Raw genomic sequence first — 54,958 nt, forward strand, 5'->3', positions numbered from 1 at the left:
GCGGCGAAGCGGAGGAAGGTGCGGGTGGGGGTGGTGGGGGTGGTGTTGCCCGTGCGGGGCGCGGGTTCGGGGGCGAAGTCGGGGCCGCCGTCCGACGGGTGCGGGCCGTTGCCCTGCGGGGCCGGTCCCCACCCCGCCCTTTCACCGTTTCCCGGGGCTGCGCCCCGGACCCCGGCCGGACGCTCCGCGCCCGCCTTCCCGGGGCTCCGCCCCGGACCCCGCGCCTCAAACGCCGGCGAGGCTGGAATGCGGCCCCGCGCCTCAAACGCCGGGGAGGCTGGAATGTGGCCCCGTGTCTCGGACGTCGGCGAGGCTGGAATGTGGCCCCGTGTCTCGGACGTCGGCGAGGCTGGAATGTGGCCCCGTGTCCCGGACGCCGGCGAGGTCGGAGCGTGGACCTCCGCCCGTGGGGTCGGAGGTCTCGAGCGCCACAGGCCGTGGCCGGCGAGGGTGAGGAGGATCAGGGACGAGACGAGGCGGACCCAGGCCTCGACCGGGGTCAGGGCGGTGGCGACCAGGGGGCCGAGGGCCGTGGCCAGGGCGGCGTAGCCCAGGTCGACCGTCGCGACGGCGGCCGCCGCGGCGATCGCGGGGCGGCGGGCCCGCATGCTCTCCTGGAGCAGCAGTACGCCGATGGCCCCCACCGGCATGGCCACGCCCAGGCCCGCCGCCGCACCCGATACGGCCGTCGTCAGCAATTCGCTCATGGACGGGACTCTCGCCCGCCCGCGCCCCGCACCGGCAGCGGATATCGGCCGCACCCGCGATAATCGCGGCATGGACCGGCTGGACAGGGAAATCCTCGGCATCCTGCAGCGGGATGCGCGGATCTCGTACCGCGACCTCGGCGTCCGGGTCGGGCTGAGCGCCAACGCCGCCGCCGACCGGGTGCGCCGGCTGCGCCGCGACGGGGTGATCCGGGCCTTCACGGTCCTCGTCGACCCGGCCGCGGACTCCGGCGCCGGGCTGGTGGTCTTCATCGACGTGACGCTCCGCCTCGACACCACCAACGAGGAGTTCGAGGCCGCCGTCGCCCGGCTCCCCGGCATCACCGAGGTGGTGCACGTGACCGGCGAGCACGACTACCTGGTCCGGGCGCGGGCGGCGGACCCGGCCGCGCTGGACGCCCTGCTGCGCCGCCTCAAGAGGGAGGCCGGGGTCGCGCACTCCAACACCCGCATCGCCCTGCGCGCCGCGACCCGGCCGCCCGCCCAGCCGTAGCCGTGGGGCCGGTGTCCGGTGCCCTTGATGCCACCTTGGCGCCCCTGGCGTCCTGATCGCCCGGACTGTCGTGTAGGTTCCGAAACGACGCCGACGGGGGAAGGCGGCGTCCTGAACTTCCGGCCCTGACCAGGCCGTTCATCTGGGGGAACTGAAACCGACCATGCGTACGCGCATCCTGACCGCGCTCGGTACGTCCGTGGCCCTGCTCGCCACCGGCACGCTGACCGCAGCCATCGCCACCGCCACCACCGGCCCCGCGAGCGCCGCCGGGGGGCCGCTCGAGTTCGAACGGGTGGCCGACCTCGCCATCAAGCCCGGCGGCACCACCTGGCTCTCGCCCGAGACCCGGCTCGGCGGCGAGAGCGACGGCACCTTCGTCTACGTACTGAGCGGCGCGCCGCTCACCGACCCGCAGGGCGGGACCACCGCACTGCCCGCCGGGCTGTCCGTGTCGCCGGACACCTTCATGGACTGCACCAACCCGCCCCGGAGCGCCGACGTCCTCGTGTGCTCCGGCAAGGGCCTGCCCTACGTGCCGTCGCCGCGGCTGGCGGCGGCCGCGCACACCGCCGACGGCGCCACCGTGCACTACGCCGTGGTCTACGTACCGCCGGGCGGCGACGTGGACGAGGCCGTGCGGGAGGCGCGGACCGCCGGGTCGCGCCCCGCGGACACCCGCCACGCCGCCCGTACCGTCACCGTGCGCACGCCCGAGCACGGCGCGCGCAGCCGTGTCGCCCTCGTGGCGCCCCCGGTGAAGGCCGGGGCCGTAGTGAAGCACACCGTCACCCTGCACGCCGGGGACCCGGGGCGGCTGCTGGTCGACATCGGCCAGTCCGCCCTGCCCGCCACCGAGCGGCGCGCCGAGTCCCTCGAACTCCGCTACTCGGTCGGCGACGCCGAGACCGCTCCGGAACTGTCCTGCGAACTCCACTGGGTGCACGGACCGGGCCTCGCGTGCGACGTGGCGCGGCCCGGCGACTACACCCTGAGCTACACCGTCACCGGCCACCGTGACCTGCAGGCCTGGCACCTGGACGCCCGGGCCGAGTACCAGGTCTGGACGACCGGCGACGGCAACCCCGCCGCCGTGACCTCGTTCCAGGTGGACAGCCTCCGCAAGGTCCGCGACCGGCACCGGCTGTACGCGCGCGACCGGTCGGGCCGGCTCGTGGAGCTGGACGGCACCGGCGACCCCAAGCGCCCCGTGGCCAACCGTCAGGGCGACGTCGGGCCGGGCTGGGGCGGGCACGACCAGCTGACCAAGCTCGCCCCGGTCACCGGGCGGGGGACCGGCGGCACGATCCTCGCCAGGGACGCCGCGGGCACGCTCTGGAGCTACGGGCAGACCGGCAAGCACGCCCGGCTCACGCCTCCCACCAAGGTCGGCGGCGCCTGGAAGGCGTACCGCGAACTGGCCGGGGCCGGTGACCTGAACGGGGACGGGCGCCCCGACCTGCTGGCCCGCGACGGCTCCGGCGTGCTGTGGCTGCACCCGGGCGCGGACGCGACCTCGTTCGGCGCGCGCGTGAAGGTCGGCGGCGGCTGGCGGGTGTACGACGAACTGGTCGGTGCCGCCGACGTGACGGGGGACGAGCGGGCGGACCTGCTGGCCCGCGACGCCTCTGGCGCGCTGTGGCTCTACGCCGGTACTGGCAAGGGCGCGACCCCGTTCGCGGCCCGGAAGCGCATCGCGGACTCCGGCTGGGGCGCGTACCGCTCCGTCGCCGCGCCCGGCGACCTGACGGACGACGGCCGGCCGGACCTGGTCACCCAGGACCGGGCGGGCGCGCTCTGGCTGCACGCGGGCACGGGCAAGGCCGCGGCGCCGTTCGCGGCGCCCGTCCCCGCGGACGCGGGGCTGGTCGGCTACGACCGGGACGCGGCGAAGGCGTACACGGCGCTGCTCTGACGTCGCGTGGCCGCGGCCGGGGCGACCGCCCCGGCCGCGGCTACAGCGGCGACTCCCACGTCACCGTCGTACCGCGGTCGCCGGCCGCCGTCCGGCCGTCGTCCGTGACGGTGAGCCGGACCAGGCCGTCGTCCGCCCGCGCGTCCACCTCCACCTCGATCGCGCCCACCTCCGTACGCCGGTACGCCGCGGCCAGCGCGCCGCGCAGCACCGCCAGCAGCTCGCCCGCCGCGTCCTCCGGCACCAGGGCGTCCACCGCCCCCGCGAACCGCACCGAGGGCTGGAAGCCGAGCAGCACCGCCGCACCGCCGGTCTCGCGCAGCACCCGGCCGCGGAACGTGGTCGGGGCGTCGGTCGGCGGCTGCTGGAGCGCGAAGATCGCGGTACGGACCTCCTGGATGGTGGAGTCCAACTCGTCCACGGCCCGGCCCAGCTCGTCGCCGACGGTGTCCGGCACGGCGGCCGCCGCCGACCGCCGCCGCGTGGCGTCCAGCATCATCTCGGTGGCGAACAGCCGTTGGACGACGAGGTCGTGCAGGTCGCGCGCGATGCGGTCGCGGTCCTCGTACACCGCGAGCTGCTCGCGGTCGTGCTGGGCGTCCGCCAGCACCAGGGCCAGCGCCGCCTGCGAGGCGAACTGGCTGGCCAGCAGCCGGTCCACGGCGTCGTACGGGCGGCCGCCGCGGTGCCGCGGCAGCGCGAGGGTGCCGATCAGCTGGCCGCCGCTCTGCAGCGGGAGCATCATGCTGGGCCCGAAGCGCTTGCGCACGCGCGTGGTCATCCGGGGGTCGGTGGCCGAGTCGTCGATGAACACCGGCTCGCCGCCGAGCAGCTGCTCCAGAACGGCACTGCCCGGTGCGATCGTCGTACCGACGAGATCGCCGGGGTCGTCGCGGGTGGAGGCCGCGACGATCTCCATGCCGCCCTCGGGGGTGGGCTGGAGCACGACGCCGGCGGCGGCGTCGGCGAGCAGCCGGGCACGTTCGGCCACGCACATGAGCGCGTCGGCGGCCGGGCGGCCGGCCAGCAGGGTGGTGGTCACCGCGGCCGCGCCCTCGATCCAGCGCTCCCGGCGGCGGGCGGTCTCGTACAGCCGGGCGTTGCCGATGGCTATCCCGGCCTGCGAGCCCAGCACGCGCAGCAGCGCGAGGTCCTCGTCGGTGAACGGGCCGCCGCGCTTCTCGGTCAGGTAGAGGTTGCCGAAGATCTCGGTGTGGACCCGGATGGGGACGCCGAGGAAGCTCTTCATCGGCGGGTGTCCGGGCGGGAAGCCGACCGCGCGCGGGTCCTGCGCCAGGTCGTCGAGGATCACCGGGCGGGGGTCGCTGATGAGGGCGCCCAGCACACCGGACCGGCCGTCGGGCAGGTGCGGGATGCGGGCGCGCTCCTCGTCGGTCAGGCCGGCGGTGAACAGGTCGGTGACCCGGCTGCCGTGTTCGCGGCCGGGGTCGATGACGCCGAGGGCGCCGTAGCGGGCGTCGCACAGTTCGGTGGCGGTGTCCACGATGTGCTGGAGGGTGGCGTGCAGCTCCGGTTCGGAGCCGACGCCGAGGACCGCTTCGAGCAGCGCGGGAAGCCGGGGCACCTCCTCGGTGCCGCCGGCTTCCGCGCCGCCCGGGGCGGGGGTCATGCGGACAGCGGGTTGAGGACCATCGGAGCGATCTTCCCTTCCAACATGGCGCCGAGACCCATCACGGCGCACACGTCGGGCCGTTCCGCGATGGCGACGGGCATCCCGGTGGCGTCCCGCAGCATCTGGTCCAGCCCCGGCAGCAGGGCGCTGCCTCCCACCATCATGATCCCCCGGTCCGTCAGGTCCGCGACCAGGTCGGGCGGGCACTCGCGCAGCACCTTGCCGATCGCGTCGAGCACGGCGGTCAGGGGGGTGTGGATGGCGTTGCGCACCGCGGCCGTGTCCACCCGGACGGAGCGGGCGAGGCCGGTGGCGACGTCGCGGCCGTGGATCTCGGTGACGGCCGGGCCGTTCGCGGTGATGCCGTTGCCGTGCAGCGCCAGCTGGAGCGGGCGCACGGCCTGGCTCGGCAGCATCAGCTCGTGCTGGTGGCGCAGGTGCTGGACGATGGCGTGGTCCACCGCGTCGCCGCCGACGGCCACCCGTTCGGCCGTGACGATCGAGCCCAGCGAGAGCACGGCGACCTGGGTGGCCGCGGCCCCGCACACCATGATCATCGTCGCGGTCGGCTGCTCGACCGGAAGTCCGCAGCCGACGGCCGCGGCGATCAGGGTGTCGACGAGCTCCACCCGCCGGGCGCCGAGTCCGACCATGGTCTCCACCGCCGCCCGCTGGGCGAGCGGGTCGGCGTCGTGCGGGGTGCAGGCCGCCGCGCGCAGCCGGGGCTTGCGGCGCAGCGCGCGCCGCAGCTTCTCGCCGAGCAGGTGGCGCAGCATGCGCTGGGCCATCTCGATGTCGACCACGGTGCCGCCGGTGACGGGGCGGACGACCCTGATGTAGTCGGGCGTGCGGCCCGTCATCCGCTCGGCGAACGAGCCGACGGCGATCAGGGCGCCGGTGCGGGTGTTCACGGCGGCGACGCTGGGCTCGTCGACGACGAGGCCCTGCCCCTTCACGTAGACGCGCGTCCGGGCCGCCCCCAGATCGACGGCGACGTGGCAGCGACGCAACTGCTCAAGACTGACGGTCACGGCAGGTCCTCCCGAGTGCGCTGGCGCAAGGTGACCGGCCGAGTGTCGGTCACAATTCATACTTTCTCGGGCATTTAAGACATCCGCCATCTCGGGCTGAGCCGTCGGGGGGTGCTGCACAAGGGTGGTCTTCTGTCGTGTCGGGCCGCACCATGCCCCCACTACTCGCGCGTAACAAGGTAAGGGGGTCCCCCATGCTGACGGCCCGCCAGAAACTGGCAGCCCTCCTCGCCCCGGTCGCCGTGCTGGCCGCGCTCCTCGCGCCCGCCCCGGCACACGCCGCTGACCAGGCCGTATCCCGAAATCCGGTGGTCTTCGTGCACGGCTACAACGCCGACCCCGGCGTCTGGGGCCCGCTCCGCGGCCGCCTCGAGACCGCCGGCTACACCGACGCCGAGCTCTTCTCGTGGGGCTACGACACCCACCAGTCGGTCAACGAGGTCCTCTCCGGCCGGCTCTCCTCGTACGTCGACCAGGTCCGCCGGCAGACCGGCGCCGCCCGCGTCGACCTGGTGTCCCACTCCTTCGGCTCCCTGGTCACGCGCTGGTACGCCAAGTTCGGCGGCGGCACGGCCACGGTCGGGCACTGGGTGTCCCTCGCCGGCCCCAACCACGGCACCTCCACGGCGTGGGCCTGCGCCCTGTGGGACCAGGCGTGCCGCGACATGACCCCGGGGTCGTGGGTGGTCGGCCACCTCGCCGAGGGCGACGAGACCCCGGGCGCGGTCGCGTACGCCACCTTCTGGTCGAACTGCGACGAGGTCGTCAACCCGGACGGCAGCGTCCCGCTCGCGGGCGCGACGAACGTCGGGGTCGGCTGCCTCAAGCACAACGACCTGCTGGGCGACGCGGCGGTCGCCCGCGGCGTCCAGGAGTTCCTGGCGTCCTAGTCCCAGGGGGTGTCCGGCCTGCGGGCCCCCGGCGGGTGCCTCCGGGCCGGTCAGCCCACCGGCCGGTCCCCCGGGTCGGTCGCGTCCGGGAAGGAGAGGCGCTGCAGCAGCCCCCACGTGAACTCCGCCACGCAGCGCCGCTCCGCCCCCGTCGCGTCCCGGCCCCGGAAGTCCAGCCGCCACCGCGTCGGCGCCGTCCCCTCCAGGGGGCGGACCGGTGCGAACGCCCGCGCCACCTCGTCCACGGTGCACGACCAGGGGGTCAGGTCCGCCAGGCCGTCGAGTTCCGGGCCCGTCTCGCCGGGTGCCCGTACCAGCCACTCGTTCCACACCGCCCCGTCCGGCGCGGCCAGCACCTCGAACCGCAACGTCGGCCACAACGGCACCGGCCACCGCAGCGCCTCGCACTCCAGGTCCCCGATCCGTCGCCGCCCGGTCGACTCCGGCGGTCCCAGCACCGACCGGTACCGTGCCAGCGCCCCGCGCGACCGCGGCGACCGGACCATGGCCTGCCAGCGCTTGTTGGCCTCGCGCTGGTCGGCGAGCGACGCGCCGAGGGCCCGCCGCGCCTCGTCCACGAGCTCGGGCTGGAAGTCCGCCATGCGGCGGAGCAGGACGAGTTGGAACGCGGCGGGGCCGAACGAGGTCATGCCACTCATGCCGGACAGGCTGCCACCCCCATCGGACGGGCCGCCACGCCGCCGACCGCCCGCGCCGCCCCGGAGCGGGCAATTCCACACAGGATCCTTACAGGTCCGGGACTCCGATGTTGCCGCGGGCGGCATAGCCTGCGGCAGCCATGGACTACTGCAACGCCTGCCGACGGCACCTCAACGGCGCACTGGCGTGCGCCGGCTGCGGGACCCCCGCCGAGCACCTCACCCCTGCCCCTGCGGACCGCGCCGCGCCGCCGCCCTGGCAGGCCCGGGACCAGGCCCGGCCGTCGTCCACCGACGTGTACGGCCCCGGATCCGCCGGCGGGTACGCGCCCGGGGCGCCGGCCGCGTACGCACCCCCGCCCGCGGGGGTGGAGGCCTACGCGCCGCCCGGTGCGGAAACGTTCATGCGGCCGGGTGCGGAGGAGTTCGCGCCGCCCGGTGCGGAAGCGTTCATGCGCCCGGGTGCCGCGCCCGCCCACGCGTCCCCGTACGCCCCCACGGCCTGGCCCGGCCCCGAGGCGGCCGCCGCCCACGGCCGGCCTCCCGAGGGCACCCGTGGCGGGGGAGCCCACGGTGGGCCCGCCGCGCCCGCCCCCTGGACCCCCGGCGGACCGGCCACCGGTGCGTACGACGGAGTCGGTACGGACGCCTCCCGGGCACCCGCCGCCGCCTTCATGCGCCCCGGCGGCACCCCGGCCGCCGACCCCACCGCGGGCGGGTTCGGTCCGGACGGGTTCGACGGGTCCGGCTCCGACGGGTCCGGCCACGACGGGTCCGCTCCGGCCGCCGACCCGGACGCGGCGGAGCTGGGCGCGTACTCCTTCGGCGACCACCAGGCGCGCGCCGCCCGGCGCCGCAGGTCCGTCGACCGCAGGCGCAGCCGCACCGCCCTGGTGGCCGGCGCGGGCCTCCTCTGTGCGATCGCCGGCACCTTCGTGCTGGCCCGCCTCACCTCCGACGACCGCCCCACCGCCCGCGCCACCACGGTGGTCCAGGAGCAGGACCTGGGCGCCGACCAGCCCGTCACGGACGACACGCAGGGCGCGGCCGACCCGTCGGTCCTGCCCAGCCGCGCGTCCGGCTCGGGAGGCTCCGCCCAGGGTGCGGGGGAGGGCGAGCCGGAGGCCTCCGACGGTCCCGCGGCCACGGGCGACCCCACCCCCGCGGAGGCGGACCCCACGACGGAGGAGCCGGAGCCCGGTCCCACGGACACGGTGGCCCCGGACGCCCCGGCCCCCGAGCCCCGGCACACCGGCAAGAAGCCGCGCTCGACCCGCCACCCGGCCACCCCCGGGCCGAGCGACGGACCGTCGAGCGGCGGCGGGACCGGCAGCGCCTCGCCCGGCCCGAGCCCCGAGCCGTCGCCGACGGAGGACTGCTTCCTGTTCTGGTGCTTCTGACGGCACCTCGCGGCGGCCGCCCCGCGGCCCGTACGCCACCCGGACGCGGCTCTTCCTGTGCCTCCGCCGCCTGGGGAGGCACGGGAAGAGCCGCGTCCGGCTGCTAGCGCACCATCCGCTGCAGCAGGTCCCGCAGCGTCGTGCGCTCCTCCGTCGTGAGGGCCGCCAGCGGCTCGCGCGCGAAGTCGAGGGACTCGCGGAGCAGGGTCGCCGTCCGGGCGCCCTCCTCCGTGGCGGCCGCGAGCTTGACGCGGCGGTCCGCCGGGTCCGGTCGGCGCTCGACGAGGCCGCGGCCCTCGAGGCGGTCGATGATCCCGGTGACGTTCGAGGGCTCGCACTTCAGCTTCTGCGCGATGTGCCGCATCGGCATCGGATCGCGGGCGAGCAGTCCGAGGACCCGCGCCTGGGCGCCGGTCAGCTGGTGGTTCGCGGCGGCGTGCTCGTACTCGTCGTGGTAGCGGGCCACGACGGAGCCGATGAGCTCGACGACCTCGAGGGTGAGGGGGTCTGTGGAACTGGCCATGGCAACCAGCGTACCGGTTTACTTGACAACCTGAAATATCTAGGAGCATGGTTGTTTCAGTCCGGAAACCATTCATCCGGAAACCATTCAGAGGATGAAATAATCATGACCGAGACCGTCGCCCTCCCCGCCGTCAGCCGTGAATGGCACCTGGTCCGCCGCCCGCAGGGCTGGCCGACCGCCGAGGACTTCGCCCTGCGCGAGGTGCCCCTCGCCGCCCCGACCGAGTCCGGCCGGATCCTGGTGCGCAACCTCCACATGTCCGTGGACCCCTACATGCGCGGCCGCATGAACGACGTGAAGTCCTACATCCCGCCGTTCCAGCTCGACCGCCCGATGGACGGCGGCGCGGTCGGCGAGGTCGTGGCCTCCACCGCCGAGGGCTTCGAGGTGGGCGACCACGTCCTGCACGGTCTGGGCTGGCGCGAGTACGCCGAGCTCGACGCGAAGGGCGCCACCAAGGTCGACGGCTCCCTCGCCCCGCTCTCGTACTACCTCGGCGTCCTCGGCATGCCGGGCCTGACGGCGTACGCGGGCCTCTTCGAGACGGCCTCCTTCAAGGAGGGCGACGCGGTCTTCGTCTCGGGCGCCGCCGGTGCCGTCGGCAGCCTCGTCGGCCAGTTCGCGCGCATCAAGGGCGCCTCCCGGGTGATCGGCTCGGCCGGCTCCGAGGACAAGGTCAAGACGCTCACCGGCAAGTACGGCTTCGACGCCGCCTTCAACTACAAGAACGGCCCGGTGGCACCCCAGCTCAAGGAAGCCGCCCCCGAGGGCATCGACGTCTACTTCGACAACGTCGGCGGCGAGCACCTGGAGGCCGCGATCGGTGCGCTCAACGTGCACGGCCGCGCCACCCTCTGCGGCGCGATCTCCCAGTACAACGACACCACCCCGGCCCCCGGCCCGCGCAACCTCGCCCTCGCGATCGTGAAGCTGCTGCGCCTGCAGGGCATGCGCGTCAGCGAGTACTACGGGCTCCAGCAGCAGTTCGTGAAGGACGTCTCCGGCTGGCTGCGCTCGGGCGAGCTGTCGTACGACGAGACGGTCGTCGAGGGCGTGGACAACGCCGTCGACGCGTTCCTCGGCATGCTGCGCGGCGAGAACACCGGAAAGATGATCGTTTCCTTCACCCGGTAGGCTCACCGCAGACCGTCGCGAATCGTGGGCGCGAGTCGCGGCGCCGACCAGAAGGATCACGGCTTCATGTCCATCCAGCAGTCCGACGTTCTCTACACCGCCGTCGCCACCGCCGAGAACGGCCGCGACGGCCGCGTCGCCACCGACGACGGCCAGCTCGACGTCGTCGTCAACCCGCCCAAGGCCCTCGGTGGCAACGGCGCCGGCACCAACCCGGAGCAGCTCTTCGCCGCCGGCTACAGCGCCTGCTTCCAGGGCGCCCTCGGCGTCGTCGCCCGCAACGAGAACGCCGACATCTCCGGGTCCACCGTCACCGCCGAGGTGGGCATCGGCAAGAACGACGACGGCTTCGGCCTGATCGTCAGGATCTCGGCCACCATCCCGAACGTGGACGAGGCCAAGGCCAAGGAGCTCATCGAGAAGGCCCACCAGGTCTGCCCGTACTCCAAGGCGACCCGCGGCAACATCACGGTCGAGCTCGCGGTCTGATCCCCCGAGTCCCCTCCGAGGGCCGCACCCCGTCCCGGGGTGCGGCCCTCGGTCGTCGCCCCCGGAGAGCGAGGCCCTCGCTCGCCCGCCCGTCCCGCCCCCTCGCTACCCTGGGCCCATGCGAGATCTTGTGGGGGGATTCCGGTACCTGGCGGCCGGACAGCGCTGGGTCGTCGGCCACGGCCGGTGGCTGGGCTTCGGGCTGCTGCCCGGACTGGTGTCGCTCGCGGTGTACGCGGGCGCGCTCACCGGCCTCGGCTTCGGCGCCGACGACCTGGTGGCCTGGGCCACGCCCTTCGCCGACGACTGGTCCTCGCCCTGGATCGGGCTCTTCCGCGGCTTCATGACCTTCCTGGTGATCGCCCTCGGCCTGTTCCTGGCCGTGATCACCTTCACCGCGGTCACCCTGCTCATCGGGCAGCCCTTCTACGAGTCGCTCTCCGAGCAGGTCGACCGTGCCGAGGGCGGCGAGGTGCCGGAGTCCGGGCTGCCGCTGTGGCGCGAGCTGTGGATCTCGGCCCGGGACAGCGTGCGGATCCTGGCGCGGGTGGCGCTGTACGGGATCCTGCTCTTCGCCCTCGGGTTCGTACCGGTGATCGGGCAGACCGTGGTGCCGGCGATCGGCTTCTGCGTCTCGGGATACTTCCTCACCCAGGAGCTGACCGCGGTGGCCCTCCAGCGCCGCCGCACGGGCCTCACCGAGCAGCTCGCCCTCATGCGCCGGCACCGGATGCTCGCGCTGGGCTTCGGCGTGCCGCTGGTCCTCGCGTTCCTGGTGCCGCTCGTCGCCGTGTTCCTGATGCCGGGAGCCGTCGCCGGCGCGACGCTGATGGTCCGCGACCTCACGGCCGACCCGGACGCGGACGACGACGAAGGCGACGCCACCTCCGCCGACGAGCCGCAGGCCCCCGCCGCGGCCCCGCACGCCGAGGCGCACTCCGGCTTCGGCCCGCCGCCGTCCCCCTTCGGCCCGCCGCCGGCCGCCTTCGACCCGACCTCCCGCTCGTAGGGCTTCGTTGGGTGGTGTCGTACGACGGCACGGTGCCGCCGGCGCCGCGCCGTCCGCTCAGCCGCGGAAGCCGTCGGCCCCGGGCGGCGTGACCCGGTGCATCGCGAGGCCGTGGTCGGCGGCCCGGTAGTCCACCGCCGTGTGCTGCGCGTCCCGCTCGACGAGCAGCCCGTCCGCGTTCCGCGTACGTCCGCTCCGCCGGCGCAGCAGGACCGCGGCGGCTGCCCCGGCACCGGCCAGCAGGACTCCCCACAGCACGAGCATCTCGGTCATCCGATCCCCCTCGGTACGGCGAAGCCCGAGGTCGGCGGGCCGCACGGCCGAGCGTAACGATCGCCGGGCGGCGCCGACAGGCGGCTTCGCGCCAGCCTCGCGGCGGCGCGAGCCGGAGGGGACACCGGCGCGGCCGGGGGCCTACGGGACCAGGGCCGCCGCCACCCGTCGGAGGATGCCCAGCAGGGCCTGCGCGGCCGGTGCGGGGGACAGGCCGCGCGGGGTGGCGGCGTACACGCGGCGGCAGGGCAGGTCGTGGCGCGAGACCGGCACCAGCACCAGGTCCGGCCGGACGGCCCCGGCGGCCAGCGCGGGCAGCACCGTGATGCCGAGCCCGGCCGCCACGAACCCCTGCTTCGCGGTCCAGTCGTTGACCCGGAAGGCCACGTCGGGGCGGAAGCCGGCCGCCAGCGCCGGGGCCATGAGCGTCTGCCCGGGCCGCACGTCGCCCTCGATCCACCGCTCGTCGGCCAGCTCCGCCAGCCGCAGCGGCGCCCGCCGCCCGGCGAACCGGTGCCCGCGCGGCAGGGCCACGTACATCGGCTCCTCCAGCAGCGGGTGCAGCTCGGGCCCCGACAGCGGCCGTCCCGCGGGCGCGCTCACCACCGCGAGGTCGAGCCGACCCTCCCCGAGCAGCGCCACGTGCCGGGCCGTCGGCCCCTCGGTGTGCTCCACGGTGACGTCCGGGTGGCGCTCCCCGAACTCCGCCACCGCCCGCGGTACGAGCGTCACGTCCGCCGCCGCGAAGGCCCCGACCCGCAGCACGCCGCCGCCCAGCGAGCGCAGCGCGTCCAGCTCCACCCGGGCGGCCCGCATCCGGTCCCGGACCGCCTCGGCGTGCGGCAGCAGCGCCCGGCCCGCCGCCGTCAGCCGTACCCCGCGCGGCAGCCGGTCGAAGAGGGCGGAACCCCACTCGTCCTCCAGCGCCTGGATCTGCCGGGAGACGGCGGACTGGGTGTAGCCGAGGGACTGGGCGGCCGAGGTGAACGAGCCGACCTGGGCCACCCGCAGGAAGACCTCGTACAGGCCGTGCGGCACATGTGCTTCGGGCATGGCGGCCATGCTAGACATTCGCTTGTCGCATGGGTACCGCCCCACCTAGCGTCGGGGGCATGGAGAAACCGGAGAAGATCGCGTTCCTCGGCCTCGGCGGCATGGGTGCCCCGATGGCCCGTCACCTCCTGGCCGCCGGCCACCCGTTGACCGTCTGGAACCGTACGAGGTCCAAGGCCGAGCCCCTGGCCGCGGCGGGCGCCACCGTCGCGGACACCCCCGCCGAGGCCGTCCGCGGCGCCGACCTCGTCGTCACGATGCTGGCCGACCCGGCGGCCGTCCGTGTCGTGGCCGACGCGCTGCTGCCCGCACTGCGCCCGGGCGTCCACTGGGTCGACACCTCCACCGTCGGCCCCGACACCGTGCGGGAGCTGGCCGCCCGGCTCCCCGAGGGGGTCACCCTCACCGACGCCCCCGTGATGGGCAGTGTGGACCGGGCCGCGACCGGCGCGATGTGGGTGCTGGCCGGCGGCCCCCGGCCCGGGCCGGTCGCGCGGCTCCTGGACCGCCTGGGGCAGGTCACCGACTGCGGTCCGGAGCCCGGGTCCGGCGCCGCCCTGAAGCTGGTGCTCATCAACGCCGCCATCGGCGGCGTCGCCCTGGTCGCCGAGGCCCTGAGGCTCGGTCGGGGGCTCGGCCTGCCCGACGACCTGGTGCGCACCGAGCTCGCCCGGGGGCCGCTGGCCGGTGCGGTGGCCCGGACCTTCGCCGAGGGCTCCCACTTCCCGGTCGCCCTGGCCGCCAAGGACGTCTCGCTGGCCACCGCCCACTCCCCGGACCCGCTCCCGCTCCTCGAGGCGGTCCGGGCCGGACTGGCGGCCCGCCCGGACCTCGCCGAACGCGACCTTTCGGCCATCCGCCCGTAGTTCGGGCGCCCGTACAACCGTGCGCCGCGGTCGGTGGTCTGACTCCGCATGCGGAACCGGAAGAGGAACCTTCGCAATGCCGTCGTCGGCCCAGCCCTGTGCGCTGCTCTGCTCGTAACCGGAGGGTGCACGGAGGTCTCCGGCAGCGACCCGGCCAAGGCCGGCGGCACCGGCGCGCCGAGCCCTCGCACCTCCCCGCGCAGGCTCCCGGCCGACCCCGGGGGCATGCTCCTGTGGGAGCGCTGGTCCATCGAGGGCCTGAGGGTGGCCGGACGCGAGATCAAGGCGCCGGCGAACGGTGCCGCCTGGCTGGAGTTCGACCCCGACGGCGTCATCTGGGGCAGCGACGGATGCCACCCGATGGCACGCCCGGGCACGGTGGCGGAACGCGACCTCACGGTGGAGCCGGCCGAGCGCGCGTTCGCGGCCGACGGATGCGAGCCGGAGCGGAAGGAGTTCAGGGACCGGCTCCAGGAGGTCTTCGCAGGCAGGCTCACGTTCCGCTACAAGTACCAGGTCATGGACCTCAGGAACGAGCGCGGGGACCACGTCTTCATCCGCATGGGCCGGGTCCGCAACATGTTCGGCCGGCGCTACCTGCTGGACCACGTCACCGTCATGGACGGCGAGTGGAGCTCGGTCGGGCCGCCCGGGGAGGCGCCGTGGCTGCGGTTCCGCGGCGACGGCACGGTCGAAGGCGGGGCGGGGTGCGGCAGGTTCGCCGGCCGTGCGGTCTTCGAGGGCGACCGGGTCGCCATCGGCCCCCTGACCGTCGCCGCCGGCGGGTCGTGCGCGGCACCGGTCCCCAGGGCGTTCCTGGCACACTTCCCCGGCACCTTCACCTGGCACTGCGAGCGCAACGACGGCCGTCTGGACCTCCACCCGGACGCCGACCTGGGCTACGAGGAGGACTACACGCTCGGCTTCCGCACGGTGAAGGGCTAGGGACCGCAGCCGGGACGAGGCCCGTTTCCGGTCGGGTGGACGCGGGCGTCACCGTCACCAACTGCGGGGCGTGGAAGGCGTCGTGTGGTTGAAGCGGTAACCGCGGCGAGCAGTGGCAGCCACGCCTTCGGCGGCGCATGATGGACGTAAGTGCTCTCACCGCCATGGACGCAGGAACGCGACGGCCGGTCCCGGCTCTCGCGCCCGTCCCACGCATGGGGTGGTTGATGCCGGATCGAGTGGTGCACCACTCGGGCACTCTGGTGGACGCATCACGGAAGGACGGACGTCGTGGCCGTTCTCAAGCTTTCGCTGTTCTCGAACAACTTCCCTGATTTCTTCATCATCGATCGCGACGGCTTCGCCGACATCGCCAAGATCGAAACCGAACAGGACCGCCGTGACGCCACGTTCGTGTGGACCGGCCCCAGTCTGGCGACCTTCGGCGGGAAGGGGATGCTGGTGCGGGCGGTCGCCCCGCCGGGATTCTGCCTGCACATCGCGACGTTCGAAGACTTCCGCATCGAGACCAAGTTCTTCACCGGGATCACGGATCCCCAGGTCAAGGCGCAGGTCATCGAGGAGTCGACGTTCGTCTTCGAAGCGGCGGAGATCGACCCCAACCAGGCTTCGTTCCGGTCCGTCAAGTGGCCGGAGCGGTTCCTCCGGCACAGGGACTTCCAGCTCTTCGCCGAGGAGCTGGAGCACACCGTTCCCGACCTCCAGTCCGCGTGCTTCAGGATCGCCGCGCCACTCCACCCCGAGGAGTTCTAGGGCGCAGGAGAAATGCGATGACCCACATCCGCTTCTGGAGTGTGTACTGCCCCATCATGGCGGCCGCGTTCGAACCGGTCCTCCTGCGCGTGGACGGAGGAGAGGTCTTCCAGAGCAACATGGAGCAAGGCGACACCGTCGAGATCGACGTGCGGTTGCCGATCGTGACCATGAACGTCGAGCTGGGGACCAGCGACCTCGACGGCCAGGGAAACCCCACCGGCCCGTTCCACCCCTTCCTTTACGAGAAGTTCGTGGACACGCACCACATCGAGTACCACGATTCCTTGAAGCTCGTCATCCTCCACGACGAATCGACGGTCCCGCAGACGGCCGTCTTCCGCGGCAGGATCGCGGGCCACGAGGGGAAGTACGAACTCTCGTTCAGCCTGCCGGGCTGACCTCGCGCCGGGCCCGCGACGCCCGGCACCGCTGCTCCCTCCCCCCGGGGCGGTCAGCCCGTCCCCGCCCCGCCCCCGTGCAGCAGCGCCAGGAAGCTGCGGAACGCCCCCGGCATGTCCACCGACTCCGGGTCTAGCAGCCACTGGTACTGCAGGCCGTCCATCACCGCCACCAGCAGCGGGGCGGCCTGCTCGGGGGTGAGGCCGGACGGCAGCCGGGGGCCGAACTCGGCGCGCAGCACCGTCGCCATCTCGGCCCGCACCTGCCCGTACCGCTCGGTGAAGAACTCCCGGGCCGGGTGGTCCTCCGTCACGCTCTCGCCGAGCAGCGCCGAGAAGGTCTGCACGATCCCCGGCCGCATCGCGTTGTAGTCCACCAGCGAGGCCAGCAGGTCCAGTCGCCACGCGCCCGCGGACCGGGTGCCGCCGCCGGTGTCCCAGCGGTCGCGCTCCTCGAGGACCGCCACCAACAGCGCCTCCTTGGTCGGGAAGTAGTGCAGCACGCCCTGCTGCGTCAGGCCCACCCGCTCGGCCACGGCGCCCAGCGACGCGCCCCGGTACCCGCGCTCGGCGATCACCTCGACGGCGGCGTGCAGGATCTCCCCGCGCCGTTCCTCGCTCCTGGCCCTGGCCATCGTCCCCGCTCCCGTCGTCCGTGCGTCACGGAGGACCGTACGGCATTCCCCAATATCACGGAACGATAACGTCACCTACCGATCTACAGGCAATCGCTGCACCATGGGGGCCACCACCAGGACGCCAACGAGGAGGTACGACCCGTGGCCGGCACCGCACACCCCACGGTCCCCGCAGCCGAACAGGCCGCGGCCGATCAGGCCCGCACCGACGCCGTCGAAGCGGCCCTCGCCAAGCTCGACCTCGACACCAAGACCCGGCTCCTCGCCGGCCAGGACATGTGGAGCCTGCCCGCCCTCCCCGAGATCGGGCTCGCCTCCGTCGTCATGTCCGACGGCCCCATCGGCGTCCGCGGCGTGCGCTGGACCGCCGACGACCCCTCCGTCGCCCTGCCCTCCCCGACCGCCCTGGCCGCCACCTGGGACCCCGAGCTCGCCCGCCGCGCCGGCCGGCTGCTCGCCCAGGAGGCCCGCCGCAAGGGCGTGCACGTCCTGCTCGCCCCCACCGTCAACCTGCACCGCACCCCGCTCGGCGGCCGCCACTTCGAGTGCTACTCCGAGGACCCGTACCTCACCGGCCTGATCGGCACCGGCTACGTCCGCGGCGTCCAGGAGGGCGGGGTCGGCACCACGGTCAAGCACTTCGTCGGCAACGACGCCGAGACGGACCGCTTCACCGTCGACAACGCCATCGCCCCGCGCCCGCTGCGCGAGCTCTACCTCGCCCCGTTCGAGGCGATCGTCGAGAACGCCCACCCCTGGGGCGTCATGACGGCCTACAACAAGGTCAACGGCACCACGATGACCGAGCACCGCTACCTCGTGAACGAGGTCCTGCGCGGCGAGTGGGGCTTCGACGGCGTCAACGTCTCCGACTGGATGGCCGCCCGCTCCACCACCGGCGACCTCGCCGGCGGCCTCGACGTGGCCATGCCCGGCCCGCAGACGGTCTACGGTCCCGCGCTCGCCGCCGCCGTCCGCGCCGGCGAGGCCGACGAGGCGGAGGTCGACACCGCCGTCCGCAACGTCCTGCGGCTGGCCGCCCGCGTCGGGGCCCTGGAGGGCGCCCCGCCGGTGGTCGCCGAGCCGCCCGCCGCCCTCGACGGCGAGGCCCTGGCCCGCGAACTGGCCGCCCGCTCCTTCGTCCTGGTACGGAACGAGGGCGAGGCCCTGCCGCTGACCCCCGGCGGCACGGTCGCCCTGCTCGGCGCCGCCGCCCGCGACGCCCGCGTCCTCGGCGGCGGTTCCGCCACGGTCTTCCCCGCGCGCGTGGTCTCCCCGCTCGACGGACTCGCCGCAGCCCTGCCCGACGGGGCCCTGACCTTCGCCGTCGGCGCCGACCCCAGCGACGAGCTCGCCCCCGCCGACCAGGGCTTCGAGCTGCGCGCGGTCTGCCGCGACGCCGCCGGGAACCTGCTCGGGGAGGGCTCCCTGCCCAGCGGCCAGGTCCAGTGGATCGGCGACGACCTGCCGGCCGGCGTCTCGTACGCCACCCTCGCCGACGTCGAGGTCACCGGCACCTTCGTGCCGCGCGAGAGCGGCGAGCACGCCTTCGGCACCCGCGGGCTCGGCGCCTTCACCCTGACCGTCGACGGCACCGAACTGTGGGACGGCGTCCAGCTCATGGGCGACGAGGCCGACCCCTTCGAGGCCTTCTTCGGCGCCCCCAGCGAGCGCGCCCGGCTGCACCTCACCGCCGGCGTGCCCGTCGAGGTCTCGCTGCGCCACCAGGCCCCCGACCTGTCCGAGGTCCCGCTCAAGGCCCTCATGTTCTCCCTGCTGCACCTCGGCCCGCGCCAGGACCCCGACGCCCTGATCGCCGAGGCCGTGGCCGCCGCCCGGGCCGCCGACACCGCCGTCGTGGTCGTCGCCACCACCGAGCGCGTCGAGTCCGAGGGCTTCGACCGCACCGACCTGCGCCTGCCGGGCCGCCAGGACGACCTGGTGCGCGCGGTGGCCGCCGCCAACCCGAACACGGTCGTGGTCGTCAACGCCGGTTCCCCGGTCGAACTGCCCTGGCGCGAGGAGGTCGCGGCGGTGCTGCTGAGCTGGTTCCCCGGGCAGGAGGGCGGGGCCGCGCTGGCCGACGTGCTCCTCGGGGACGCCGAGCCCGGCGGCCGGCTGCCCACCACCTGGCCGGTGGCGCTCGCCGACGCGCCCGTCACCGAGGCCGTCCCCACCGAAGGCCGGCTCGAGTACGCCGAGGGCCTGTTCATCGGCTACCGCGCCTGGGACCGGACCGGCACCGCGCCCGCGTACTCCTTCGGACACGGACTGGGCTACACGACCTGGGCGTACGAGTCCCTGGAGGTCACCGCCACCACGGCCCGGGTCCGGATCCGCAACACCGGCGGCCGCCCCGGCCGCGAGGTGGTCCAGCTGTACGCCGCCCCCGTCGGGGACCCCGTCGCGCGCCCGGCGCGCTGGCTGGCCGCCTTCGCCGGGGTCGAGGCCGGCCCCGGCGAGAGCGCCGAGGTGGAGATCCCCCTGCCGGCCCGGACGTTCGAGATCTGGGACGAGGAGGCGTACGCCTGGACCCGGATCCCCGGGGCGTACGAGATCCAGGCCGCCCGCTCCCTGGCGGACACCCGCCTGACCGCCCGCATCGACGTCGCGTAGCGGCCCCCCGAGACCGGAAGCCGGGGCGGGCCCTGACACCCGCCCCGGCTTCCCCCCCCGTCACGGCTTCGGCGGTGCGGCGGCCGTCACCTGCCGGTGCGCCAGCTCCGCCAGCCGCGCCTGCCCGTCCTTGCCCGGATGGAACCAGTCCCAGCGGCTGAGCTGCTCCGCCGTGAACGGGTACCGGAAGACCGCTCCGCCGTCGTACCGGCACAGCGGGTCCTTCCCGCACACGTCCCGCAGCACGTCGTTGTACGCCACCACCCGCTTGCGCACCGTCTGGCGCCGCGTCACCGCCGGCGCGTCCAGCGCCTGGGGATCGGCCAGCATCGACGGGCAGACCCCGAGGCTCCAGATCCGCCGCCCCAGCGCGCTGCCCCGCCCCTGCTCCCACAGCCGCAGCAGGTCGGGCACGCTGGAGACGTACACCTGGGTCTTCGGCGACCGGGCGCGCAGCTCCTTGAGCGCCCGCTGGAACTCGGCCCGGAAGTCGGCCACCGGCGTCATCGCCCCGGCGGTCGCCCGGCAGGCGTCGTTGGAGCCGGCCATCACCGTCACCAGCTCCGGCCGCTGCGCCGCGGCCTCCTCCATCTGGCCCGGCAGGTCAGCCATTCGGGCGCCGGTCCGGGCGAAGTTCCAGCTGCGGCCCGCCGCCCGGGCGTCCCCCAGCAGCCGGCTGGCGAGACTGTGCACCAGCGGGTCGTTCCCGGTGGCCCAGGAGGCCTCGGGGCAGTCCGCCAGCACCGAACACGCATCGAACCCCCGGGTGATGGAGTCACCCACAGCGGCGATGGAGGAAGGATTCGCCTTCCACTCAGGAGTGGGTTTCGGCGTGGGCCGCGCGGCGCTCCTGCCACCGGCCCCCGAACCGTCCCCGTCCCCCGGCGCGGAGCAGCCCGACACCGCCGCGACCAGCACGAGCGCCCCCGCGGCGGCTCTGCCGAGAGCGCCCGGGACGTTCCGGGTCCGTTCGGGACTGCGCATGCGGTGCTCCCCTCCCTCGCCGGCGTACGGCGTTCCGCCGGCGTCCTGCTGAGTGAAAGCTCGGTGTTTCCGGGCTCCTGGACCGACCGTACGTCACACCTGGGTGCCCGGCGCACGGTAGCTTTTCCCCAGTGGCGAGTCCGCCGCAGCATCCAGTGGCGCGACGCCCGAGCGGTTCCGTAAATTACATCACGTCACATACTGTCCGTTTTCAGGAGATTCACTCCCGATGCTGTTTACTATGGGTGACCTCGGGAGCGGCACCGGCACGAGGCCGCTGGGGAAGGCGAACCTCGTCCCACACTGGAGGTCCCGGTGACGACACGTGGAGTTCTGTACGTGCACTCCGCTCCGCGCGCGCTCTGCCCGCACGTGGAATGGGCGGTTGCGGGCGTGCTCGGGGTGCGGGTGAACCTCGACTGGATCAGACAGCCCGCCTCGCCGGGCACCTGGCGGTCCGAGTTCTCCTGGGAGGCCGAACCGGGTACGGCGGCCAAGCTGGCCTCCGCCCTGCGCGGCTGGCACATGCTGCGCTTCGAGGTGACGTCGGAGCCCTGTCCCACCGCGGAGGGCGAGCGCTACAGCTCCACGCCCGACCTCGGCATCTTCCACGCCGTCACGGGCATCCACGGGGACATCCTGATCCCCGAGGACCGGCTGCGCGCCGCCCTCGTCCGGGCGGCCGGCGGCGAGACCGTCCTGGAGACGGAGATCGCCCGGCTGCTGGGCAAGCCGTGGGACGACGAGCTGGAGCCCTTCCGGTACGCGGGCGAGGGGGCCCCGGTGCGCTGGCTGCACCAGGTGGTCTGACCCGCCCGGTCCTCACGACGCGCAGAAGGGGCCCCGTCCGGCGAGTGCCGGACGGGGCCCCTTCTGCGCGTGTGGACGCGGATCAGACCGTGCGGAAGGCGAGGACCACGTTGTGGCCGCCGAAGCCGAACGAGTTGTTGATCGCGGCGATCTGGCCCTCGGGGAGCTTGCGCGGCTCACCCGTGACGACGTCGGCGTCGATGTCCTCGTCGATGTCGTCGACGTTGATGGTCGGCGGGGCGAGGCGGTGGTGCAGGGCGAGCACGGTCGCGACGGTCTCGATGCCGCCGGCGCCGCCCAGCAGGTGGCCGGTCATCGACTTCGTCGCGGAGATCGCGACGTGGTCGAGGTCGTCGCCGAAGACCTTGCGCAGGGCCTTGATCTCGGCGATGTCGCCCTGCGGGGTGGAGGTCGCGTGCGCGTTGAGGTGGACCACCTCGGACGGCTTCAGACCCGTGTTGTCGAGCAGGTTCTGCACGGCGGCGGCGACACCGCGGCCGGTGGGCTCGGGCTGCGCGATGTGGTGGCTGTCGGCCGACAGGCCCTGGCCGAGCACCTCGCAGTAGACGCGCGCGCCGCGGCGGGCCGCGTGCTCGGCGGACTCCAGGACCACGACACCGGCGCCCTCACCGAGGACGAAGCCGTCACGGCCCTTGTCGTACGGGCGCGAGGCCTTCTCCGGCTCGTCGTTGCTCTTGGACATCGCCATCATGTTGGCGAAGGCCGCGATGGGCAGCGGGTGGATGGCCGCCTCGGTACCGCCGGCGACGACCACGTCGGCGCGGCCGGTGCGGATCATCTCGACGGCGTAGCCGATGGCCTCGGCGCCGGACGCGCAGGCGCTGACCGGGGTGTGCACGCCCGCCTGGGCGTTCACCTCCAGGCCGACGTTCGCGGACGGACCGTTCGGCATGAGCATGGGGACGGTGTGCGGGGAGACCCGGCGCACACCCTTTTCCTTCAGTACGTCGTACTGGTCGAGCAGGGTCGTCACGCCGCCGATGCCGGAGGCGATGACGGTGCCCAGACGCTCGGGCACCACGGCCGGGTCCTCGCCCGCGGGGGCGGTGAAACCGGCGTCGGCCCAGGCTTCCTTGGCCGCGATCAGCGCGAACTGCGCCGAGCGGTCCAGCTTGCGGGCCACGGGGCGGGGCAGAACCTCGCCCGGGTCGACGGCCACCGGCGCCGCGATGCGGACCGGCAGGTCGGCGAAGCGCTCGCCCTCCAGGGGCTTGACCCCGGAACGGCCGGCGAGCAGGCCTTCCCAGGTCGACGCGCTGTCGCCACCCAGCGGAGTGGTTGCGCCGATACCGGTGACGACCACGGTGCGATTGGTCGGACTCACAGGAATTCTTTCTCCACGTGTATTGGGGTGCTGAATTGTCCCGGCGTCACCGCCGGGTGGCGACGAGCGCGCTCGATCAGGCCTGGTGCTTGAGGATGTAGTCCGCGGCGTCGCCGACAGTGCGCAGGTTCTTGACGTCCTCGTCGGGGATCTTGACGTCGAAGCGCTCCTCGGCGGCCACGACGACCTCGACCATGGACAGCGAGTCGACGTCCAGGTCGTCCGTGAAGGACTTCTCGAGGGCGACGTCCTCGGTCGGGATGCCGGCGATCTCGTTCACGATCTCGGCGAGACCCTCGACGATCTCGTCCTGGGTGAAGGCCATTTGGCGCTCCTTCGAATTAGCTGGTGTGAAAAGGGTGGTGCGGTGGCGCGAGTCCGGAAGGTCCGGGGTGCCTAGGGGAGAGTAACGACCGTGGCGGCGTACACGAGACCCGCCCCGAAGCCGATGACGAGAGCCGTGTCCCCGCTCTTCGCCTTTCCGGTCGCCAGGAGCCGCTCCATTGCGAGCGGGATCGAGGCGGCCGAGGTGTTGCCGGTGGTTTCGACGTCACGGGCGACCGTGACGTGCTCCGGCAGCTTCAGAGTCTTCACCATCGAGTCGATGATCCGCATGTTTGCCTGGTGCGGGATGAAGACGTCCAGGTCGTCCGGGGTGAGACCGGCCGCGTCCAGTGCCTGCTGGGCGACCTTGGCCATCTCGAAGACGGCCCAGCGGAACACCGCCTGGCCCTCCTGCGTGATGGCCGGGAAGCGGTCCCCGGTCTTGTACTGGTCCCACGGCACGGTCTGCTTGATGGTCTCGGACTTGTCGCCCTCGGAACCCCAGACGGTCGGGCCTATGGCAGGCTCGTTCGAGGGGCCCACGACGACGGCGCCCGCGCCGTCGCCGAACAGGAAGGCCGTCGCGCGGTCCTCCAGGTCGGTGAGGTCGGAGAGCCGCTCCACGCCGATGACGAGGACGTACTGCGCCGAACCCTCGACGACCATGCCCTTGGCCAGGGTCAGACCGTAGCCGAAGCCGGCGCAGCCCGCCGAGATGTCGAAGGCGGCCGGCTTGTGGGCGCCGATCCGGTCGGCGATCTCCGTGGCGACGGCCGGGGTCTGCCGGAAGTGCGAGACGGTCGAGACGATGACGGCGCCGATCTGGTCCGCCGAGACGCCGGCGTCCGCCAGGGCCTTGCCGGAGGCCTCCACCGACATCGCCGCGACGGTCTCCTCCGGGGAGGCCCAGTGCCGGGTCGCGATGCCGGAGCGCGAGCGGATCCACTCGTCGGACGAGTCGATCTTCTCGAGGATGACGTCGTTGGACACCACGCGGGTCGGCCGGTAGCCGCCGACACCGAGGATGCGGGCGTACGGGGAGCCCTTGGCAGGCTTGATCTTCGACATGCGGTGAGGGCTCCTTGTCTCAGGCCGTGTGCTCGGCGACGAACGCGGCGGCCTTCTCGAGGTCGTCGGGGGTCTTCAGCGCCAGCGTCGCGACGCCCGGCAGGGCGCGCTTGGCCAGACCCGTCAGGGTGCCACCGGGGCAGACCTCCAGGAGGCCGGTGACACCGAGCTCCTTGAACGTGTCCATGCACAGGTCCCAGCGGACGGGGTTGGCGACCTGGCCGACCAGCCGGGCGACGACCTCGGCGCCCGTGGCCACGACCTGGCCGTCCTTGTTCGACACGTACGCGAACCGCGGGTCGGCCGGGGCCAGCTCCTTGGCGGCGGCGTCGAGCGCGGCCACCGCGGGCTCCATGTGGTGCGTGTGGAAGGCGCCCGCGACCTTGAGGGCGACGACCTTGCGGGTGCCCTCCGGCTTGTCCTCGGCGAGCGCGGCGATCTGCTCCGCCGTGCCGGCGGCCACGATCTGGCCCGCGCCGTTGACGTTCGCGGGGGTCAGACCCAGCTTCTCCAGGTGCGGGAGCACGACCTCGGGCTCGCCGCCGAGCAGCGCGGCCATGCCCGTCTCGGTGACGGCGGCCGCCTCGGCCATGGCCAGACCGCGGGTGCGGACCAGGCGCAGGGCGGTGGTGTCGTCGAGGACGCCCGCGTACGCGGCCGCGGTGATCTCACCGACGCTGTGGCCGGCGACCGCGCCCGGCTGGAGGGTGCCCAGGGCGGAGGCCGAGAGCAGGCCGGCCGCCACGAGCAGCGGCTGGGCCACGGCGGTGTCGCGGATCTCGTCCGCGTCGGCCTTCGTGCCGTAGTGGGCGAGGTCCAGCCCGATGGCCTCGGACCACGCGGCGAGCCGGTCGGCGGCGCCGGGCAGTTCGAGCCAGGGGGTCAGGAAGCCGGGCGTCTGAGCGCCTTGGCCGGGAGCGACGAGTACGAGCACTCTCACACTCTCTCTTGTCGACGGTCCCCGCCGCCCGTGGGGACAGGGACGAAGAACCGATGGGCTAATTGTTGATGTTCAACAAAAGTCTAGGGTTGGGAGTCGCCCTCGGCCAGACGCCCGAGGATCAGGGCGATCCGTAGCGTGAACGCCGAACGTACATCGGACGGCGACCACCCGGTGACGTCCGTCACACGTCGGAGCCGGTAGCGCACGGTGTTCGGATGCACGAACAGCATCCGCGCGGCCCCCTCCAGACTGCTCGCCTGCTCCAGGTACACGCTCAGGGTCTCGAGCAGCGCGGACCCGGCCTCCTCCAGCGGTCTGTAGATCTCCTCCACCAGCTGCTCCCGCGCGGAGGGGTCTCCGGCGATCGCGCGCTCCGGCAGCAGATCGTCCGCCAACACCGGCCGCGGCGCGTCCTGCCACGCCGAGCAGGCCTTGAGGCCCGCGGCCGCGGCCTGCGCGGAGCGGGTGGCCGTCAGCAGGTCCGGCACCACCATGCCGGCCACCACCGGACCGGCCGCGAACGGGCCGATCAGGGACTTCGCCACCTGCAGCGGGTTGTCGCTGCCACCCGCGATGACCACCAGCCGGTCGCCCAGCACACCCGTGAGCACCTGCAGCTTCGCGTGCCGGGAGGCCCGCCGGATCGCCTCGACGGTCAGCTCGCTGTCCCCGTCGGGCGCCGTGCCCAGCACCACGCAGACGTGTTCGGGCGAGTTCCAGCCCAGCGCGGCGGCCCGGGACAGCGCGCCCTCGTCGGCCTCGCCGGACAGCACCGCGTTGACCACCAGCGACTCCAGCCGCGCGTCCCAGGCGCCGCGTGCCTCGGCCGCCTGTGCGTAGACCTGGGCGGTGGCGAAGGCGATCTCGCGGGCGTACACCAGCAGGGCCTCGCGCAGGACCGACTCGTCCCCGGGGGCGGCGACCTCCTCGATCGCGACCTCCATGACCTCGATCGTCGTACGGACCATCTCCACGGTCTGGCGCAGCGTGATGGCCCGGGTCAGCTCGCGCGGGGCGGTGCCGAAGACGTCGGTCGAGATGGCCTGCGGGGTCTCGGGGTGCCGGAACCACTCGGTGAAGGCCGCGATGCCGGCCTGGGCGACCAGACCGATCCACGAGCGGTTCTCCGGCGGCATTGCCCTGTACCACGGCAGCGTCTCGTCCATGCGGGCGATCGCGTTCGCGGCGAGGCGGCCGGACGACTTCTCGAGCCGTCGCAGCGTCGCGGCGTGGGGATGGGCGGGATGCGCGGGGAGATGCTCACGCTCGGGTTCTGGCACGGGACAAGACTGCCTTATCCGGACGCCTGGGCGGAGCCCCGGGGTCTACGGTGCTCCCATGATTGATGTGCGACGTGGTGCGGAACGGTATCCGGGCGGGGACCGCGAGGCCGGGATCGACACCCGGCACGCCTTCTCCTTCGGCGGCTTCTACGACCCGGACAACCTCCGCTTCGGCCCCCTGACGGCCTGCAACGAGGAGCGGCTGGCGCCGGGCGCCGGGTTCGACGAGCACCCGCACAGCCACACCGAGATCGTGACGTGGGTGGTCGAGGGCGTGCTCACCCACCGCGACAGTGCCGGGCACGCCACCGAGGTGCGCCCGGGCGACGTGCAGCGGCTGGGCTCGGCCGCGGGCGTGCGGCACGTCGAGCGCAACGACGGCGCCGAGCCGCTGGTCTTCGTGCAGATGTGGCTGGTGCCCGAGGTGCCGGGCGGCGAGCCCTCGTACGCGATCGAGCGCGGCCTCGCGGACGGCACGCCGTACCCGGTGCCGGCGGCCGGGGCGGTGCTGCACGTGCGGCGGCCCGCGGCGGGGGAGCGCACGGCGGTGCCGGACGCCCCGCGCGCATACGTGCACGTGGTGCGCGGGGAGCACCGGCTGGGCGGTGAGCGGCTCGGCCCCGGGGACTCCGCGCGGATCACCGGCGAGAAGGGCCTGGAGATCGAGGCGGAGTCCGCGGGGGAGCTGCTCGTCTGGGAGCTTCCCTAGGGGGTGGCCCGAGGGCTCACTTCAGGTAGACGACGCCGTCGGTGGTGACGGTCGGGCGGCCGGCCGTTCCCACGACGACGACCTTGAGGGTGTGGGTGCCGCTGGTGGTCCAGGACCTGGTCCAGAGCGCGTCCCGGTACTTCACGGCGTCCGAACGCAGGTCCACCGTGGCGGCCTTGACCCCGTCGACGTACACGTACGCCTGGCCCGAGCCGGTGGCGCGCGAGACCGTCCACGCGACCGAGCGGCCGTTGAAGGTCCAGCTCAGGCTCGCGCCGGGGGTGGCCGAGGAGAGCGAGGCGCCGCCCAGGTAGGAGGAGTTGGCGCGGCTGCTCCAGCTCCCGGACTTCACGGCCGCGGTCTCCTGGAGGACGACCGGGGTGCCCGCGACCGAGGCCGTGCGGGTGTTGCCGGCCCGGTCGTACGCCGTCATCGCGAAGGTGGTGGCGGTGCCGGCCGGTGCGGTGCGGGCCGAACTCGTGGTGGTCGGGAGGTAGGTGACGGCGGTGGGGGCGGTCAGCTTCACGTACCGCAGCGCCGCGTCGTCGGCCGCCTTCCACGCGAGGGTGAGCGGTACGGCGGTCGTGTTGACGGTGCCGGTGCGCAGCGCGAGGGAGGGGGCGGTCGGGAAGGTCGGCGGGGTGGTCTCGGCGACCACGGTGACCGGGGCGGAGACGGAGGTCCGGCCCGACAGGTGGGTGGCGCGGACCTGCACCTGGTGGCTGCCGGGGGCCAGCGCCGCGGCCACGGAGGTGGCCGAACCGGGCGCGGCGGCCGCGGACTTGCCGTCCACGAGCACCTCGTACCCGGACACCAGGGCGGCGGGGGTGGTGGCGGTCCAGCCGACCGTCACCTTGCCCTTGGTGTAGTACGTGCTCCCCGAAAGGTTCGCGCCGGTCACGGAGCGGACGGCCAGGCCGGCCACGGGACCCCCGGCCCAGGTGCGGACGACGGGCAGCTGGCCGTACAGGACCGTGCCGGGGCACTCGGTGGCGAAGCCGTCGCGGTGGCCGGAGATCCGCTGGAAGGTGACGTTCGTGCCGGGTTTGTACTTGCCGTTGTCGATGACCGCGGTGATGGTCGTGGTGCCCAGCGGGTCGTGCCGGTACTGGCCGAGCTTCCACGCGGCGATGCGGGCGACGGCCTCCTTGGCGGGGGCCGGGGCGTCGGCGTCCGTGTAGTTGCCGATCACGGCGACGCCGGTGGTGTCGGTGTTGAAGCCGTAGGTGTGGGCGCCGATGACGGGGAGGTCGGCGCCGCCCTTGCGGCCCTCGAAGACCGTGCCGCACTTGTCGACCACGAAGTTGTAGCCGAGGTCCTTCCAGCCGTTGGTCTTCACGTGCAGCGTGTGCAGGCCGCGGACGATCGCTGCGGAGTCGGCGCAGTCGTAGTCGTTGGTCTGCGCGGTGTGGTGGACGAAGACGACCTTGACGTCGGAGCCGTACTGCGGGGCCTCGTCGTTCATCGTCTCGTCGGCGCCCCACTGGGCGCGGGTGACGACGTCCGGGCGCGGGGCCGTGGAGTCCGGGGCCGTGGGGGTGGGGGTCGGGGCCGACACGGTCGGGGTCGGGCTGCCGTCGGGTGCCGCGGTGGTGGCGGTCGGCTCGGGCGCGGTGGGTTCCGGTGCGGTGGGGGAGGCGGTCGCCGCGGGCGGCTCCGTGGCCGTGGCGGTCTCCGTGGCGTCGGGGGTGGGGGCGGTGGGCTGGTCCGCGGTCGGCGGGGCGGTCGGGTCGCCGGTGGCGTCCACGGCGTCCAAGGCGTACGCGGCGGGCGCGGCGCGTACGACGCGGGAGCTGCCCGGGTCGACCAGGTCGAGCCGGAGCCCGGCGGGCAGGGCGCCGCCGCGGCCCGCGACCCGGACCTCGACCCCGTCGGACGGGCCCGTCCAGGCCGGCTCGGAGACCCCGCGCAGGCCGGGCCGGCCGGCGCCGTCGGACGCGGCCCCGTCCTCGGAGCCGAGGGTGAGCCACTTCGTCCAGTGGCCGGTGCGCGTGGAGTGGGCGCGGACCCTGATGGTGCCCGGGACCCGGCGGGCCGGGTCGTCCCAGGAGACCGCGAGCATCGAGAAGGGCGCGGTGTCCTCGTCCCGGTACGACGCCTCCGAGCCCGCGACGGTCAGGGCCGAGGTGCGCAGCTCGGACACCACGGGCCCGGTGACGGGCGGCCGCGCGTCCGCCGGCCCCTCGTCGAGTCCGCCCGTGCCGGTCACCCCGTACAGGGTGAGGACGCCGGTGATCCCTGCCGTGACGGCCGCGGCCGTCATCCAGATTCTGCGCGTGCGCACCGGTTCTCTTTCTCTCGGCCAGTGGGGGGTGGCTGATGAGAACCGGAATCTAGCGATCCGTTGTCGAGCGGTAATGGGGCCTTTCCGGCGGAACCCGGCAGACCGTCAGGAGTTCACCCTGTGAGGTATGTCACCGTGACGTGGTGCGCCGGGCCGTCGCCCGCGCGGGCCTGCCGCCGTCAGCGCGCCGCAGTGCGCAGTTCGGCCAGGACCGCGTCCGTGAAGGGCGGCCAGGCCTCGACCGCCCACGGGCCGAAGGCCCGGTCCGTCAGCGCCACGCACGCGGCGCGCGCGTCCGGGTCCACCCACAGGAAGGTACCGGCCTGGCCGAAGTGCCCGAAGGTGCGCGGCGAGGACGAAGCGCCCGTCCAGTGGGGGGACTTGCCGTCGCGGATCTCCACGCCCAGGCCCCAGTCGTTGGGGACCTGGCTGCCGTAGCCGGGCAGGACGCCCTTCAGGCCCGGGTGCACCACGGTGGTGGCCGCGGCCACCGTCCGCGGGTCCAGCAGCCGCGGGGCCTGCAGCTCGGCGGCGAAGCGCACCAGGTCCGCCACCGTCGAGACGCCGTCCTTCGCGGGCGAGCCCTCCAGCGTCGTCGAGGTCATGCCGAGCGGCTCCAGCACCGCCTGGTGCAGGTACTCGGCGAAGGGGATGTCGGTGGCCTTGGCGATGTGGTCGCCCAGCACCTCGAAGCCGGCGTTCGAGTACAGCCGGCGCTGTCCGGGCGGGGCCATCACGCGGTGCTCGTCGAAGGCCAGTCCGCTGGTGTGGGCCAGCAGGTGGCGGACCGTGGAGCCCTCGGGGCCGGCCGGCTCGTCCAGCTCGATCGCACCCTCCTCGTACGCGACGAGCGCGGCGTACGCGGCCAGCGGCTTGGTGACGGAGGCCAGCGGGAAGCGGTGGTCGACCGGTCCGTGCCGACCGGCCACGGTCCCGTCCGCCCGGACGACGGCCGCGGCGGCGGTGGGCACGGGCCAGGTGTCGATGATGTGCAGGCTCTCCATGGCGCCGAGCCTACTTCCTCGCCCGCGCCCGCAAGGTCCCGCCCGATCTCCCGCCGGTGGCACTTGCCTGGAGTGCGCTCTAGGGATCTAGCGTGAGGTCATGAGCCTGACGGAGACCCGCCGCAGCCCGACCGAGACCCGTCCCAGCCCGACCCGGACCCGCTCCGGCCTGACCGAGACCCGCTACACCATCCGCGAGGTGGCGGAGCGCACCGGACTGAGCCAGCACACCCTGCGCTGGTACGAGCGCATCGGCCTGATGCCGCACGTGGACCGCACGCACTCCGGGCAGCGGCGGTTCACCGACAAGGACCTGAACTGGCTCGCCTTCGTCGGCAAGCTGCGCGCCACCGGCATGTCCGTGGCCGACATGGTCCGGTACGCGGAGCTGGTCCGCGAGGGCGAGCACACCGTCGACGAACGGCGCGAGCTGCTGGAGCGGACCCGTCGGGACGTCACGGCGCGCATCGCGGAGCTGACCGACGCGCTCGCCTCGCTCGACTACAAGATCGACGTCATCTACGGGAAGGCACGGCCCTGATGGAGCAGAAGGAAATCACCCAGGCCGCACTCGGCGCGCACGGCCCGCTGGTCGGCGTGCAGGGACTCGGCTGCATGGGCATGAGCGAGTTCTACGGAGACACCGACGAGAGCGCCGCCCGGGACACCCTCGAAGCCGCGCTCGAGGTCGGGGTCACCCTCTTCGACACCGCCGACACCTACGGTCTCGGGGCCAACGAGGAGTTCCTGGCCCCCTTCGTCGCCGCGCACCGCGACGAGCTCGTGCTGGCGACCAAGTTCGCCATCGAGCGCCGCGCCGACGACCCCGTGTACCGGGGTGTCCGCAACGACCGGGCGTACGTCCGGCAGGCCGTCGAGGCCAGCCTGAAGCGGCTCGGCACCGACACCATCGACCTCTACTACATGCACCGCCGGGACCCCGCCGTGCCGCTGGCCGAGTCGGTCGGGGCCATGGCCGAGCTGGTGGCCGAGGGCAAGGTGCGCCACCTGGGTCTGAGCGAGGTGACCGGTCCGGAGCTGCGCGAGGCGCACGCCGTGCACCCGATCGCCGCGCTGCAGTCGGAGTGGTCGCTGTTCAGCCGCGACGTGGAGCTGAGCGCGGTGGGCGCGGCGGCGGAGCTGGGCGTGGCCCTCGTGCCCTACTCGCCGCTCGGCCGGGGCTTCCTGACCGGCTCCTTCTCCGACGCCGGTACCGAGCTGACGGCCGGCGACTTCCGGCGGAGCCAGCCGCGTTTCACGGGGGAGAACGCGAAGGCCAACGCCGCCCTGCTCGAGCCGGTCCGGGCCGTCGCCGCCGCGCACGGGGCGACCCCGGCGCAGATCGCGCTGGCCTGGGTGCAGCAGCGGGCGCAGGTGCACGGACTGGCCGTCGTACCGATCCCGGGCACCCGCAAGCGCGCGCGACTCCTGGAGAACACGGCCGCGACCCGGATCACGCTGAGCGGGGCGGAGCTGGAGCTGCTGGAGCCGGTCGCCGGGCAGGTGGCAGGGGCCCGCTACCCGGACATGGCCTTCACCTCGCTGGTGCGCGAGCAGGGCTGACCCTCCGCGACCCGGTCAGGCCGCCCCGTGGTGTGTGGGGGAGGTGCTTGACAGGGGTGGGCCTGCCGCAGGGCCTGCAGGCCGCCCCCGTCAAGCGCCGAGGGGACCCGCACACCACGGGGCGGCCGGCCCCGAAGCGAGCCCACCCTGACGCCGGACGCAGGGTCACCTGGGCGAGCCCCTCACAACAACGCGAGAAGCTCCGCCTTCTTGGCCGTGAACTCGTCGTCGGTGAGCAGCCCCGCGCGGTGCAGGTCGCCGAGGTGGCGGATCCGGTCGGCGATGTCGGCCGGGTCGCCCCGCCCCGGGCGTACCGCGGCCACCGGCAGCGCCGGCCCCTTGGTCCGCACCGCGTGCAGCACCGCCGCGGCGAACGGCAGGGACTCGTGCACCGCCCCGCTGCCCATCCCGAACAGCACCGTGTCCGGGTCCAGGTCGGGCGGGACGGTGGCGTCCCCGGCGGCGGGACCGCCGCGCCGGACCAGCCGCAGGTGCCCGCCGGGTGCCTCGGGGGAGCGCCACTCGACGCCGGCGAGCGCCTCCAGCGGCACGTACTGGTCGCCCGCCTTCCACTTGGCGCTGGAGGCCCCGGTGCGCGACCAGCGCAGGGTCACGGCGGAGCCGTCGAACGCGGCCCGCGCGTCGTACCCCTTGAACTGCCGGGGTCCCTCCGGCGGTGGCACGAGGAAACGATTCGCCGCCTCGTCCCGGTCGGGCCCCAGGGCGGACCGCAGGTTCTCGGCCAGTTCCGCCGCCTGTTCGGCGCGGTCGGCGGGCAGCACGAGCCGGTACGGGTCGCTCGTCTCCCTGAGCTGGCCCGTGGCCGCCTCCACCAGCGGATCGGCGCCCGGACGCGGCACGGCGCGCCACACGAGCGTGTCCCGCTTCCCGGGAGTGAGCGTGACGTCGGACAACGCCGCGTAGGGCACGCGTCGTTGGCCCAGTGCGCCCCACAGGCGCGGTGCCCTGATCCCCCGTTCGAAGCGGATGACCACCGAGTCCGAACCGAACTCCCAGACGGCATGATTTCCGGCCAGTACGTCACCCATGCGGCTCATCGTAAGCGGCGCCCGCTCCGGCGTCCCCTCGCTGCGTGGGCGAATTTCCCGCACTTCGGCCCGGTCAGGCCCCATCCGTCCCGTCGACCGGCTCCGAACAGGCACTTCCCCCGGTCCGGCAGACCACCGAGGCGTACGAACCCACGCCGATCCGGGCCAGGTTGGCCAGCGCGACCGTACCCGGCGTGAAGTAGCCGGTGTGGCCCTGGGCGCCGGCGGAGGACAGCACGCGCGCACCGAAGCCCCGCGACACCGGGTCCGCCCCGTGGCCCAGCCCGCCGAGCTCCAGGTACGGCACGTCCCCGATCCAGTCCCCGGGGTCGCGCATGGCCCACACCCGGGCCGTCGTCCCCAGCCCCGCGGCCGACTGGCTGCGCATGCCGGGGCTGCCGGCCACCGCGATGTCGGTCACCCGCGCGGGCAGCCCGTGCGCGGCCACTCCGCAGACCACCGAGCCGTAGCTGTGGCAGAACAGCTCCACCCGGGAGTCCCCCGGCAGCCCCGCGACCATCGACCGCAGCCGGACGGCGCCGTCGGCGGCCAGCCGGCCGGTGGCGGCGTCCATGCCCACCCCGGTGGGGGTGGTGTAGTCGGCCCAGGCGATCACGGCGGTCCGGGACGTCGGGTCGACCGCGCGCTCGGCGTCGTACAGGGCCTCGGACATGCCGACCGGTGCCGAGTAGCGGCGCTGGGTGCGCTCGAAGGTGAGCAGGTCGGTGTCCACGCCGGGCACGACCACGGAGACGCGGCGGGCGGTGTCGAGATCGCCGAAGACCTCGGCCACCCGGCCGCCGCCGGCCGGGTCGAAGGCCAGGATCCGGCGGTCCGGGGTCAGCAGGGAGTCCAGCCGGTGGGCCCGGCGGGACGCCTCGTCGCGCCCGGCCGGGGCGAGCCGGTAGTCCTTGGCGCGCGCCTGCTCGGCGGTGCGCGCCTGGACCATCGCGCGCCGGTTGGCTCGGTAGCGCAGGGTGACGGGGGCGCCCTCGAGGTTGCCGACGACGAGCGGGTAGCGGTCGGCGAGCCGGGCCCGCTGGGCGCCGTCGAGGGTGGCGAAGAAGGCCCTGATGCCCGGTGCCGCGGTCTCGGCGGCGGGCAGCCGACGCCCGTCGACGGTGCCGCGGGCCCACAGGGCGAGGGCGGCGGCCCGTGCGGAGGGCTCCCGGCCGGACTGGTGCAGGGTGGTCCAGCCGGTCGTCGCGAGCATGATGAAGACCACCGTGAGCGCGAGGAGGGCGCGCACGGCGGTGAGGGTGCCGGCGGGGGTGTCGGTGGAGGTCACTTCGGGACACTGTAGGAGGCGTTGGGCCCCCGGGGCACGCCGGGTGGCCCTCTGCGTGAGCAGCCTCACGGCGCCCCGCACGACTTCCTGACACCGCGTCCGCTCCCCGTTACTCACCGCTGGCCCGAGGCCGGTGTGAGGGCGCGCGCGGCGCCCTCGGGTGCACGCGCGAGGAGGGGCGGCGGCTCAGCGCCAGTCGGCCGCCAGGGCGGGGGCGAGGTGGTCGAGGTACTCGACGGTCATGCGCCGGATCGCCTCGACGCTCGTGTCCTCTCCCCTGCCCCACATCCGTCCGGTCATCCGCATGACCCCGGAGAAGGCGGCGACCGCCACCCGCGGGCGCGGGTCGCGGTCCACGTCGAGGCCCTCCCGCCCGGCGATCAGCCGCGCGATCTCCTCCTCGAGCTCCGTGGAGCGCCGCAGGTGGACGGACTGCAGGGCGGGCGTGGACTCGATGAGCTGGTACGTCCGCATGTGCAGGTCGACGGGGACCACGTCGGCGATGGCCTCCTCGATGGTGTCCCAGGCGTCGAGCACGGCGGCGCGCAGCGCGGCGAAGGGGTTCTCCTCCGCGGGCCGGGCCCGCAGGGCGGCCACGAAGTGGGACTCGACGACGTCCTGGACGGCGAAGGCGACCTCTTCCTTGTTGGCGAAGTAGCGGAAGAAGGTGCGCTGGGAGACGTGCACGGCCTCGGTGATCTCGTCCACGGTCGTCTGCTCGTACCCCTTGGTGGTGAACAGCACGAGCGCGGCGCGCAGCAGCGCGTCCCTGGTCCGCCGCTTCTTGCGTTCCCGCAGGCCGGGCGTGACGCCCGGGGCGGTGCGCGGTTCCGTCATCACCCGGTATGTCCTCTCTCCCGGCCGGAGCTGGCCCACGATACCTGTGAGCCAGGCAACAGCAGCGAATCGTTGACCCGTTGGAGAAATGTCAGCGACTGTCACTAACCTTTTTTCATGACTACTGAGCTCACCGTCGCCGACGGGGCGACCACGAAGACGCCCGGCGACGCGCCGGGCCGGGGTCTGCGCGGCCATCCCTGGCTGACCCTTCTGAGCGTCGCGATCGGCGTCATGGTCGTCACCCTCGACGGCACCATCGTCGCGATCGCCAACCCGACGATCAAGGAGGACCTGAACGCCAGCCTGGCCGAGGTCCAGTGGATCACCAACGGCTACCTGCTGGCCCTGGCCGTCGCGCTGATCACCGCCGGCAAGCTCGGCGACCGGTTCGGCCACCGCCAGACCTTCCTCATCGGCATCGCCGGCTTCGCCGCCTCCTCGGCGGCCATCGGCCTGTCCCACGGCGTCGGCCTGGTGATCGCCTTCCGCGTGCTCCAGGGCCTGTTCGGCGCCCTGCTCATGCCCGCGGCCCTCGGCCTGCTGCGCGCCACCTTCCCCGCCGAGAAGCTCAACATGGCCATCGGCATCTGGGGCATGGTGATCGGCGCCTCCACCGCGGCCGGCCCGATCGTCGGCGGCCTGCTCGTCGAGCACGTCAGCTGGCAGTCCTGCTTCTTCATCAACGTGCCCGTGGGCCTGGTCGCCACGGCCTTCGGCCTGCTCGTCCTCAAGGACCACCGCGCCGAGAACGCACCCCGCTCGTTCGACCTGCTGGGCATCCTGCTGCTGTCCGGCGCCATGTTCGGCCTCGTCTGGTCGATCATCAAAGCCCCCGAGTGGGGCTGGGGCGACGCCCGCACGCTCGGCTTCCTCGGCGGCTCCGTGGTCTGCTTCGCCGTCTTCGCCGTCTGGGAGACCAAGGTCCGCGAACCGCTGGTGCCACTGGGCATCTTCCGCTCCGTCCCGCTGTCGGCCGGCACCGTCCTGATGGTGCTGATGGCCTTCGCGTTCATGGGCGGGCTGTTCTTCGTCACCTTCTACCTGCAGAACGTCCACGGCATGGCCCCGGTCGACGCCGGCCTGCACCTGCTGCCGCTCACCGGGATGATGATCGTCGGCTCCCCGGCGGCCGGCGTGGCCATCAGCAAGCTCGGCCCGCGCATCCCGCTGGTCGCCGGCATGCTCGCCACCGCGGCCGCCTGCTTCGGGCTCTCCCGGATCACAGCCGACACCGGCACCCTCGCCCTCTCCCTCTGGTTCGCCCTGCTCGGCCTCGGCCTCGCGCCCGTCATGGTCGGCGCCACCGAGGTCATCGTCGGCAACGCCCCGCTGGAGCTCTCCGGCGTGGCCGGCGGCCTCCAGCAGGCCGCCATGCAGGTCGGCGGCAGCCTCGGCACCGCCGTCCTCGGCGCCGTCATGGCCGCCAAGGTGGACGGCGACCTCGCCGGGAACTGGGCCGACGCGAAGCTGCCGCCGCTGCCGGCCGAGCAGCTGGAGCTGGTCAAGAAGGGCGTCGAGGTGGGCTACGCCCCGCCGTCCCCGGAGGGCACCCCCGCGGCCGTCACCCGCGCCGTGGCCGACGTCGTCCATGACACGTTCGTGTCGGGCATGGGCCTCGCCTTCACCGTGGCCGGGACCGTCGCCCTGCTCGCCGCCGCGGTCGCGGCCCTGACCAAGCGCGGCGCCAACGCCGAGGCGGGGGCCGGGATGGGGCACGTCTGACCCGGTCCGCACCCGGGCCGCGGCGCCGCCACGCCCGTACGACCGCACCGCGCACCGGCGTCAACCCGGCGCCCCGACAGCCCCGCCGCACGCACCCCGGCGGGGCTGTCGCCTATCCGGGTGGACCCCGACGGAGCCCCTTCCGCCCCGGCATCGGTGCAGGTCAGCGTGGGGGTACGGCGCTCCGTGCGGGCCGCTGGTCCAACCGGACCACCCGTACGGGCCCCGCGCCGACCCACGGGAGTGATGAACATGCGCACGTACGCCACCACCGCCCTGGCCGCCGCCGCCCTGCTGGCCGCCAGCGCGCTGCTGCCCGCCGCCGCACCCGCCAGCGCCCGGGCCGCGGCCCCGCCCCCGACCGCCCTCGGCCGGTGCGATCCCGGCCAGCTGTGCCTGTGGGCCAGGGCCGGCTTCCAGGGGTCCCGGCAGGTGCACGAACTGAAGTCGGTCGACGTCGACAGCTGCGTGGCGCTGCCGGCCGGGAAGACCGTGCAGGCCCTCGCCAACCGGATGCGGCGGCCGGTGACGACCTACGAGTCGGCCGAGTGCGCGGAGACGGGCGAGTTCCAGACCTATCCCGGGGACGGGGTCTGGTTGCCCGAATCGCCGCACCAGGTGCGCGCGTTCAAGGTCTGGGAGCGCTGAGGTCCGCCGGGGCCGCATCCCGCGCGGGGTCCGGCCCCGGCAGCACGCCAGCGGCCTCCGGCCGTACGGCGCCCGGGTCCGCGGGAGGCGCCCCCGCGGACAGCCGGGCCACCTCCGCCCGCAGCGACCGCACCTCGTCCGCCAGCGCCGTGATCGCGGCCGTCTGGCGCCGCTCCTCCTGGTCGTCGCGCTCGAAGCGGGAGATGAACCAGGCGGCGATGTTGGCCGTCACCACACCGAGCAGCGCGATCCCCGACAGCATCAGGCCCACCGCGAGCACCCGGCCCATCCCCGTGGTGGGGGAGTGGTCGCCGTACCCGACGGTGGTCATGGTCGTGAAGGACCACCACACCGCGTCGCCCAGGCTCTTGATGTTCCCGTTCGGCGCGTCCCGCTCCACGCTCAGCACCGCCAGCGAGCCGAACATCAGCAGCCCGACCACCGCGCCCGCGACGTACGTGGTCAGCCGCACCTGCGGCGCCATCCGCGCCCGCCGACCCACCAGCATCAGCGTGGCCACCAGTCGCAGCAGCCGCAGCGGCTGCACCATCGGCAGCACCACGGCCGCCAGGTCGAGCCAGTGCGTCCGGACGAACACCCGGCGGTCGGCGGCCAGCCCCAGCCGCGCGAGGTAGTCGAACGCGAACGCCCCCCACACCACCCACTCGGCGTGCGTGCACGCCCGGTGGAGCGCCGGGCTCGCGTCCGGCAGCACGATCGGCACCGCGTACGCCACGGCGAAGAGCACCGCGAGGGCGAGCAGCGGGTTCTGGGTCCGCCGCTCCCAGCGGACCTGCGGGGGAGCATCCTTCATGTGCGGAATCGTAAGGACGCGGACGCGGCGGAGCGGGCCCCGGCCCCGCCGGAACCCGCTCCTCCGTGGAGCACCGCGGGGCACGCGCGGGCGCAGGAGCGGTCCGCCCCCGCGCCCGCGGCGCGTCCCCCGGAGCCGCGCGTCACCGCTACCGTGCCGCGCGTCGCCGCCTACGGCCCTACGCGTCGCCGCCCGCGGCGCCCGGGTCGGCAGCCGCCACGTCCAGCAGTCGGTAGCGGTCGATCGCCTGCTTGAGCACCGAGCGGTCGACCTTCCCTTCCTTCGCGAGCTCGGTGAGCACCGCGAGGACCACCGACTGGGCGTCGATGTGGAAGAACCGGCGGGCCGCCCCGCGGGTGTCGGCGAAGCCGAACCCGTCCGCGCCCAGCGAGGTGTACGGCCCCGGCACCCAGCGCGCGATCTGGTCCGGGACGCTGCGCATCCAGTCCGAGACCGCCACGAACGGGCCCTGCGCCCCCGACAGCTTGCGCGTCACGTAGGGCACGCGCTGCTCCTCCTCCGGGCGGAGCAGGTTGTGCTCCTCGGCCTCCACCGCGTCGCGGCGCAGCTCGTTCCAGGAGGTCGCCGACCAGACGTCGGCCCGGACGTTCCAGTCCTGCGCGAGGATCTGCTGGGCCTCCAGGGCCCAGGGGACCGCCACGCCGGAGGCGAGGATCTGCGCCGGGACCGCGCCGGCCTCGCCCGCCTTGAAGCGGTGGATGCCCTTGAGGATGCCCTCCACGTCCACGTCCGCGGGCTCGGCCGGGTGCTGGATCGGCTCGTTGTACACCGTCAGGTAGTAGAAGACGTCCTCGGACTCCGGGCCGTACATCCGGCGCAGGCCGTCCTGGACGATGTGCGCGATCTCGAACCCGTACGCCGGGTCGTACGCGACGCAGGCCGGGTTGGTCGAGGCCAGCAGCTGCGAGTGGCCGTCGGCGTGCTGGAGGCCCTCGCCGGTCAGGGTCGTGCGGCCGGCGGTCGCACCCAGGACGAAACCGCGTGCCAGCTGGTCGGACATCTGCCAGAACTGGTCACCGGTGCGCTGGAAACCGAACATCGAGTAGAAGACGTACACCGGGATCAGGTGTTCGCCGTGGGTCGCGTACGCCGAGCCCGCCGCGATCAGCGAGGCCGTGCAGCCGGCCTCCGAGATGCCGTCGTGCAGCATCTGGCCGGTCGGCGACTCCTTGTACGCCAGCAGCAGGTCGCGGTCGACCGCCTCGTACTGCTGCCCCAGCGGGTTGTAGATCTTGGCGCTCGGGAAGAACGCGTCCATGCCGAACGTGCGGTACTCGTCCGGCGCGATCAGCACGAACCGCTTGCCGATCTCCTTGTCCCGCATCAGGTCCTTCAGGATGCGGACGAACGCCATGGTGGTGGCGATCGACTGCTGCCCCGAGCCCTTCTTGGCGGTCGCGTAGGTCTTGTCCTCCGGCTGCGGCAGCGGCCTCGCGCGCACGACGCGGGTCGGCACGTAGCCGCCCAGCGCCTTGCGGCGGTCGTGCATGTACTGGATCTCCTCCGAGTCCCGGCCCGGGTGGTAGTAGGGCGGCAGGCCGCCCTCCAGCTGCGCGTCGGTGATCGGGATGTGCAGGCGGTCCCGGAAGCCCTTGAGGTCGTCGACCGTCAGCTTCTTCATCTGGTGCGTGGCGTTGCGGCCCTCGAAGTTCGGCCCCAGCGTCCAGCCCTTGATCGTGTGCGCCAGGATGACCGTCGGCTGGCCCTTGTGGGCCTTGGCCGCCGCGTACGCCGCGTAGATCTTCTTGTGGTCGTGGCCGCCGCGCCCCAGGTGGAGCAGCTGCTGGTCGGTCATGTTCTCGACCATCGTGCGCAGTCGGTGGTCGTCGCCGAAGAAGTGCTCGCGGATGTACCCGCCGGTCTCGGTGGCGTACGTCTGGAACTGGCCGTCCGGCGTCGAGTTCATCCGGTTGACGAGGATGCCGTCGCGGTCCTGGGCCAGCAGCGGGTCCCAGGAGCGGTCCCAGATCAGCTTGATCACGTTCCAGCCGGCGCCCCGGAAGATCGACTCCAGCTCCTGGATGATCTTGCCGTTGCCGCGCACCGGGCCGTCGAGCCGCTGCAGGTTGCAGTTCACGACGAAGGTCAGGTTGTCCAGGCCCTCGCGGGCGGCCAGCGACAGCTGTCCGAGTGACTCCGGCTCGTCCATCTCGCCGTCGCCGAGGTACGCCCACACGTGTGATGCGGAGGTGTCCGCGATCCCGCGCGCCTCCAGGTACCGGTTCATCCGCGCCTGGTAGATCGCGCCGAGCGGGCCCAGGCCCATCGAGACGGTCGGGAACTCCCAGAAGTCCGGCATGAGCCGCGGGTGCGGGTAGCTGGACAGGCCGTACGGGGCCTTCGACTTCTCCTGGCGGAACGCGTCGAGCTGCTGCTCGGAGAGCCGGTCGAGCAGGTAGGCGCGGGCGTAGATGCCCGGCGAGGCGTGGCCCTGGAAGAAGATCTGGTCGCCGCCGTCACCCTCGTCCTTGCCCCGGAAGAAGTGGTTGAAGCCCACGTCGTAGAGGGAGGCCGAGGAGGCGAAGGTGGCGATGTGGCCGCCGACCCCGATGCCCGGGCGCTGGGCCCGCGAGACCATCACCGCGGCGTTCCACCGGGTGGCGTTGAGGACCTTGCGCTCGATCTCCTCGTTGCCGGGGAAGAACGGCTCGTCCTTGGTCGCGATCGTGTTCACGTAGTCCGAGCTGCGCATCTCGGGCACGGCCACGCGCTTCTCGCGGGCGCGCTCGATCAGGCGCAGCATGAGGTAGCGGGCCCGCTCGCGGCCGCGCTCGTCGACGGCTGCGTCCAGGGAGTCCAGCCATTCCCGCGTCTCTTCCGGATCGAAGTCCGGAACTTGACTCGGGAGGCCGCCAATGATGATCGGGTTGCGATCGGATGCGGAAGCCACGCTGTTCCTTCACTCTCGGGGGAGTCTTCGTGCCATGGGTCACACCGGCTCCCATCGTGTACCGCGGGGTCCGGATCTTCACCTTTACCGCACGGTAACCGGTGGAACTTCGAGCGAGTGTCCGTCACCCGTGGGGGACAGGTCCGGACATCTCGCAACTTTACGCCCAAGAGGTTTAGGAGGTTCGTAAGGCCGTTCGTCCCTCAAAGAGGTAGGAAAGTCATCAAGAGCTTCCGAATACCCGAGAATGGTGTGGCATGGATCACCGGAGGAGCGGCAGGAGCATGCCTGGACTTGCGGCGAGACGACCGTAATCGTCACCGTTTCGACGGTCTCGGCGGCCGGGTACTTGCGCGATCCGCCGCTCCCGTGTGGACTACGCCCAATGCTGCGCGTGCACGCGCGGCCGAGAAGACATTCACCGAACATGAGCAGGAGGCACCCCGTGAGCGCGACCGCGGACCACGCGGAGAGCAGCCTGGCCGCCCGGCTGGGTTTCCAGTCCGACCAGGTGGTCCAGGAGATCGGCTACGACGACGACGTCGATCAGGAGTTCCGCGAGGAGATCGAGGGCTTCATCGGCAATGACCTCGTCGACGAGGATTACGACGATGTGGCCGACGCGGTACTCCTGTGGTTCCGCGACGAGGACGGTGACCTGACCGACACGCTCGTCGACGCCACGGAGCTCGTCGAGGAGGAGGCGCTGATCCTGCTGCTGACTCCGAAGACCGGCCGGGACGGTTTCGTGGAGGCCAGCGACATCAGCGAGGCCGCCAAGACCGCGGGTCTGACGCCCGGCAAGGGCTTCAGCATCGGCAAGGAGTGGTCGGCCCAGCGCCTGAAGACCCCCAAGGCCGCGAAGTCCGGCAAGCGCTGATCCCGGCGCCCCCCGCCGCGCGGCGCGCGGCGGCACCAGCGGACGGGACCCCCCGCCGACCACGGTCGGCGGGGGGTCCCGCGGTTTTCCACGGGCCGTGCGGGCGGCCCGCGCGTCCGTCATAGGCTGGACCCCCCCGAACAGCACCGAACAGCCCCGAACAGCCCAACGAAGGGACGCGAGCGATGGCCATCGAGGTCGGCACCAAGGCCCCGGACTTCGAACTCAGGGACAACCACGGCGCCACCGTCCGGCTCTCCGACTTCCGCGGGGAGAAGAACGTGGTCCTGGTCTTCTACCCCTTCGCCTTCACCGGCGTGTGCACCGGCGAGCTGTGCGAGCTGCGCGACCAGCTGCCCCGCTTCGTCAACGACGACACCCAGCTGCTGGCCCTCTCCAACGACTCCGTGCCGACCCTGCGCGTCTTCGGCGAGCAGGAGGACCTGGAGTACCCGCTGCTGTCCGACTTCTGGCCGCACGGCGAGACCTCGCGCGCGTACGGCGTCTTCGACGAGGACAAGGGCTGCGCCGTGCGCGGCACCTTCATCATCGACAAGGACGGCATCGTCCGGTGGACCGTCGTCAACGGCCTGCCCGACGCCCGCGACCTGAACGAGTACGTCAAGGCCCTCGACAGCCTCTGAGGCCGCCGACGCGACCGCCGACGCGACCGCCGAACGACCGCCACGCGGCCGCCGCGCGGCCGGTTGAACGCCCGCAGGGGTGGGAATCAGGCCACGGCGACCCGGGAAAATCCGGTGCGGACGGGAACCCGTCACTAGGATCCAAGCGTTGATCCGGTTAGCAACGCACGACGGGGCCCCGCCCCACACAAACACTGGAGGACCCGTGGGAGTCAGCCTCAGCAAGGGCGGCAACGTCTCTCTGACCAAGGCCGCCCCCAACCTGACGGCGGTCATCGTCGGCCTGGGCTGGGACGCTCGCACCACGACCGGGGTCGACTTCGACCTCGACGCCAGCGCCCTGCTGACGAACGATCAGGGCAAGGTCACCAACGACTCGAACTTCGTGTTCTTCAACAACCTGAAGAGCCCGGACGGCTCGGTCGAGCACACCGGCGACAACATCACCGGTGAGGGCGAGGGCGACGACGAGCAGATCAAGGTCAACCTGACCGGCGTGCCCGCCGACGTGGCCAAGATCGTCTTCCCGGTCTCGATCTACGACGCCGAGACCCGCCAGCAGAGCTTCGGCCAGGTCCGCAACGCGTACATCCGCGTCGTGAACCAGGCGGACAACGCCGAGCTGGCCCGCTACGACCTCAGCGAGGACGCCTCGACCGAGACCGCCATGGTCTTCGGCGAGCTGTACCGCAACGGCGCGGAGTGGAAGTTCCGCGCGATCGGCCAGGGCTACGCCTCCGGCCTGCGCGGCATCGCGCAGGACTTCGGCGTCAACGTCTGACCGACGCCCGGCGTCGCCGCACGACCGGCGCCCCGGCGCCGGCCTGCGGCCGGCGCAGCCCGAAGCACCCTCCGTCCGGCGCCGCGCACCCCGTGTGTGCGGCGCCGGACGGCTTTGTCACCACACCGAAGTCCGGGGAGGACCACGAACATGGGCGTCACACTCGCCAAGGGGGGCAACGTCTCCCTCTCCAAGGCCGCACCGAACCTCACCCGCGTGATGATCGGGCTCGGCTGGGACGCGCGCTCGACCACGGGGGCGGACTTCGACCTCGACGCCAGCGCCCTGTTGTGCCGCGACGGGCGGGTGCTCGGGGACCCGTACTTCGTCTTCTACAACAACCTCAGGAGCCCCGAGGGCTCCGTCGAACACACCGGCGACAACCTCACCGGTGAGGGCGACGGCGACGACGAGTCGATCCTCGTCGACCTGACCCTCGTGCCGGCGGAGGTCGACAAGATCGTCTTTCCGGTCTCCATCCACGACGCCGACGCCCGCCGCCAGACGTTCGGGCAGGTCACCAATGCGTTCATCCGCGTCGTGAACCAGGCCGACGGCCAGGAGTTGGCGCGCTACGACCTCAGTGAGGACGCCTCCACCGAAACCGCAATGATCTTCGGCGAGGTCTACCGCTACAACGGCGAATGGAAGTTCCGGGCGGTGGGACAGGGGTACGCGTCGGGTCTCCGGGGCATCGCTCTAGACTTCGGGGTCAACGTTTCGTAAAGCCGCGTCCGGATGAGGTACCTGTGGTTCTGAAAACCTTCGGCTGGTCGTTCGCAGTCACTGCGCTCGGCCTCGCCGCAGCGGTGCTCTACGGGGGGTGGACCGCCTTCGGGATCGTGGCGATCCTCTCCGTCCTCGAGATCTCGCTGTCCTTCGACAATGCCGTGGTCAACGCCGGAATCCTGAAGAAGATGAATGCCTTCTGGCAGAAGATCTTCCTCACCATCGGCGTGCTCATCGCCGTGTTCGGCATGCGTCTGGTCTTCCCCGTCGTGATCGTGGCCATCAGCGCCAAGATCGGTCCGATCGACGCCGTCAACCTGGCGTTGAACGACAAGGAGATGTACGAGCAGCTGGTCACGGACGCCCACCCGTCGATCGCCGCGTTCGGCGGGATGTTCCTGCTGATGATCTTCCTCGACTTCATCTTCGAGGAGCGCGAGATCCAGTGGCTGGCCTGGCTGGAGCGCCCCCTGGCGAAGCTCGGCAAGGTCGACATGCTGTCCGTCTGCATCGCCATGATCGCCCTGCTGATCACGTCGATGACCTTCGCGACCCAGGCCCACCAGCACGGCGGCGCCCACGTCGACAAGGCGCAGACCGTGCTCGTCTCCGGCATCGCCGGCCTGATCACGTACCTGATCGTGGGCGGCCTCTCCGGCTACTTCGAGAACAAGCTCGAGGAAGAGGAGGAGGCCGAGCACGAGGCCGAGGAGGAGGCCAAGCGCAGCGGCAAGCAGGTCTCCGCCGTCGCCCTCGCGGGCAAGGCGGCCTTCTTCATGTTCCTCTACCTCGAGGTCCTCGACGCCTCGTTCTCCTTCGACGGCGTCATCGGCGCCTTCGCGATCACCAACGACATCGTGCTCATGGCCCTCGGCCTCGGCATCGGTGCCATGTACGTCCGGTCGCTCACGGTCTACCTGGTCCGCCAGGGCACCCTGGACGACTACGTCTACCTGGAGCACGGCGCGCACTACGCCATCGGCGCCCTCGCCGTGATCCTGCTCGTCACCATCCAGTACGAGATCAACGAGGTCGTCACCGGCCTCGTCGGCGTCATCCTGATCGCCTGGTCCTTCTGGTCCTCCGTGCGCCGCAACAAGCGGCTGGCGGCCGGGGGCGGGGCCGGCGACGGCGAGAAGGCGGAGGTCCCGTCCGGGGTGTGATCCGGGCGGGAATGCGGAACGCTTCTCAGCGGGGCGGCCGATCGGGTTCGAACGGACCCGGCGGCCGCCCCGCGGCGCGTGCGGCCGCCTCCGCGGCCCCGCCACACGACTTGGGGGGTAGACATGGGGTTCTTCGACGGCCTCAGGGGCGGCAGGGCGGCGCAGTTCGACTCGGGCAGCGCCTCGTCCAACGCGATCGAGCTGACCCGGCGGCATCCCACGATCTCGCTCACCAAACAGGGCGCGGTCAGCGGCAACCTGCGGGTGAACCTGTCCTGGCGGATGCGCACCTCGGACATCGGCGGCCCCTCGGGCCAGAGCAGTCAGCTGCTGCGCCATCCGTTCAAGCTGTTCAAACCCGAGATCGTCCAGGCCCACACCCAGGGCATGGTCAACGTCGACCTCGACATCGGCTGCCTCTACGAGCTGTCCGACGGCAGCAAGGGCGTCGTCCAGCCGCTCGGCAACTTCCTCGGCGACATCAACAGCCCGCCGTACGTGAAGCTCAGCGGAGACGACCGGTTCGGGGCGCCCTCGGGCGAGACGCTCTTCGTCAACCTCGACCACGCCGAAGAGATCAAGCGGCTGCTGGTGTTCGTCTACATCTACGACCAGACCCCGGCGTTCGACCGCACGCACGCCCTGGTCACGCTCTACCCCGCCACCGGCCCGCGCATCGAGATCGCCCTCGACGAGCGGGCGCCGGAGGCGCGCTCCTGCGCCGTGCTGACGATCGAGAACGTCAAGGGCGACCTGATCGTGCGCCGCGAGGTGAAGTTCGTGTACGGCTTCCAGGCGGAGCTCGACCGGCTCTACGGATGGGGACTGCAGTGGGGGCGGGGGTACAAGACGACCAAGGCGTGAGCCGGCCCGCCGGGGCCGGTCAGCGCCGCATGAACTGCGGCCCCTGCGGCGGCAGGCGGAACGCCGGGTCCCCGCCCGGGGCCGGTACCGGCACGGGCGGCGGGGAGACCGGCTGCGGGTAGCCGTACGCGGGCGGTGCGGTCGGCGGCGCCTGGGTGGCCGGGGCCGGGGTGTGCGGCTGCGCCACGGGCACCGGCGGCGCGGACTGCCGCACGGCCTGGGTCCGGTCCTCGCCCGGCGCGCCGCCCTCGGCGGCCTCCGCGGCGTTCTCGTCGACCGAGATGCCGTGGTCCGTGGCCAGGCCCTCCAGGCCGTTCGAGTAGCCCTCGCCCAGCGCCCGGAACTTCCAGCCCTCGCCGCGCCGGTACAGCTCGCCGCAGATCATCGCCGTCTCGGTGCCGGTCTCCGGCCGTACGTCGAAGTAGGCCAGCGGGTCGCCGCCGGCCGCAGGCGAGGCGTCGTACAGCAGGATCCGCAGGTCCGGGACGTGCTCGAACGGGACGTCCTCGGCGGAGGCCACCACCAGCACCCGGTCGACGGCCGGTCCGAACCCGGTCAGGTCGGCCTGCACCGCGTCCGTGATCGCGTCCCCGGCCAGTCGCTTCTTGCCCAGCCGCCACACGGCGCCCGAGGGGTGCCGGGGCTGGTTGTAGAAGACGAAGTCCTCGTCCGAGCGCACGCGGCCGTCCGGGCCCAGGACGAGGGCCGAGGCGTCCACGTCCGGGACGTCGGGTCCGTCCGTCCAGCGCAGCACCGCCCGTACCGCCGAGGTGGCCACGGGGATGTTCGAACCCTTCTGCATCGCGTGCGTCATGCCCGTCATCCTGCCCCCTGCGGGCGGAGCGGGACAATGCGGCCCCCCTTTTGCCGGTTGCGTGCCGCATCGTCCGCCGGACCCGTGCCGCGCCCCTTGTCGGCGGGGCGGAGCCTGGGCATGGTGCAAGAGGGTTACCTGAAATTCATGGGTTTGGGGAACTCTTGACACTCATTCGTACGTACTATTACCGGCCACGTCAGTTGGGCCGCCAAGGCAGTACGGGGGAAGCACATGCGTCATTTCGGGCACGTTTCGCCTGCGGTCCGTGAGCACCTCTTCCACCAGCAGCCCGCGGAATTCAGCCTCGCGTCCCCGGCCCGCGTCCTTTCAGCGGCCCTGGGCGCCACGCTCTACAGCCCGGCCACCCGATCCCGGCTCGCCGACGACATCCGCAAGCAGGCCGCCCGCGGCGTCGTCTCCATGGTGATCTGCCTGGAGGACTCCATCAGCGACGGCGACGTCACGGCCGCCGAGGAGAACCTCGTCCGGCATTTCGCCGACCTCGACCGGGAGGCCTCCGAAGGGGGTCGCGAGCTGCCGCTGCTCTTCATCCGGGTGCGGCTGCCCGAGCAGATCCCGGACCTCGTCGCGCGCCTCGGAGACTCCGTCCGGCATTTGGCCGGATTCGTACTTCCCAAGTTCACGGAAGAGCGAGGAGTCGCGTTCCTCGACGCGGTCGCGCGCGCCGAGTCCGCCTCCGGACAGCGGCTCTTCGCCATGCCCGTCCTCGAATCACCCGAACTGCTCCACCTGGAGACCCGGGCCCTCGCGCTCGCCGGCATCGCCCGCACCGTCGACAAGTACCGCGACCGCGTGCTCGCGCTCCGCCTCGGCGTCACCGACTTCTGCTCGGCGTACGGGCTGCGCCGCACCCCCGACATGACCGCCTACGACGTCCAGATCGTCGCCGGGGTCATCGCCGACGTCGTCAACGTCCTCTCGCGGGCCGACGGCACCGGCTTCACGGTCACCGGGCCGGTCTGGGAGTACTTCCGCCACCAGGAGCGGAAGTTCAAGCCCCAGCTGCGCCGCAGCCCCTTCCTCGACGGGCAGGCGGAGGAACTCCGCACCGCCCTGATCGAGCACGACCTCGACGGCCTGCTGCGCGAGATCGAACTCGACCGCGCCAACGGCCTGCTCGGCAAGACCTGCATCCACCCCGCCCACGTGACGCCCGTCCACGCCCTGTCGGTGGTCTCCCACGAGGAGTTCAGCGACGCCCAGGACATCCTGCGGCCCGAACGGGGCGGCGGCGGCGTCATGCGCTCGGCGTACACGAACAAGATGAACGAGGTGAAGCCCCACCGCGCCTGGGCCGAGCGCACCATGCTGCGCGCCGAGGTCTTCGGCGTGGCCCGTGAGGACGTCGGCTTCGTCGACCTCCTCACGGCGGGGCTCGCGGGGTGAGGCAGGACGTGGCGGCCCCCGCGGAGACGGACCGGGCGCGGCGGAAGGACGGGACGGCCGGGAGGATGGTCGACGGGACGGCCGGGGGAACGGTTGGCGGGACGGCCCACGGAACGGCCGGCGGAACGGCAGAAGGAGTGGTGGAGGACGTGGTGTGGTCCGGGACCTGGGTCGCGGAACGGCTCGGCGTGGAGCTCGTGGACGGACCGTCGGACGGCCGACGGGCCGAACGGCCCGAGGCGCCCGCGCTGCGCGACCTGCTGGGCCTCGCGCTGCGCCGCAACCCCAAGCGGGCCCACCTCCTGGTCTCGAACGTCCTCGGCAAGCACGTACCGCAGTCCCCGTCGACCGTCTACGACGCCGGCTACGGGCTCGGCCGGCGCGTGCGCGACCTGCTCGGCCCGGACGAGGCGTCCCGCGCCGTGGTCCTCGGCTACGCCGAGACGGCCACCGCCCTGGGCCACTGCGTCGCCGACGGCCTCGGCAGCGCCCCGTACCTGCACTCGACGCGGCGGCCGGTGCCGGGCGTGGCGACCGCCGGCGGGTTCGAGGAGTCCCACTCGCACGCCACCTCCCACCTGCTCCTGCCGGAGGACCCGAAGCTGCTGGCCGGCCCGGGCCCGCTGGTGCTGGTGGACGACGAGTTCTCCACCGGCAACACGGTCCGCAACACCATCCGCGACCTGCACGCCCGCCACCCCCGTGACTGGTACGTGGTGGTGGCCCTGGTCGACATGCGCTCCGCCGCCGACCGCGACGCCCTGGCCGCCTTCGCCGCTTCGCTGGGCGCCCGCGTGGACCTCGTGGCCCTGGCGACCGGCACGGTGGCCCTCCCCCCGGACGTCCTCGCCAAGGGGCAGGCCCTGGTCGCCGCCCAGGAAGCGTCGCGGCAGGCGGGCCCTCCGGCCCCGCACGCGGACGCTCCGGCCGTGACCCGGGTCGCCCTCGAGTGGCCCGCCGGCGTACCCGACGGCGCCCGCCACGGCTTCACCCCGGCCCACCGCGAGACGCTCACCGCGGCCCTCCCCGCCATGGCGGCCGGCCTGGCCGAGGCCCTGGGCGACACCCCGGGCCGAGTCCTCGTACTCGGCACCGAGGAGCTCATGTACGCCCCCCTGGCCCTGGCCCGCGAACTGGAACGGCACCTCGCGGCCCCCCACCCCGACCCGTCCGGGTCCCCCCAGAGCCGCCAGACCCCTCAGCCCCCCACGGTGCAGGTCAGGTACTCCACGACCACCCGCAGCCCCGTCCTGGCCGTCGACGACCCCGGCTACGCCATCCGCACCCGCCTCGTCTTCCCCGCGCACGACCACCCCGCCGACGGCCCCGGCGACCGGTACGCGTACAACGTCGCCGGCGCCGGCTTCGACACCGTCGTCGCGGTCGTCGACTCGGCCGGCGACACCCCCGAACTCCACGCCCCCGACGGCCTGTTGGCCTGCCTCGCCGCACAGGCCGGACGGGTCCTGCTCGCCGTCGTACCCGCGTACGCACCGGCCTGCGCGACGCGCGCCGAACCCACCCCGGAGCAAGCGCAGGCGCACCCGCACTCCCGCACGTACCCCCACGCGCCGAACCCCCCGCACCACCCCGCCACCGACGACCGGCAGGAGCCGATCATGTCCGAGCCGCAGCACCAGGGACCGCCCGCGGGCCTTCCCCATCCCCTGCGCGGCCCCGCGTTCTCCTCCTACGCCCCCGACGACGTCGGCTGGCTGCTCCAGGACCTGTCCGACGTCGCGCTGGAGGCCCCGACCGAGGAACGCGAGGAGGCCATCCAGGCCGGCGGTGCCCACTACGCCGAGTCGCTGCCCGTCGAGTACCAGCCCAGCGCCCAGTACCAGGAGCTCTACCAGGCCGCTCTGGGCGCCTCCGCCGTCCGCGTCGCTCGCGCGGTCGGCACGGTCACCGAGACCGTGCTGGCCGAGCGCTCCCCGCGCCCCGTCCTGGTCTCGCTGGCCCGGGCCGGTACCCCCGTCGGCGTCCTGATGCGCCGCTGGGCCCGCCACCGGCACGGCCTCGACCTGCCGCACTACGCCGTCTCGATCGTGCGCGGCCGCGGCATCGACGCCAACGCCCTGCGCTGGCTGGCCGCCCACCACGACCCGGCCGACGTCGTGTTCGTCGACGGCTGGACCGGCAAGGGCGCCATCACCCGCGAACTGACCGCCGCTCTCGCGGACTTCCCGGAGTTCGACCCGAACATCGTCGTGCTCGCCGACCCCGGCGGCTGCGTGGCCACGTACGGCACGCGCGAGGACTTCCTGATCCCCTCCGCGTGCCTCAACTCCACGGTCTCCGGCCTCATATCGCGCACCGTGCTGCGGGCGGACCTGGTCGGGCCCGACGACTTCCACGGCGCGAAGTTCTACCGCTCGCTGGCCGGCGCCGACGTCTCGGCGGAGTTCGTCGACACCGTGGCCACCCGCTTCGCCGAGGTCGCCGAGGCCGTCGACGCGGAGGTCAAGGAGCTGCTGGCGGCGGACCGCAGGCCCACCTGGGAGGGCTGGGCCGCGGTCGAGCGGATCAGCGAGGAGTACGGCATCCACGACGTGAACCTGGTCAAGCCCGGCGTCGGCGAGACGACCCGGGTGCTGCTGCGCCGGGTGCCCTGGAAGATCCTGGCCAAGCGGGGCGCGGGGGCCGACCTGGGGCACGTACGCCTGCTCGCCGAGCAGCGCGGCGTACCGGTGGAGGAGGTCGACGGGCTGCCGTACACCTGCGTCGGTCTGATCCACCCCCACTACACGCGGGGAGCCACGGGCGCCGACGGCAAGGCGGTGACGGCACTGTGACCACGCCCGGAACGACACCCGCGCCCAGCACGGCACCCGTACCCGAAGGGGCACCCATCTCTCACGTGAGCCCGAACCCGAGTCCGAACCCGAACCCGAGCCCGAGTCCCACCCCCAGCCCCACGGCCGCCGTCCCCACCCCCACCCCCGCCTCCGGCCCGGTCCTCATCGCGAGCGACCTCGACCGCACCCTCATCTACTCCGCCGCAGCCCTCGGCCTGACGATGCCCGACCCGAGGGCCCCCCGCCTCCTCTGCGTCGAGGTGCACGAGAGCAAGCCGCTCTCCTTCATGACCGAGACGGCCGCGGCCCTGCTCGCCGAGCTCGCCGCGGACCCGGACGTGGTCTTCGTCCCGACCACCACCCGCACCCGCAAGCAGTACCAGCGCATCCGCTTCCCCGGACCCCCGGCCCGGTACGCCATCTGCGCCAACGGCGGCCAGCTGCTCGTCGACGGCGAACCGGACCGCGACTGGCGGCGCCTGGTCGCGCGCCGGCTCGAGGCCGAGTGCGCGCCGCTGGAGGACGTACGCGCGCACCTGCTCGCCACCGCCGACCCGACGTGGCTGCGCAAGGAGCGGGTGGCCGAGGACCTGTTCGCCTACCTCGTGGTCGAGCGGGCGCTGCTGCCCGAGGACTGGCTCAAGGCGCTCGCGGAGTGGGCCGGGGCGCGCGGCTGGACGGTCTCGCTGCAGGGCCGCAAGGTGTACGCCGTACCGCGGCCGCTGACCAAGAGCGCGGCGATGCGCGAGGTGGCCCGGCGTACGGGTGCCGCCACGACCCTCGCGGCCGGCGACTCGCTCCTCGACGCCGACCTGCTGCTGGCGGCGGACCGGGCCTGGCGGCCGGGACACGGCGAACTGGCGGACGCGGCCTGGACCGCCCCCGGGGTGACGGCGCTGACGGCGGCCGGAGTGCTGGCGGGGGAGGAGATCGTCCGGCAGTTCGCCCGTCACGGACGGCCGATTCGGGCAAACTGACCGTATGAGCAAGGGGAACACGACGCGCATGACGGACGAGCTGTACGCGTACATGCTCGCCCACAACCCCCCGCTGGACCCGGTGCAGCGGGGGCTCGTCACGACCACCTACGCCCGCTACCCCGACTCCGCCGGCATGCAGTCGGCGGAGGAGCAGGGGCCGCTGCTGGCGTGGCTGGTCCGGATGGTGGGGGCCCGGCACATCGTGGAGGTCGGGACGTTCACGGGCTTCTCCTCCCTGGCGATGGCGCGGGCGCTGCCCGCGGACGGACGGCTGATCGCCTGTGACGTCTCGGAGGAGTGGACCGCGGTCGCCCGGGAGGCCTGGGAGGCCGCCGGGGTCGCGGACCGCATCGAGCTGCGGCTCGCGCCCGCGCTCGACACGCTGCGGGCGATGCCGGACGAGCCGCACATCGACCTGGCGTACCTGGACGCGGACAAGGAGAACTACGTCGCGTACTGGGAGGAGCTGGTGCCCCGGATCAGGCCGGGCGGCCTGATCGTCACGGACAACACGCTGTTCCACGGGCGGGTGGTGGACCCGGACGCGACGGGCGCGGTGGCGGGCATCCGTACGTTCAACGACCACGTGGCGGTGGACGCGCGCATGGACAGCGTCCTGACCGTCATCTCGGACGGCCTGACCCTCTCCCGCAAGCGCTGACACCGCGGCCGCGGGCGCGGCCGGCGGCGGGAAGCCGAGGCCGACCGCGAGCACGCGACGCTCAGCGGCCGGCCCCGGGCCTGGCCCGAACCCATGGCCGGGGACCCGCAACGGCGGATCGGCCTCCGGGGCTGAGCCTCCGGGGCTCAGCAGCCGGGGATCGCCAACTGTGGATCAACCGCAGCCGCCGCCTCCGCAGCACCCCCCGCCCGACGGCGCAGGAGCGGCGGCGGACCCGCCCACCGCGACGGCGGACAGCAGCTTGACGGTGTCCTCGTGGCCCTGGGGGCACACGGCGGGGTCGGAGGACTGGGCCATGGGCCGGCTCACCTCAAAGGAGTCACCACAGGCACGGCAGCGGAATTCGTAACGAGGCATGCCCCCAGGCTATCCACCCGCCCCGCCCACCACGACCAGCCCGACGCCGAAGACCAGGATTCAGCCGCACAACGAACGCCCGATCAAGCCCGGACACCGAAACGGCCCGCCGGCGAAACCGGCGGACCGTCACGGAGTCGAGGTCAGGCGACCGCGTTGGCCGTTCGGCAGAAGACGTCCCTGCCGTCCTTTATCAGGCAGACGGTGAGCGTCAGCTTCTGCCCTTCCGGGATGTCGATGGTCCTTTGATTGCATGTGCCGACGCCCCCGGCGGTGGTGGTCGACCACAGCGCGCCGTCGTAGCGACGCAGGTAGCCCACTGCCGGAAGCCCGTCCGCCTGGAGATCGCAGACGATCACGTGGTCACCGTCAGGCTGGAAGACCGCGGCTCCGCCCGGATTGCTGTCCGTGGTCTTCACGGACACGTTCGTTGCCGCCCACACGTTTCCGCTCGACAGCATGAGAAGTCCGGCCGCAATCGTGCCGGTAACAGCCAGCCTGCGCTTCATCAATTCCCCCCAATAATTGGTGGTCGCAGGAGAGCACCGTCCCCGTGGGGGCGCGCTGCCGCCGGCACAGCGGTACCTGCCGGTCATCATCGCCACAGACCCCGCTGCGAACCCGTCCCCGGACCGTATCCGTAGATCAACATCGGACGGTAGTTTCACCATGCACAGCATGGAGCGGGCAGAGGTTTCCTCCTGCACATCACTCACCCTCAAGACGCTCCCGCCACGGGGCGCCCCTGGTCGCTGCGGTACGTGCGCAGGAAGGGCGTCACGAGAGACGCATTCTGGAACTCACCCGTCTGGATCCCCCGGACTGTGCAGACAGCGCGCTCGGCATGACGCTGGAAGCCAGATAGATCCAGGTGGCGGCCGGAGAGGCGGACGGTGCGTCGGGTCCGCCCGTCGGGCCGAGGAGCGGCCGGGTTCCGTGCCGCGCTTCACGGAAGGCGAGCGTCTGCCGCGCCGGACGCCCCCATCGCGGGACGCCGAAGCCGGAGGTGCCTCCCTTCGGCCCATCCTCCAGGAGCGTGTTCATGGCCCGGAACCGCCGTCTGATCCTCAGCTCACCGGCCGAGGTCTGGCATCTGCTGTCCGATGGCCACCGCTACGGGGAGTGGGTGACGGGAACCCAACAAGTCCTCGCCGTGGACCCGCATTGGCCAGACGTCGGAGCCCGGCTGGAGGTCCGCGTCGGCGCCGGCCCTCTCACCCTCGACGACACCTGCGTCGTCCGCATCTCCGAACCGCTGCACCGCCTGCAACTGGAAGCGAAGGCAGGACCTTTCGGTGCGGCTCGCATCGCCATGAAGTTGATCCCGTGGGGCGACAACACCCTGTTCACCCTCGATTGGCACCCCCTCCGGGGCCCCGGCACGCGGATGCACGGCCTGCCCGTGGACTACTTCGTCGCGGTGCGCAACGGCATGATGCTCACGAAGCTGGCCCGGATCGCGGTGCGCGAGCACGCCGCGGGTGCCCGCGGCGCCCTCCACCCACTCGGGCCGGAGCCCTGAAGGAGCTCGAATCGGGGCGCTGTCGTTCCGAGGTCTGGGACAACGGTCCTACAGCTTGGTCATCTTGGCGTACGGGCTCAAGATCCGCTCTCGCGCCGAGCCGAAATCGACGAGCATGGCGATTCCGTCCTCGACGCCGATCACTCGGCCGAGTCCGTACACGTCGTGTGTGACCTGGTCGCCCATAGCGAAGTGCTTGGGGGGCGGCGCGGTCGGGGCTTTGAAGGGGCTGCTCGGCAGATGGCGCTTCGGTGCAGCTGGCTTTGTCATTG

The 54,958-nt window shown here is 73.0% G+C and carries 54 protein-coding genes (1 of these 54 running past the window's edge); 29 read left to right on the forward strand and 25 right to left on the reverse strand.

Annotated features, from left to right (window positions below):
• Nucleotides 1-707, reverse strand: the 5' portion of a protein-coding gene (locus tag ACIQCH_RS22645; RefSeq protein ID WP_402583492.1) for a hypothetical protein. Its footprint begins 262 nt before the window's first position; only the first 707 of its 969 coding nucleotides appear in the window; its start codon is at nt 705-707; its stop codon lies off the left edge, out of view.
• A gap of 70 nt (nt 708-777) precedes the next feature.
• On the opposite strand from ACIQCH_RS22645, the gene ACIQCH_RS22650 reads away from it, so the two are divergent.
• Both ACIQCH_RS22650 and ACIQCH_RS22655 read left to right on the forward strand, forming a co-directional pair.
• A complete protein-coding gene (locus tag ACIQCH_RS22650) occupies nt 778-1,221 on the forward strand; it encodes an Lrp/AsnC family transcriptional regulator (RefSeq protein ID WP_402583494.1) in 444 nt (147 codons plus the stop codon).
• Between the two features lie 163 nt (nt 1,222-1,384).
• Nucleotides 1,385-3,136: an FG-GAP repeat domain-containing protein gene (locus ACIQCH_RS22655; protein ID WP_402583496.1), complete on the forward strand. Its 1,752-nt coding sequence runs from the start codon at nt 1,385-1,387 to the stop codon at nt 3,134-3,136.
• Between the two features lie 40 nt (nt 3,137-3,176).
• Here the strand turns inward: ACIQCH_RS22655 and ACIQCH_RS22660 are convergent, their stop codons facing one another.
• Nucleotides 3,177-4,766, reverse strand: coding sequence for a GAF domain-containing protein (locus ACIQCH_RS22660; protein WP_402583498.1), 1,590 nt, complete (start codon nt 4,764-4,766; stop codon nt 3,177-3,179).
• Complete coding sequence (locus ACIQCH_RS22665; protein ID WP_402583500.1) at nt 4,763-5,800, reverse strand: rod shape-determining protein; 1,038 nt, start codon at nt 5,798-5,800, stop codon at nt 4,763-4,765. Before ACIQCH_RS22665 ends, ACIQCH_RS22660 begins: the two co-directional genes overlap by 4 nt.
• A 194-nt stretch (nt 5,801-5,994) precedes the next feature.
• On the opposite strand from ACIQCH_RS22665, the gene ACIQCH_RS22670 reads away from it, so the two are divergent.
• On the forward strand, nt 5,995-6,690 hold the full coding sequence (locus tag ACIQCH_RS22670; protein WP_402583502.1) for an esterase/lipase family protein: 696 nt from the start codon (nt 5,995-5,997) through the stop codon (nt 6,688-6,690).
• A 50-nt stretch (nt 6,691-6,740) separates the two neighbouring features.
• Here the strand turns inward: ACIQCH_RS22670 and ACIQCH_RS22675 are convergent, their stop codons facing one another.
• On the reverse strand, nt 6,741-7,340 hold the full coding sequence (locus ACIQCH_RS22675) for a hypothetical protein (RefSeq protein WP_402583597.1): 600 nt from the start codon (nt 7,338-7,340) through the stop codon (nt 6,741-6,743).
• Between the two features lie 149 nt (nt 7,341-7,489).
• On the opposite strand from ACIQCH_RS22675, the gene ACIQCH_RS22680 reads away from it, so the two are divergent.
• Nucleotides 7,490-8,749 (forward strand): hypothetical protein, encoded by a 1,260-nt coding sequence (locus tag ACIQCH_RS22680; protein WP_402583504.1) that lies wholly within the window; start codon nt 7,490-7,492, stop codon nt 8,747-8,749.
• Between the two features lie 103 nt (nt 8,750-8,852).
• On the opposite strand, the gene ACIQCH_RS22685 is transcribed toward ACIQCH_RS22680, so the two are convergent.
• Entirely contained in the window at nt 8,853-9,272 is a 420-nt protein-coding gene (locus ACIQCH_RS22685) for a MarR family winged helix-turn-helix transcriptional regulator (RefSeq protein WP_402583506.1), read from the reverse strand.
• 105 nt (nt 9,273-9,377) lie between these two features.
• Between ACIQCH_RS22685 and ACIQCH_RS22690 the strand changes: the two genes are divergently transcribed.
• From ACIQCH_RS22690 to ACIQCH_RS22700, 3 genes are all read left to right on the forward strand, one after another.
• Nucleotides 9,378-10,409: an NADP-dependent oxidoreductase gene (locus tag ACIQCH_RS22690; RefSeq protein WP_402583508.1), complete on the forward strand. Its 1,032-nt coding sequence runs from the start codon at nt 9,378-9,380 to the stop codon at nt 10,407-10,409.
• Nucleotides 10,410-10,475: 66 nt separating this feature from the next.
• Nucleotides 10,476-10,898, forward strand: a complete 423-nt coding sequence (locus tag ACIQCH_RS22695) for an organic hydroperoxide resistance protein (protein WP_402583510.1) — start codon at nt 10,476-10,478, stop codon at nt 10,896-10,898.
• Between the two features lie 118 nt (nt 10,899-11,016).
• Complete coding sequence (locus ACIQCH_RS22700) at nt 11,017-11,907, forward strand: EI24 domain-containing protein (protein WP_402583512.1); 891 nt, start codon at nt 11,017-11,019, stop codon at nt 11,905-11,907.
• 57 nt (nt 11,908-11,964) lie between these two features.
• On the opposite strand, the gene ACIQCH_RS22705 is transcribed toward ACIQCH_RS22700, so the two are convergent.
• Together ACIQCH_RS22705 and ACIQCH_RS22710 are read right to left on the reverse strand one after the other, a co-directional pair.
• Nucleotides 11,965-12,180, reverse strand: coding sequence for a hypothetical protein (locus ACIQCH_RS22705; RefSeq protein WP_402583514.1), 216 nt, complete (start codon nt 12,178-12,180; stop codon nt 11,965-11,967).
• 141 nt (nt 12,181-12,321) lie between these two features.
• Nucleotides 12,322-13,233 (reverse strand): LysR family transcriptional regulator, encoded by a 912-nt coding sequence (locus ACIQCH_RS22710; protein WP_402583516.1) that lies wholly within the window; start codon nt 13,231-13,233, stop codon nt 12,322-12,324.
• Between the two features lie 59 nt (nt 13,234-13,292).
• Here ACIQCH_RS22710 and ACIQCH_RS22715 point away from each other — a divergent pair, with 59 nt between their 5' ends.
• From ACIQCH_RS22715 to ACIQCH_RS22730, 4 genes are all read left to right on the forward strand, one after another.
• The gene (locus ACIQCH_RS22715; RefSeq protein WP_402583518.1) at nt 13,293-14,099 is read left to right on the forward strand and encodes an NAD(P)-dependent oxidoreductase; all 807 of its coding nucleotides are present in this window, start codon (nt 13,293-13,295) and stop codon (nt 14,097-14,099) included.
• A gap of 225 nt (nt 14,100-14,324) precedes the next feature.
• Complete coding sequence (locus ACIQCH_RS22720; RefSeq protein ID WP_402583520.1) at nt 14,325-15,044, forward strand: META domain-containing protein; 720 nt, start codon at nt 14,325-14,327, stop codon at nt 15,042-15,044.
• 291 nt (nt 15,045-15,335) lie between these two features.
• Entirely contained in the window at nt 15,336-15,818 is a 483-nt protein-coding gene (locus ACIQCH_RS22725; RefSeq protein WP_402583522.1) for an AbfB domain-containing protein, read from the forward strand.
• A 17-nt stretch (nt 15,819-15,835) separates the two neighbouring features.
• Nucleotides 15,836-16,219: a hypothetical protein gene (locus tag ACIQCH_RS22730; RefSeq protein WP_402583524.1), complete on the forward strand. Its 384-nt coding sequence runs from the start codon at nt 15,836-15,838 to the stop codon at nt 16,217-16,219.
• 53 nt (nt 16,220-16,272) lie between these two features.
• Here the strand turns inward: ACIQCH_RS22730 and ACIQCH_RS22735 are convergent, their stop codons facing one another.
• Entirely contained in the window at nt 16,273-16,854 is a 582-nt protein-coding gene (locus ACIQCH_RS22735; RefSeq protein WP_402583526.1) for a TetR/AcrR family transcriptional regulator, read from the reverse strand.
• A 144-nt stretch (nt 16,855-16,998) separates the two neighbouring features.
• Between ACIQCH_RS22735 and ACIQCH_RS22740 the strand changes: the two genes are divergently transcribed.
• Entirely contained in the window at nt 16,999-19,473 is a 2,475-nt protein-coding gene (locus ACIQCH_RS22740) for a glycoside hydrolase family 3 protein (protein WP_402583528.1), read from the forward strand.
• A 60-nt stretch (nt 19,474-19,533) separates the two neighbouring features.
• Here ACIQCH_RS22740 and ACIQCH_RS22745 read toward each other — a convergent pair whose 3' ends face one another.
• Nucleotides 19,534-20,457: an SGNH/GDSL hydrolase family protein gene (locus ACIQCH_RS22745; protein WP_402583530.1), complete on the reverse strand. Its 924-nt coding sequence runs from the start codon at nt 20,455-20,457 to the stop codon at nt 19,534-19,536.
• Nucleotides 20,458-20,772: 315 nt separating this feature from the next.
• Between ACIQCH_RS22745 and ACIQCH_RS22750 the strand changes: the two genes are divergently transcribed.
• A complete protein-coding gene (locus tag ACIQCH_RS22750) occupies nt 20,773-21,267 on the forward strand; it encodes a DUF3145 domain-containing protein (RefSeq protein WP_402583532.1) in 495 nt (164 codons plus the stop codon).
• 82 nt (nt 21,268-21,349) lie between these two features.
• Here ACIQCH_RS22750 and fabF read toward each other — a convergent pair whose 3' ends face one another.
• The 5 genes from fabF to ACIQCH_RS22775 form a co-directional block, all read right to left on the reverse strand.
• Entirely contained in the window at nt 21,350-22,612 is a 1,263-nt protein-coding gene (gene fabF / locus ACIQCH_RS22755; RefSeq protein WP_030198820.1) for a beta-ketoacyl-ACP synthase II, read from the reverse strand.
• 76 nt (nt 22,613-22,688) lie between these two features.
• Nucleotides 22,689-22,937 (reverse strand): acyl carrier protein, encoded by a 249-nt coding sequence (locus ACIQCH_RS22760; protein ID WP_030198813.1) that lies wholly within the window; start codon nt 22,935-22,937, stop codon nt 22,689-22,691.
• Nucleotides 22,938-23,008: 71 nt separating this feature from the next.
• On the reverse strand, nt 23,009-24,004 hold the full coding sequence (locus tag ACIQCH_RS22765; protein WP_402583535.1) for a ketoacyl-ACP synthase III: 996 nt from the start codon (nt 24,002-24,004) through the stop codon (nt 23,009-23,011).
• A gap of 19 nt (nt 24,005-24,023) precedes the next feature.
• The gene (locus ACIQCH_RS22770) at nt 24,024-24,938 is read right to left on the reverse strand and encodes an ACP S-malonyltransferase (RefSeq protein ID WP_402583537.1); all 915 of its coding nucleotides are present in this window, start codon (nt 24,936-24,938) and stop codon (nt 24,024-24,026) included.
• 89 nt (nt 24,939-25,027) lie between these two features.
• Nucleotides 25,028-26,227, reverse strand: a complete 1,200-nt coding sequence (locus ACIQCH_RS22775) for a PucR family transcriptional regulator (RefSeq protein WP_402583539.1) — start codon at nt 26,225-26,227, stop codon at nt 25,028-25,030.
• A 58-nt stretch (nt 26,228-26,285) separates the two neighbouring features.
• Here ACIQCH_RS22775 and ACIQCH_RS22780 point away from each other — a divergent pair, with 58 nt between their 5' ends.
• On the forward strand, nt 26,286-26,939 hold the full coding sequence (locus ACIQCH_RS22780; RefSeq protein WP_402583541.1) for a pirin family protein: 654 nt from the start codon (nt 26,286-26,288) through the stop codon (nt 26,937-26,939).
• Nucleotides 26,940-26,955: 16 nt separating this feature from the next.
• On the opposite strand, the gene ACIQCH_RS22785 is transcribed toward ACIQCH_RS22780, so the two are convergent.
• The gene (locus tag ACIQCH_RS22785; RefSeq protein ID WP_402583599.1) at nt 26,956-29,202 is read right to left on the reverse strand and encodes an N-acetylmuramoyl-L-alanine amidase; all 2,247 of its coding nucleotides are present in this window, start codon (nt 29,200-29,202) and stop codon (nt 26,956-26,958) included.
• A gap of 200 nt (nt 29,203-29,402) precedes the next feature.
• Nucleotides 29,403-30,227, reverse strand: coding sequence for a serine hydrolase domain-containing protein (locus tag ACIQCH_RS22790; RefSeq protein WP_402583543.1), 825 nt, complete (start codon nt 30,225-30,227; stop codon nt 29,403-29,405).
• 100 nt (nt 30,228-30,327) lie between these two features.
• On the opposite strand from ACIQCH_RS22790, the gene ACIQCH_RS22795 reads away from it, so the two are divergent.
• Both ACIQCH_RS22795 and ACIQCH_RS22800 read left to right on the forward strand, forming a co-directional pair.
• The gene (locus ACIQCH_RS22795; RefSeq protein WP_402583545.1) at nt 30,328-30,768 is read left to right on the forward strand and encodes a MerR family transcriptional regulator; all 441 of its coding nucleotides are present in this window, start codon (nt 30,328-30,330) and stop codon (nt 30,766-30,768) included.
• Nucleotides 30,768-31,790, forward strand: a complete 1,023-nt coding sequence (locus ACIQCH_RS22800) for an aldo/keto reductase (protein ID WP_402583547.1) — start codon at nt 30,768-30,770, stop codon at nt 31,788-31,790. Before ACIQCH_RS22795 ends, ACIQCH_RS22800 begins: the two co-directional genes overlap by 1 nt.
• 182 nt (nt 31,791-31,972) lie before the next feature.
• Here the strand turns inward: ACIQCH_RS22800 and ACIQCH_RS22805 are convergent, their stop codons facing one another.
• The 3 genes from ACIQCH_RS22805 to ACIQCH_RS22815 form a co-directional block, all read right to left on the reverse strand.
• A complete protein-coding gene (locus ACIQCH_RS22805) occupies nt 31,973-32,839 on the reverse strand; it encodes a DUF4429 domain-containing protein (protein ID WP_402583549.1) in 867 nt (288 codons plus the stop codon).
• 73 nt (nt 32,840-32,912) lie between these two features.
• Complete coding sequence (locus ACIQCH_RS22810) at nt 32,913-34,127, reverse strand: alpha/beta hydrolase (RefSeq protein ID WP_402583551.1); 1,215 nt, start codon at nt 34,125-34,127, stop codon at nt 32,913-32,915.
• Nucleotides 34,128-34,313: 186 nt separating this feature from the next.
• The gene (locus ACIQCH_RS22815; RefSeq protein ID WP_402583553.1) at nt 34,314-34,964 is read right to left on the reverse strand and encodes a TetR family transcriptional regulator; all 651 of its coding nucleotides are present in this window, start codon (nt 34,962-34,964) and stop codon (nt 34,314-34,316) included.
• Between the two features lie 117 nt (nt 34,965-35,081).
• On the opposite strand from ACIQCH_RS22815, the gene ACIQCH_RS22820 reads away from it, so the two are divergent.
• Together ACIQCH_RS22820 and ACIQCH_RS22825 are read left to right on the forward strand one after the other, a co-directional pair.
• Nucleotides 35,082-36,689, forward strand: coding sequence for an MFS transporter (locus ACIQCH_RS22820; protein WP_402583555.1), 1,608 nt, complete (start codon nt 35,082-35,084; stop codon nt 36,687-36,689).
• A gap of 252 nt (nt 36,690-36,941) precedes the next feature.
• Nucleotides 36,942-37,337, forward strand: a complete 396-nt coding sequence (locus ACIQCH_RS22825; protein ID WP_402583601.1) for a peptidase inhibitor family I36 protein — start codon at nt 36,942-36,944, stop codon at nt 37,335-37,337.
• Here ACIQCH_RS22825 and ACIQCH_RS22830 read toward each other — a convergent pair.
• Nucleotides 37,318-38,151: a potassium channel family protein gene (locus ACIQCH_RS22830; protein ID WP_402583557.1), complete on the reverse strand. Its 834-nt coding sequence runs from the start codon at nt 38,149-38,151 to the stop codon at nt 37,318-37,320. The genes ACIQCH_RS22825 and ACIQCH_RS22830 overlap by 20 nt on opposite strands.
• A gap of 178 nt (nt 38,152-38,329) precedes the next feature.
• The gene (gene aceE, locus ACIQCH_RS22835) at nt 38,330-41,062 is read right to left on the reverse strand and encodes a pyruvate dehydrogenase (acetyl-transferring), homodimeric type (RefSeq protein ID WP_402583559.1); all 2,733 of its coding nucleotides are present in this window, start codon (nt 41,060-41,062) and stop codon (nt 38,330-38,332) included.
• 445 nt (nt 41,063-41,507) lie between these two features.
• Here aceE and ACIQCH_RS22840 point away from each other — a divergent pair, with 445 nt between their 5' ends.
• The 6 genes from ACIQCH_RS22840 to ACIQCH_RS22865 all read left to right on the forward strand — a co-directional run bounded on the left by ACIQCH_RS22840 (nt 41,508) and on the right by ACIQCH_RS22865 (nt 46,123).
• Nucleotides 41,508-41,942 (forward strand): DUF3052 domain-containing protein, encoded by a 435-nt coding sequence (locus ACIQCH_RS22840; protein WP_402583561.1) that lies wholly within the window; start codon nt 41,508-41,510, stop codon nt 41,940-41,942.
• Between the two features lie 185 nt (nt 41,943-42,127).
• Nucleotides 42,128-42,586, forward strand: a complete 459-nt coding sequence (locus tag ACIQCH_RS22845; protein WP_402583563.1) for a peroxiredoxin — start codon at nt 42,128-42,130, stop codon at nt 42,584-42,586.
• A 205-nt stretch (nt 42,587-42,791) separates the two neighbouring features.
• Nucleotides 42,792-43,367 carry a TerD family protein gene (locus ACIQCH_RS22850; protein ID WP_030198753.1) on the forward strand — a complete coding sequence of 192 codons (576 nt, stop codon included), beginning with the start codon at nt 42,792-42,794 and terminating at the stop codon, nt 43,365-43,367.
• A gap of 150 nt (nt 43,368-43,517) precedes the next feature.
• The gene (locus tag ACIQCH_RS22855; RefSeq protein WP_402583565.1) at nt 43,518-44,093 is read left to right on the forward strand and encodes a TerD family protein; all 576 of its coding nucleotides are present in this window, start codon (nt 43,518-43,520) and stop codon (nt 44,091-44,093) included.
• Nucleotides 44,094-44,116: 23 nt separating this feature from the next.
• Complete coding sequence (locus tag ACIQCH_RS22860) at nt 44,117-45,259, forward strand: DUF475 domain-containing protein (protein WP_402583567.1); 1,143 nt, start codon at nt 44,117-44,119, stop codon at nt 45,257-45,259.
• 123 nt (nt 45,260-45,382) lie between these two features.
• Nucleotides 45,383-46,123, forward strand: a complete 741-nt coding sequence (locus ACIQCH_RS22865; RefSeq protein WP_402583569.1) for a Tellurium resistance — start codon at nt 45,383-45,385, stop codon at nt 46,121-46,123.
• A 19-nt stretch (nt 46,124-46,142) separates the two neighbouring features.
• On the opposite strand, the gene ACIQCH_RS22870 is transcribed toward ACIQCH_RS22865, so the two are convergent.
• Nucleotides 46,143-46,937, reverse strand: a complete 795-nt coding sequence (locus ACIQCH_RS22870) for a TerD family protein (protein WP_402583571.1) — start codon at nt 46,935-46,937, stop codon at nt 46,143-46,145.
• Nucleotides 46,938-47,171: 234 nt separating this feature from the next.
• Here ACIQCH_RS22870 and ACIQCH_RS22875 point away from each other — a divergent pair, with 234 nt between their 5' ends.
• The 4 genes from ACIQCH_RS22875 (at nt 47,172) to ACIQCH_RS22890 (ending at nt 52,786) form a co-directional block, all read left to right on the forward strand.
• Nucleotides 47,172-48,347: an HpcH/HpaI aldolase/citrate lyase family protein gene (locus tag ACIQCH_RS22875; RefSeq protein ID WP_402583573.1), complete on the forward strand. Its 1,176-nt coding sequence runs from the start codon at nt 47,172-47,174 to the stop codon at nt 48,345-48,347.
• Between the two features lie 140 nt (nt 48,348-48,487).
• Nucleotides 48,488-51,142, forward strand: coding sequence for a phosphoribosyltransferase (locus ACIQCH_RS22880; protein ID WP_402583575.1), 2,655 nt, complete (start codon nt 48,488-48,490; stop codon nt 51,140-51,142).
• 167 nt (nt 51,143-51,309) lie between these two features.
• Nucleotides 51,310-52,122, forward strand: coding sequence for an HAD family hydrolase (locus ACIQCH_RS22885; RefSeq protein WP_402583603.1), 813 nt, complete (start codon nt 51,310-51,312; stop codon nt 52,120-52,122).
• 4 nt (nt 52,123-52,126) lie between these two features.
• Nucleotides 52,127-52,786, forward strand: coding sequence for an O-methyltransferase (locus ACIQCH_RS22890; RefSeq protein ID WP_402583577.1), 660 nt, complete (start codon nt 52,127-52,129; stop codon nt 52,784-52,786).
• A 174-nt stretch (nt 52,787-52,960) separates the two neighbouring features.
• On the opposite strand, the gene ACIQCH_RS22895 is transcribed toward ACIQCH_RS22890, so the two are convergent.
• Both ACIQCH_RS22895 and ACIQCH_RS22900 read right to left on the reverse strand, forming a co-directional pair.
• Nucleotides 52,961-53,164: a zinc ribbon domain-containing protein gene (locus tag ACIQCH_RS22895; protein WP_078910122.1), complete on the reverse strand. Its 204-nt coding sequence runs from the start codon at nt 53,162-53,164 to the stop codon at nt 52,961-52,963.
• Between the two features lie 143 nt (nt 53,165-53,307).
• Nucleotides 53,308-53,673 carry a hypothetical protein gene (locus ACIQCH_RS22900; protein WP_402583579.1) on the reverse strand — a complete coding sequence of 122 codons (366 nt, stop codon included), beginning with the start codon at nt 53,671-53,673 and terminating at the stop codon, nt 53,308-53,310.
• 533 nt (nt 53,674-54,206) lie between these two features.
• Here ACIQCH_RS22900 and ACIQCH_RS22905 point away from each other — a divergent pair.
• Nucleotides 54,207-54,686, forward strand: a complete 480-nt coding sequence (locus ACIQCH_RS22905) for an SRPBCC family protein (RefSeq protein ID WP_402583581.1) — start codon at nt 54,207-54,209, stop codon at nt 54,684-54,686.
• 48 nt (nt 54,687-54,734) lie between these two features.
• Here the strand turns inward: ACIQCH_RS22905 and ACIQCH_RS22910 are convergent, their stop codons facing one another.
• On the reverse strand, nt 54,735-54,956 hold the full coding sequence (locus tag ACIQCH_RS22910) for a hypothetical protein (RefSeq protein WP_402583583.1): 222 nt from the start codon (nt 54,954-54,956) through the stop codon (nt 54,735-54,737).
• Between the last annotated feature and the right edge of the window lie 2 nt (nt 54,957-54,958).

This window comes from Streptomyces sp. NPDC093225, from assembly GCF_044753805.1.
Classification (GTDB): domain Bacteria; phylum Actinomycetota; class Actinomycetes; order Streptomycetales; family Streptomycetaceae; genus Streptomyces.

Excerpts from the sequence above, each read along its gene's own strand:
- ACIQCH_RS22675 (WP_402583597.1), bottom strand. The coding sequence starts at position 7,340 with ATGACCTCGTTCGGCCCCGCCGCGTTCCAACTCGTCCTGCTCCGCCGC.
- ACIQCH_RS22710 (WP_402583516.1), bottom strand. The coding sequence starts at position 13,233 with ATGCCCGAAGCACATGTGCCGCACGGCCTGTACGAGGTCTTCCTGCGG.
- ACIQCH_RS22720 (WP_402583520.1), top strand. The coding sequence starts at position 14,325 with ATGCTCCTGTGGGAGCGCTGGTCCATCGAGGGCCTGAGGGTGGCCGGA.
- ACIQCH_RS22685 (WP_402583506.1), bottom strand. The coding sequence starts at position 9,272 with ATGGCCAGTTCCACAGACCCCCTCACCCTCGAGGTCGTCGAGCTCATC.
- ACIQCH_RS22745 (WP_402583530.1), bottom strand. The coding sequence starts at position 20,457 with ATGCGCAGTCCCGAACGGACCCGGAACGTCCCGGGCGCTCTCGGCAGA.
- ACIQCH_RS22805 (WP_402583549.1), bottom strand. The coding sequence starts at position 32,839 with ATGGGTGACGTACTGGCCGGAAATCATGCCGTCTGGGAGTTCGGTTCG.
- ACIQCH_RS22730 (WP_402583524.1), top strand. The coding sequence starts at position 15,836 with ATGACCCACATCCGCTTCTGGAGTGTGTACTGCCCCATCATGGCGGCC.
- ACIQCH_RS22910 (WP_402583583.1), bottom strand. The coding sequence starts at position 54,956 with ATGACAAAGCCAGCTGCACCGAAGCGCCATCTGCCGAGCAGCCCCTTC.
- ACIQCH_RS22890 (WP_402583577.1), top strand. The coding sequence starts at position 52,127 with ATGAGCAAGGGGAACACGACGCGCATGACGGACGAGCTGTACGCGTAC.
- ACIQCH_RS22870 (WP_402583571.1), bottom strand. The coding sequence starts at position 46,937 with ATGACGCACGCGATGCAGAAGGGTTCGAACATCCCCGTGGCCACCTCG.
- ACIQCH_RS22820 (WP_402583555.1), top strand. The coding sequence starts at position 35,082 with ATGACTACTGAGCTCACCGTCGCCGACGGGGCGACCACGAAGACGCCC.
- ACIQCH_RS22785 (WP_402583599.1), bottom strand. The coding sequence starts at position 29,202 with ATGACGGCCGCGGCCGTCACGGCAGGGATCACCGGCGTCCTCACCCTG.
- ACIQCH_RS22815 (WP_402583553.1), bottom strand. The coding sequence starts at position 34,964 with ATGACGGAACCGCGCACCGCCCCGGGCGTCACGCCCGGCCTGCGGGAA.
- ACIQCH_RS22825 (WP_402583601.1), top strand. The coding sequence starts at position 36,942 with ATGCGCACGTACGCCACCACCGCCCTGGCCGCCGCCGCCCTGCTGGCC.
- ACIQCH_RS22865 (WP_402583569.1), top strand. The coding sequence starts at position 45,383 with ATGGGGTTCTTCGACGGCCTCAGGGGCGGCAGGGCGGCGCAGTTCGAC.
- ACIQCH_RS22760 (WP_030198813.1), bottom strand. The coding sequence starts at position 22,937 with ATGGCCTTCACCCAGGACGAGATCGTCGAGGGTCTCGCCGAGATCGTG.
- ACIQCH_RS22830 (WP_402583557.1), bottom strand. The coding sequence starts at position 38,151 with ATGAAGGATGCTCCCCCGCAGGTCCGCTGGGAGCGGCGGACCCAGAAC.
- ACIQCH_RS22855 (WP_402583565.1), top strand. The coding sequence starts at position 43,518 with ATGGGCGTCACACTCGCCAAGGGGGGCAACGTCTCCCTCTCCAAGGCC.
- ACIQCH_RS22700 (WP_402583512.1), top strand. The coding sequence starts at position 11,017 with ATGCGAGATCTTGTGGGGGGATTCCGGTACCTGGCGGCCGGACAGCGC.
- ACIQCH_RS22790 (WP_402583543.1), bottom strand. The coding sequence starts at position 30,227 with ATGGAGAGCCTGCACATCATCGACACCTGGCCCGTGCCCACCGCCGCC.
- ACIQCH_RS22705 (WP_402583514.1), bottom strand. The coding sequence starts at position 12,180 with ATGACCGAGATGCTCGTGCTGTGGGGAGTCCTGCTGGCCGGTGCCGGG.
- ACIQCH_RS22845 (WP_402583563.1), top strand. The coding sequence starts at position 42,128 with ATGGCCATCGAGGTCGGCACCAAGGCCCCGGACTTCGAACTCAGGGAC.
- ACIQCH_RS22905 (WP_402583581.1), top strand. The coding sequence starts at position 54,207 with ATGGCCCGGAACCGCCGTCTGATCCTCAGCTCACCGGCCGAGGTCTGG.
- ACIQCH_RS22670 (WP_402583502.1), top strand. The coding sequence starts at position 5,995 with ATGCTGACGGCCCGCCAGAAACTGGCAGCCCTCCTCGCCCCGGTCGCC.
- ACIQCH_RS22900 (WP_402583579.1), bottom strand. The coding sequence starts at position 53,673 with ATGAAGCGCAGGCTGGCTGTTACCGGCACGATTGCGGCCGGACTTCTC.
- ACIQCH_RS22795 (WP_402583545.1), top strand. The coding sequence starts at position 30,328 with ATGAGCCTGACGGAGACCCGCCGCAGCCCGACCGAGACCCGTCCCAGC.
- ACIQCH_RS22690 (WP_402583508.1), top strand. The coding sequence starts at position 9,378 with ATGACCGAGACCGTCGCCCTCCCCGCCGTCAGCCGTGAATGGCACCTG.
- ACIQCH_RS22650 (WP_402583494.1), top strand. The coding sequence starts at position 778 with ATGGACCGGCTGGACAGGGAAATCCTCGGCATCCTGCAGCGGGATGCG.
- ACIQCH_RS22875 (WP_402583573.1), top strand. The coding sequence starts at position 47,172 with ATGCGTCATTTCGGGCACGTTTCGCCTGCGGTCCGTGAGCACCTCTTC.
- ACIQCH_RS22735 (WP_402583526.1), bottom strand. The coding sequence starts at position 16,854 with ATGGCCAGGGCCAGGAGCGAGGAACGGCGCGGGGAGATCCTGCACGCC.
- ACIQCH_RS22695 (WP_402583510.1), top strand. The coding sequence starts at position 10,476 with ATGTCCATCCAGCAGTCCGACGTTCTCTACACCGCCGTCGCCACCGCC.
- ACIQCH_RS22680 (WP_402583504.1), top strand. The coding sequence starts at position 7,490 with ATGGACTACTGCAACGCCTGCCGACGGCACCTCAACGGCGCACTGGCG.
- ACIQCH_RS22800 (WP_402583547.1), top strand. The coding sequence starts at position 30,768 with ATGGAGCAGAAGGAAATCACCCAGGCCGCACTCGGCGCGCACGGCCCG.
- ACIQCH_RS22655 (WP_402583496.1), top strand. The coding sequence starts at position 1,385 with ATGCGTACGCGCATCCTGACCGCGCTCGGTACGTCCGTGGCCCTGCTC.
- ACIQCH_RS22765 (WP_402583535.1), bottom strand. The coding sequence starts at position 24,004 with ATGTCGAAGATCAAGCCTGCCAAGGGCTCCCCGTACGCCCGCATCCTC.
- ACIQCH_RS22895 (WP_078910122.1), bottom strand. The coding sequence starts at position 53,164 with ATGCCTCGTTACGAATTCCGCTGCCGTGCCTGTGGTGACTCCTTTGAG.
- ACIQCH_RS22780 (WP_402583541.1), top strand. The coding sequence starts at position 26,286 with ATGATTGATGTGCGACGTGGTGCGGAACGGTATCCGGGCGGGGACCGC.
- ACIQCH_RS22660 (WP_402583498.1), bottom strand. The coding sequence starts at position 4,766 with ATGACCCCCGCCCCGGGCGGCGCGGAAGCCGGCGGCACCGAGGAGGTG.
- ACIQCH_RS22715 (WP_402583518.1), top strand. The coding sequence starts at position 13,293 with ATGGAGAAACCGGAGAAGATCGCGTTCCTCGGCCTCGGCGGCATGGGT.